The sequence below is a fragment of the Methanosarcina spelaei genome, from assembly GCF_002287235.1.
GTDB classification, from domain to species: domain Archaea; phylum Halobacteriota; class Methanosarcinia; order Methanosarcinales; family Methanosarcinaceae; genus Methanosarcina; species Methanosarcina spelaei.
This window is the reverse complement of record NZ_LMVP01000135.1, coordinates 1-43,282: the sequence shown is the minus strand read 5'-3', so window position 1 is coordinate 43,282 and position 43,282 is coordinate 1. Positions and strand designations below refer to the sequence as shown.

General features: G+C 38.7%; 37 protein-coding genes and 3 pseudogenes. 23 read left to right on the top strand and 17 right to left on the bottom strand.

Annotated elements, in window-relative coordinates:
• Nucleotides 1-517: 517 nt before the first annotated feature.
• Nucleotides 518-757 carry a hypothetical protein gene (locus ASJ81_RS08690; protein WP_095644126.1) on the bottom strand — a complete coding sequence of 80 codons (240 nt, stop codon included), beginning with the start codon at nt 755-757 and terminating at the stop codon, nt 518-520.
• Between the two features lie 537 nt (nt 758-1,294).
• On the opposite strand from ASJ81_RS08690, the gene ASJ81_RS08685 reads away from it, so the two are divergent.
• Entirely contained in the window at nt 1,295-1,540 is a 246-nt protein-coding gene (locus ASJ81_RS08685) for a protease inhibitor I42 family protein (RefSeq protein WP_338037435.1), read from the top strand.
• Nucleotides 1,541-1,563: 23 nt separating this feature from the next.
• Here ASJ81_RS08685 and ASJ81_RS08680 read toward each other — a convergent pair whose 3' ends face one another.
• Complete coding sequence (locus ASJ81_RS08680; RefSeq protein WP_095644125.1) at nt 1,564-1,977, bottom strand: hypothetical protein; 414 nt, start codon at nt 1,975-1,977, stop codon at nt 1,564-1,566.
• Nucleotides 1,978-2,122: 145 nt separating this feature from the next.
• Here ASJ81_RS08680 and ASJ81_RS08675 point away from each other — a divergent pair, with 145 nt between their 5' ends.
• The 8 genes from ASJ81_RS08675 to ASJ81_RS08645 all read left to right on the top strand — a co-directional run bounded on the left by ASJ81_RS08675 (nt 2,123) and on the right by ASJ81_RS08645 (nt 12,943).
• Nucleotides 2,123-4,969 carry a M1 family metallopeptidase gene (locus tag ASJ81_RS08675; protein WP_095644124.1) on the top strand — a complete coding sequence of 949 codons (2,847 nt, stop codon included), beginning with the start codon at nt 2,123-2,125 and terminating at the stop codon, nt 4,967-4,969.
• Nucleotides 4,970-5,301: 332 nt separating this feature from the next.
• Entirely contained in the window at nt 5,302-5,649 is a 348-nt protein-coding gene (locus ASJ81_RS08670; RefSeq protein WP_338037433.1) for a DUF1622 domain-containing protein, read from the top strand.
• A 189-nt stretch (nt 5,650-5,838) separates the two neighbouring features.
• Nucleotides 5,839-6,159, top strand: coding sequence for a DUF1622 domain-containing protein (locus ASJ81_RS08665; protein WP_245859967.1), 321 nt, complete (start codon nt 5,839-5,841; stop codon nt 6,157-6,159).
• Nucleotides 6,160-6,762: 603 nt separating this feature from the next.
• A complete protein-coding gene (gene thrC, locus ASJ81_RS08660) occupies nt 6,763-7,980 on the top strand; it encodes a threonine synthase (RefSeq protein WP_095644122.1) in 1,218 nt (405 codons plus the stop codon).
• A 63-nt stretch (nt 7,981-8,043) separates the two neighbouring features.
• Nucleotides 8,044-10,944 (top strand): leucine--tRNA ligase, encoded by a 2,901-nt coding sequence (gene leuS, locus ASJ81_RS08655; protein WP_095644121.1) that lies wholly within the window; start codon nt 8,044-8,046, stop codon nt 10,942-10,944.
• Between the two features lie 452 nt (nt 10,945-11,396).
• Nucleotides 11,397-11,591: a hypothetical protein gene (locus ASJ81_RS08650; RefSeq protein ID WP_338037431.1), complete on the top strand. Its 195-nt coding sequence runs from the start codon at nt 11,397-11,399 to the stop codon at nt 11,589-11,591.
• Between the two features lie 393 nt (nt 11,592-11,984).
• Nucleotides 11,985-12,137 carry a hypothetical protein gene (locus ASJ81_RS22740; protein WP_170943253.1) on the top strand — a complete coding sequence of 51 codons (153 nt, stop codon included), beginning with the start codon at nt 11,985-11,987 and terminating at the stop codon, nt 12,135-12,137.
• The gene (locus ASJ81_RS08645) at nt 12,137-12,943 is read left to right on the top strand and encodes a GNAT family N-acetyltransferase (RefSeq protein WP_095644120.1); all 807 of its coding nucleotides are present in this window, start codon (nt 12,137-12,139) and stop codon (nt 12,941-12,943) included. Before ASJ81_RS22740 ends, ASJ81_RS08645 begins: the two co-directional genes overlap by 1 nt.
• 187 nt (nt 12,944-13,130) lie before the next feature.
• Here ASJ81_RS08645 and ASJ81_RS08640 read toward each other — a convergent pair whose 3' ends face one another.
• The 8 genes and pseudogenes from ASJ81_RS08640 to ASJ81_RS08605 form a co-directional block, all read right to left on the bottom strand.
• Entirely contained in the window at nt 13,131-13,760 is a 630-nt protein-coding gene (locus ASJ81_RS08640; protein ID WP_095644119.1) for a histidine phosphatase family protein, read from the bottom strand.
• 106 nt (nt 13,761-13,866) lie between these two features.
• Nucleotides 13,867-14,682 (bottom strand): annotated as a pseudogene (locus ASJ81_RS08635) (IS5 family transposase).
• A gap of 195 nt (nt 14,683-14,877) precedes the next feature.
• Complete coding sequence (locus ASJ81_RS08630) at nt 14,878-15,312, bottom strand: GNAT family N-acetyltransferase (RefSeq protein WP_095644118.1); 435 nt, start codon at nt 15,310-15,312, stop codon at nt 14,878-14,880.
• 977 nt (nt 15,313-16,289) lie between these two features.
• A complete protein-coding gene (locus ASJ81_RS08625; protein WP_095644117.1) occupies nt 16,290-17,636 on the bottom strand; it encodes an MFS transporter in 1,347 nt (448 codons plus the stop codon).
• Nucleotides 17,637-18,554, bottom strand: a complete 918-nt coding sequence (gene mmrce1 / locus ASJ81_RS08620) for an MmRce1 family CPBP family CAAX prenyl protease (RefSeq protein ID WP_095644116.1) — start codon at nt 18,552-18,554, stop codon at nt 17,637-17,639.
• 352 nt (nt 18,555-18,906) lie between these two features.
• Nucleotides 18,907-19,758 (bottom strand): nitrilase-related carbon-nitrogen hydrolase, encoded by an 852-nt coding sequence (locus ASJ81_RS08615; protein ID WP_095644115.1) that lies wholly within the window; start codon nt 19,756-19,758, stop codon nt 18,907-18,909.
• A 377-nt stretch (nt 19,759-20,135) separates the two neighbouring features.
• Entirely contained in the window at nt 20,136-20,786 is a 651-nt protein-coding gene (locus ASJ81_RS08610) for a hypothetical protein (RefSeq protein ID WP_095644129.1), read from the bottom strand.
• 398 nt (nt 20,787-21,184) lie between these two features.
• A pseudogene (locus tag ASJ81_RS08605) lies at nt 21,185-21,357 on the bottom strand (IS1 family transposase); the annotation flags it as partial.
• Between ASJ81_RS08605 and ASJ81_RS08600 the strand changes: the two are divergent.
• The 8 genes and pseudogenes from ASJ81_RS08600 to ASJ81_RS08565 form a co-directional block, all read left to right on the top strand.
• A pseudogene (locus tag ASJ81_RS08600) lies at nt 21,339-22,353 on the top strand (IS1634 family transposase); the annotation flags it as partial. The pseudogenes ASJ81_RS08605 and ASJ81_RS08600 sit on opposite strands and share 19 nt — an antisense overlap.
• 611 nt (nt 22,354-22,964) lie before the next feature.
• A complete protein-coding gene (locus tag ASJ81_RS08595) occupies nt 22,965-23,477 on the top strand; it encodes a hypothetical protein (protein WP_212556052.1) in 513 nt (170 codons plus the stop codon).
• A 741-nt stretch (nt 23,478-24,218) separates the two neighbouring features.
• Nucleotides 24,219-24,680 carry a hypothetical protein gene (locus ASJ81_RS08590; RefSeq protein WP_170943252.1) on the top strand — a complete coding sequence of 154 codons (462 nt, stop codon included), beginning with the start codon at nt 24,219-24,221 and terminating at the stop codon, nt 24,678-24,680.
• Nucleotides 24,681-25,086: 406 nt separating this feature from the next.
• Nucleotides 25,087-26,154 carry a transposase gene (locus ASJ81_RS08585; protein WP_095644113.1) on the top strand — a complete coding sequence of 356 codons (1,068 nt, stop codon included), beginning with the start codon at nt 25,087-25,089 and terminating at the stop codon, nt 26,152-26,154.
• 244 nt (nt 26,155-26,398) lie between these two features.
• A complete protein-coding gene (locus ASJ81_RS08580; protein WP_095644112.1) occupies nt 26,399-26,896 on the top strand; it encodes a pyruvoyl-dependent arginine decarboxylase in 498 nt (165 codons plus the stop codon).
• A 315-nt stretch (nt 26,897-27,211) separates the two neighbouring features.
• Nucleotides 27,212-28,249: a deoxyhypusine synthase gene (locus tag ASJ81_RS08575; protein ID WP_095644111.1), complete on the top strand. Its 1,038-nt coding sequence runs from the start codon at nt 27,212-27,214 to the stop codon at nt 28,247-28,249.
• Between the two features lie 63 nt (nt 28,250-28,312).
• Nucleotides 28,313-28,834, top strand: coding sequence for an ArsR family transcriptional regulator (locus ASJ81_RS08570; RefSeq protein ID WP_048108753.1), 522 nt, complete (start codon nt 28,313-28,315; stop codon nt 28,832-28,834).
• Nucleotides 28,834-29,622, top strand: a complete 789-nt coding sequence (locus ASJ81_RS08565) for a DUF7839 domain-containing protein (protein WP_170943255.1) — start codon at nt 28,834-28,836, stop codon at nt 29,620-29,622. Before ASJ81_RS08570 ends, ASJ81_RS08565 begins: the two co-directional genes overlap by 1 nt.
• 244 nt (nt 29,623-29,866) lie before the next feature.
• On the opposite strand, the gene ASJ81_RS08560 is transcribed toward ASJ81_RS08565, so the two are convergent.
• The gene (locus ASJ81_RS08560) at nt 29,867-30,130 is read right to left on the bottom strand and encodes a hypothetical protein (RefSeq protein WP_095644109.1); all 264 of its coding nucleotides are present in this window, start codon (nt 30,128-30,130) and stop codon (nt 29,867-29,869) included.
• Between the two features lie 607 nt (nt 30,131-30,737).
• Between ASJ81_RS08560 and ASJ81_RS08555 the strand changes: the two genes are divergently transcribed.
• Nucleotides 30,738-31,298, top strand: coding sequence for a metallophosphoesterase (locus tag ASJ81_RS08555; protein WP_095644108.1), 561 nt, complete (start codon nt 30,738-30,740; stop codon nt 31,296-31,298).
• A 150-nt stretch (nt 31,299-31,448) separates the two neighbouring features.
• Here the strand turns inward: ASJ81_RS08555 and ASJ81_RS08550 are convergent, their stop codons facing one another.
• The 3 genes from ASJ81_RS08550 to ASJ81_RS08545 all read right to left on the bottom strand — a co-directional run bounded on the left by ASJ81_RS08550 (nt 31,449) and on the right by ASJ81_RS08545 (nt 33,183).
• The gene (locus ASJ81_RS08550) at nt 31,449-31,670 is read right to left on the bottom strand and encodes a hypothetical protein (RefSeq protein WP_095644107.1); all 222 of its coding nucleotides are present in this window, start codon (nt 31,668-31,670) and stop codon (nt 31,449-31,451) included.
• A gap of 259 nt (nt 31,671-31,929) precedes the next feature.
• Nucleotides 31,930-32,097 (bottom strand): hypothetical protein, encoded by a 168-nt coding sequence (locus ASJ81_RS22735; protein WP_170943251.1) that lies wholly within the window; start codon nt 32,095-32,097, stop codon nt 31,930-31,932.
• A gap of 183 nt (nt 32,098-32,280) precedes the next feature.
• A complete protein-coding gene (locus ASJ81_RS08545) occupies nt 32,281-33,183 on the bottom strand; it encodes a class I SAM-dependent methyltransferase (RefSeq protein WP_095644106.1) in 903 nt (300 codons plus the stop codon).
• 748 nt (nt 33,184-33,931) lie between these two features.
• Between ASJ81_RS08545 and ASJ81_RS08540 the strand changes: the two genes are divergently transcribed.
• From ASJ81_RS08540 to ASJ81_RS08520, 5 genes are all read left to right on the top strand, one after another.
• Nucleotides 33,932-35,506: an ABC transporter substrate-binding protein gene (locus ASJ81_RS08540; RefSeq protein ID WP_095644105.1), complete on the top strand. Its 1,575-nt coding sequence runs from the start codon at nt 33,932-33,934 to the stop codon at nt 35,504-35,506.
• A 65-nt stretch (nt 35,507-35,571) separates the two neighbouring features.
• Complete coding sequence (gene nikB / locus ASJ81_RS08535; RefSeq protein ID WP_245859965.1) at nt 35,572-36,585, top strand: nickel ABC transporter permease; 1,014 nt, start codon at nt 35,572-35,574, stop codon at nt 36,583-36,585.
• The gene (gene nikC / locus ASJ81_RS08530; RefSeq protein ID WP_095644104.1) at nt 36,569-37,468 is read left to right on the top strand and encodes a nickel ABC transporter permease subunit NikC; all 900 of its coding nucleotides are present in this window, start codon (nt 36,569-36,571) and stop codon (nt 37,466-37,468) included. Before nikB ends, nikC begins: the two co-directional genes overlap by 17 nt.
• Nucleotides 37,465-38,508 (top strand): ABC transporter ATP-binding protein, encoded by a 1,044-nt coding sequence (locus ASJ81_RS08525; protein ID WP_095644103.1) that lies wholly within the window; start codon nt 37,465-37,467, stop codon nt 38,506-38,508. Before nikC ends, ASJ81_RS08525 begins: the two co-directional genes overlap by 4 nt.
• Before the next feature lie 2 nt (nt 38,509-38,510).
• Entirely contained in the window at nt 38,511-39,206 is a 696-nt protein-coding gene (locus tag ASJ81_RS08520) for an ATP-binding cassette domain-containing protein (RefSeq protein WP_245859969.1), read from the top strand.
• Nucleotides 39,207-39,531: 325 nt separating this feature from the next.
• Here the strand turns inward: ASJ81_RS08520 and ASJ81_RS08515 are convergent, their stop codons facing one another.
• The 3 genes from ASJ81_RS08515 to ASJ81_RS08505 all read right to left on the bottom strand — a co-directional run bounded on the left by ASJ81_RS08515 (nt 39,532) and on the right by ASJ81_RS08505 (nt 42,656).
• Nucleotides 39,532-40,446, bottom strand: a complete 915-nt coding sequence (locus tag ASJ81_RS08515) for a YcdB/YcdC domain-containing protein (protein ID WP_245859962.1) — start codon at nt 40,444-40,446, stop codon at nt 39,532-39,534.
• 368 nt (nt 40,447-40,814) lie between these two features.
• The gene (locus ASJ81_RS08510) at nt 40,815-41,384 is read right to left on the bottom strand and encodes an RPA family protein (RefSeq protein ID WP_095644101.1); all 570 of its coding nucleotides are present in this window, start codon (nt 41,382-41,384) and stop codon (nt 40,815-40,817) included.
• The gene (locus ASJ81_RS08505) at nt 41,385-42,656 is read right to left on the bottom strand and encodes a replication protein A (RefSeq protein ID WP_095644100.1); all 1,272 of its coding nucleotides are present in this window, start codon (nt 42,654-42,656) and stop codon (nt 41,385-41,387) included.
• Between the last annotated feature and the right edge of the window lie 626 nt (nt 42,657-43,282).

The window sequence follows — 43,282 nt, the reverse complement described above, 5'->3', positions numbered from 1 at the left end:
AAAAGGTAGTGTACCGATTTTTCTGTAAATTCTCTGTTTACTTATACACAGATTTTGTGCACTTACCTAATACGAACATTTTCATAGAACGTTGGTATTTTAGCAGGAAATTACCAGTTTTTCCTGTCAAAAACTCAAAAATATCTAAAATATGAACCTTTATAGAGAATGTTCGTAATTCAAATTTTATTTAAACCTGAATATAATATATCCTTAGAGAGTTTTTATCTGAAAAATCCGGCTAGAAATCGAAGTCATGTTTAGATTTTGCCTAAAAACCTATGTATTATATGCAGAACGAATTTACAGAACTTTTAATACATTGTCGAAAAACACAAAAAATAACAAACAATGGCAAGATGTAACAGTTGAAGGGTAAAAGATTAAAAGCTAAAATAAAAAGTGAAAGGTAAAAGATAAACGGTAAAAAGGAAAAGATAAAAAATAGGAAAAAGGAAAAAATTCAAAACAGATAGTTACTATAGAGTGTGGTTTTCAGAGCGAAGCCACACAGTCATCAGTTCTCGACTATACTGGGAATTTTCCCGGAATTCTCCAGATTCCTGTAAACGAATGCTGAAGAGTAAGCAAGCAGCATGAATGTAAAACCACCGGGGAAATCCGTCTCGATAAATTTTAAAATCATGCCTACGAAGAACGCAAGCTGTATAGCGCACAGAACCACTCCGGTTACTGTGAACATCTTTTGACGACTGCTACTATCACTACTGTCTGGATCATCTGATTCTTCTGACATTTTGTTTCAAGCCTCGCAAATAAAGGTACTAAGTGTGCTCTTTATTTAGCTCGTTTTTGTTTTGTCATAATTCTTTTTGTGTTTTAGTCAATAAGGTCTTATTGTCGGCAGCTTTCAACCAGCTCAAAAATTAAATAGTGTTCTCCACAAAAGCATGCATACTAGCTCTTATGGAGTCCTAAAAATGAGACAAAAAGCTGAAAACTTCAACAGATGCATCTGAAGGTTCAGTTTTACATTGATCTTCTGGTGCAACATTATCTGAAAAAACACGCTCCGAATTAGAGACTTTTGTACAGTACCCTTATTTATTGGGGATAGTATATATAACTTGCGAAGCAGGATAGGGAATTACTGATCATGATACTGATTTTAAATTATGAAACTTTGAGATTCAGACATCAATTGAAATAATTTTCAATTTCTTATTCAAGGTGTCAAGCCCCCTTTTTGCTGCATACCAATTGAAAAAGTCATTATAACCTCCAGCTTTTTCGAAATCTGATTTTGCATAAATAGGTCTGAGCCTATAACTCAATACAAAATAAGAAAGGCCAGGTAATAACCGAAACTGACAGCGAAAAAAACATAAGCCTGAAAAAAGGAGAGAATTTTACTGTCAGTCTTAGAGAAGACCCATCAGCAGTCTATTTATGGGAACTTAACCTGAGCAACGGGCTCAGTATCCTCGATGACGAGTATATCGAAGGCTTAAACCCCGAACACCTTACAGGTGTCCCAGGAACTCATTTATGGGTAATTGAAACCACTAACGAAAAATAATATCAAAAATTAGTCATAAATAACTAAATAGTATTAATTGTTTGAAGATTAACTTTTTTTAGTTTGAAAACATAAGTATTAAATCCATTTTTAGGAGTATACTTCCAATTGATCACCTTGAGTAATCCAACATACTTCCACACTCCTTTTTCACGATCTTGTCTAAATCCATATATACTTCTTCCATCCTTTTGCGAGTCTACAAGAGCTTTATTTGCAGCTGTTAATTTTTGATTTTTATTTATTCCTTCCCCATCATAGGAAAATATGTTCTTACTAAATTCATCTGTGTAAGGACCAAACTGCTTTGAGAACAAAATAATATATGGCTTACCATCTGTGAATTTTCTCAAGTTAATTCCTTTTATTCCATAACCAAAGCGAGTATCAAATGCATATTCAATCTCTTCTTTTGTATACTCTTTGTTTAAAATCAAGTTAAAACTCATGCTGCGTTATATGCAGTTAGAATTTTTATACATTTTGATTGTGAGGGAGTTATAAGAACTACACCTTTAAATCTCATACCTTCCTTTTGTATCCTAGAATATAACTCTTATAATTTTATTCGGTGACATTTTTATGAAATGTAGACTTTGCAAATATTACCCTGAAGACTTTGGGGAACTTACTGTTGACGTTTTGCATATGCATCTGGTATTTGATGTTTATGATGACAGAACGAATGTGAAATCCATTCTCAGGGTAAGGACAAAGGATGCCCCAATTGAGAAACTGGAATTAAACTGTAGGGACCTTGAGATACGGGCTGTGAGCTGCATACAGTACGAGGTTTCTTACAGATACCGGAAGGATGATGCGATTCTTGAGATTAATTTCAGGGAAGAAATTCCACCGCATACCGAGGTTGCAGTAGTTACGGATACGGTTTGCAGGCCGACTAAAAATATCCTTGAAGGGCTTTACTATGACGAAACACCGGCAGGAGCTCCTCCGCAGCAGATCACACAGTGCCAGCAGTGGGGGTTCCAGAGGATCGTGCCTTGCATTGACGATATGGCTGCAAAATGCACTTACAAGACTACCATAATTGCGGATTCGAGGTATACGAATCTCATTACGAATGGAGATGTTGTGGTTGAGAGGCATACGGTAAAACCCGGGCGGGACAAAATCGTATATGATAACTCGGTCACGCCGATGGCGACCTATCTCTTTTTCCTGGGGGTTGGGACTTACTCGACCTTTAAAAGGGAATTTGAGTATCCTGACGGAGGCACTTTCATGCTGGAACTGCTCGTGCCGCCAGCATCTGATGCAGCCCCAGCCGAAAAAGCATTGGATCTCCTTCACGATGCGGTTATGTGGGTTTACCTATTCACAGGGCCAGAGCAATTCGATGAGGATAAGCTATCTGTTAGGAGAGAGCTCTGGGACCTTGTCCGCATGCGAGAGAAGATGAAACTTGAAGTAAAGCACGACTCCACGCTGGAAGAAGATATTACAAAGGTGAGGGACAGGCTTGCCAGGCTTAACAAAACCATCAATCCCGGGTACAGATATACAGGTACCGTCTACAGGGAAATCGGCATGCAGAATTCGGATTTCGGAGGCATGGAAAATGTCGGGAACACTACGATTACCACAAACCGCATAATGCCTTTCCCGCAGATGACGGATCCGGCTTATGAATATATGATTCGGGTAAAGGCGCACGAATATCACCATAACCAGAACGGGTCCGAAGTCACAGGAAGAAGCCCGTTTGAAATCTGGCTGAACGAAGCCGTGACCGTTCATGTCGAAGAACAGCATCACGCTTTTTTCTTTGGCGAGGACTATAACAGACTGGGCAGAGTGCTTGAACTGCTTGCTCCGGCTTCGGGAACTTTTGCCCTGGACTCTGGTGCAGCTTCCATGCCGATAATTCCTGAGGGCTTCAACGACCCAAATGATCTGATTACTGCAGTCACCTATGTAAAAGCCCCGGAATACGTGCGCATGGTCGAGGCTCTTATAGGGAAGGACACTTTTGTCAGGGGCCTGGACAGGTATTTCAAAAGGTTCAAACATTCCAATGCAGCCACTCAGGACTGGATGGAAGCCATGGAAGAAGAAAGCGGGCAGCCCGTAAAGGAGATGTCCGAAACCTGGTTGAGGCAGACAAAGTTCCCTGTAGTTGAGGTTTCAGCCGAATATGACCGGGATGCCAGGAAGGTCACATTCTTCCTCAAACAAAAATTCCCAGAGGGCGGAAAACCCTGGGAATTCCCGTTCAGGGCAGCTCTTGTTGACGAAAATGGAAGCGACCTTGTAGAAATAATGGAAAGGGTTAGCGGGGAAACCTCAGAGATTGTAATCGAAAACGTAGATATGCCAGCCTTCCTATCCCTTAATAGAGGTTATTCTTTCTATGGGAAGCTTGTATACAAAGCAAGCCATGACGAGCTCATGATGCAAGTAAGGAAGGACAGAGATATCATAGGCAGGTTTACGGCTTTCTATACCCTTGTTGACAGGGAAAAATTAAAGCTCCTTAAAAACCCCGAATCCAAGCCCTCTGAAAGCTTCATAGAACTTTACTACAGGCTTCTCAATGACCGGCAGCTTCTTGAAAAGGCAGGAGGGCAATTCCTGACCATTTTTGAGTCCGTTGAGGATGAAGAGTTTGCCCACAGGTACCAGGAGCTTTATGAGGTAAGACAGAAACTCCTGAAAGCTGTTGCCAGGAAATATGTAAATTCCGTAATTTCCACCTACCGTTTCTTTGAAGAAGCCTCGATTCCCAGGGACTCAACTCTTGAGGAGACGGCAAGGGTAATCAAGAACCGGCAGGCCAAAAACGTCTGTCTTGGCATCCTTGCAACCCTTGATACTGCCGAGATTCATACAATGATAAAACAACAGTTTGAGACTGCAACCTGTGCAACTGACCGACTGAGCGCATTTGCCGCATACCTCAACAGCTCGGCGCCCGACAAAATTGAAGTTCTGAGGGCCTTTGAAGCGGAGTCAAAGAAAAATCTCGTTTCCTGGGAAGCTTTCCTTTCCGTAATAGGAAGCAACAGTAGCGTTGACGCAGTGGAACTTGTCAGAGAAATGGAAAGGTCAGACGCTTTCAGGATCGAGCAGACAAATGATCAGCGTGCCCTTTATGGAAGCTTTGCCCGCAACAGGAAAAAATCACTTCAGACCGAAGAAGGCAGGGCGCTTTTTGCAGAAATCCTGAGAAAGCTAGCTCCTGTGAATGAGTACAGCACGGTCAATATGCTCAATGCCTTTGCAAACATAGACCAGATGGAATCAAATTATCATATCCCCCTGGTAAAGATCATGGCAGACCTTCTCGGAGAACTTAACGCCCAAAAATACCCGAGTGTTTATAACAGGATTCGAAAACTCCTGCTGGGAGCTCCTAATGCTGTCAAAACCTACGTCCTGGCGCACGGAGAGATTCAGGGACTATAATCGGGAAATGCTGGTAAAAAGTAAACTAATACTTTGACTTTTTCACTCCGGTGTTCTATCGCCGGAATAAATATTTTTTATTGAACTTTTAGTTTGACAGAAATAAGACTTTTTTGAGCGATATATCTTCGGGATAAAAGATATATTAAGTAAAGAATATATATTAAGTAAAGAATATATATTAAGTAAAGAATATATATTAAATAAAGAATATATAAAGAATACATAAAGAATAAAATAAAAGGTTCGGACGAAGCTTTTAAAACTTTTTCTATGTAAATAAAAACCCTAATTTTTGAGATTGATTTTATTCTAAAGCAGGTACTTTTGGAATGGTAAGAATGGTACTTGAATTTACAAGTGTGATCCTGGAGATTTTTGTTAGATTCTTCGAGCTTGTGAGTGCACTTCTTGTAGTATACGCAGGATTAAAGGCTGCAACTAAAATTCTACTTCTGGAAGCCTTCAAAAAACCCTACAAATATGAACAAATAAGGAAAGAGTTTACAAACAAAATACTCTTCACTCTTGAACTGTTAATAGTTGGTGATATAATCGTAACTGTAAGAAACCCTACAGCAGATGATCTGTTACTTGTCGGAGCTATCGTAGTAATCAGGACAGTTCTTGGCTACTTCCTGAGTAAAGAAGTTAAAGATATTAATTTGACTGAAAGTTGACTACAAGTTTAAGCAAACTCCAGTAAGCTAATTCCAGCAAGCTAATTCCAGCAAGCTAATTCCAGTAAGCTAATTCCAGTAAGCTAATTCCAGTAAGCTAATTCCAGTAAATTAATTCCGGTAAGTTAATTCCAGTAAATTAATTCCAGTATTTACTTTCTGGAGAGTGATAAAAGGTTGTTATCTGGATTGTTTAACAATTTCCTGCTCTATTTTGAATGGATTTTCGAAGCAATAGGGACAACTATTATTATCTATGGAGGATTAAGGGCAACAATTCAGATTTTATTCTCTGAAACATTAAAAAAGTCTCAGAACCTCGAAACAATAAGGAAGGAACTTACAAATAGAATACTCTTCGGACTTGAATTTTATATCGTAGTTGCTATTCTTGGAACCCTGAGAAATCCGGCTATACAGGATCTTACAGTGCTGGGTACGGTTGTACTGATCAGGACAGTTCTTGGTTACTTCCTCAGTAAAGAGGTAAAAGAATACCAGTTTGACTGAAGAAAACTAGAATATGCAATTATTGACTTTTCAGAATATTATTTAGAAGATTATATTAATAAGTTAACCTGCGATAAGTATCATCGTCTCCGTTTTATATCTTCTCCATTTTACGGAGAATGCTGATGAAAAAGAAAGAATAAAGATATTTCATATACGAGTATAAGATTGCAGGCGATATTTCATATCTTTCTAGTAGAGTATTGTTTAATTACAGGCAGGCAAGTTTAAAGTGCTTACCTGGAAAAAATAAATTTCTTTCCTAATCAGAATTTTAGGTTATGGATACCGAAATATCGTGTTTAGATATATTAATTTTATAATCTTATTTTAAATTTGAGTTCTCAGAGTTATTGCCAAAAGGTTACTATCTGGAAACGATATCAAACTTACTGGAAATATAATAAATTTACTGGAAAAATAACAAACTCGAAAACAGTAGAATTTAAAAGTAAGTAAAGTGTTAAGGATACAAAATATTATTAAACTCTAATATTGTACTAGTCCAAAATCCAGATTATGCTGCCTAAACTCGGGCTATCTAACACTACTCAGGTATGAGTAAAACCTGGAATCCAAAATATCAGAAATAGGAGAAATTTAATGTATCATCTCAAATGTATCGAATGCGGTGCAGAGTATTCAAAAGATGAAGTAATTTACACATGCAGCAAATGTGATGGACTGCTTGACGTTATTTATGACTATTCCTCAATTAAAATAGACATGGAAAAATTGAAGACTGAATGCCCTTCGGTCTGGAAGTACGCAAAACTTCTTCCTATAGAAAGAGAGCCTGTAACTATCAGGGAAGGCGGAACTCCACTTTATAAATGCGACCGCCTGGCTGAGAAAATCGGAATTAAAAAGCTTTATGTGAAACACGAAGGCATGAACCCTACAGGCTCTTTTAAAGACAGGGGAATGACCGTAGGAGTTACAAAAGCTCTTGAACTGGGCATGAGCACCGTTGCCTGCGCATCTACGGGAAATACCTCAGCAGCCCTTGCAATCTATGGGGCAAAAGCCGGGATTCCTGTCATCGTACTTTTGCCTGCAGGAAAAGTTGCTCTTGGAAAAGTAGCCCAGGCCCTTATGCATGGAGCAAAGGTCCTCAGCATTCGTGGAAATTTTGACGACGCGCTTGCCCTTGTGCGCACCCTCTGTTCCCAGGAGAAGATCTATCTCTTAAACTCAATCAACCCCTACAGGCTGGAAGGTCAGAAAACTATCGGTTTTGAGATTGCAGATCAGCTAGGCTTCAAAGTACCTGACAGAATCGTCCTGCCCGTAGGAAACGCAGGAAACATTACAGCTATTTGGAAGGGCTTCAGGGAATTTAAGAAGCTTGGCATAACGGACTCACTCCCGAAGATGACCGGAATCCAGGCTGCAGGCTCCTGCCCCATTGTAAAAGCCATAAAGAGCGAGGCTCCTGAAATAACTCCTGAGGAAAAACCCGAAACCGTTGCAACAGCAATCAGGATCGGAAATCCTGTTAACGCCAAAAAAGCCCTTGCTGCTATCCGGGAATCAGGAGGGACTGCAGAATCCGTTACTGACGAAGAGATCCTTGCAGCTCAGAAAGACCTTGCAAGGCTTGAAGGAATAGGTGTCGAACCTGCAAGTGCGGCTTCAGTTGCAGGGCTTAAGAAACTTATTGATATGGGTGTTATAAGCAGAGACGAGACCGTTGTATGTATTACTACAGGGCACCTGCTTAAAGACCCGCAGACCGTAATTGACGTCTGCGAAGAGCCTATTGTTGTGGATGCTAGTATAGAAGCCATCCGGGAAGCTATCTTCGGAAAAATGAAATAAAACTTGAAAAATTGATAACAATAGGAATAATAGTAGAAAAATAATCGATGGGTGTGAACACGAATGGAGCAGGATTATAAGCCTCACGAGATCGAAAAGAAATGGCAAAAAAAGTGGAATGAAAGCCACATTTTTCAGGCCGAGCCCGATAAACGAGAAAAATTTTTCATAACCATCCCCTACCCCTACCTGAATGGGAACCTGCACGCGGGACATACCCGGACTTTTACAATAGGGGATGTTGTTGCAAGGCATAAAAGAATGCTCGGGTATAACGTGCTGTACCCTATGGGCTTTCATGTGACAGGTACACCCATTGTGGGGCTTGCTGAACTGATTGCAAATCGGGACCCTCAGACCATGGACGTCTATGAACGCCTCCATGGAATTCCAGGAGATATCCTGCCGACGCTCAATACCCCTGAAAAAATTGTTGATTATTTCAAACGCGAATCCGAGAAAGCAATGCGTAATATCGGATATTCCATTGACTGGAGACGCAAGTTTACAACGACTGACCCAACATATAAGAAATTTATAGAATGGCAGTATATCCGGCTTGAAGAAAAGGGCCTGATTGTAAAAGGCTCCCATCCGGTAAAATGGTGCCCGAACGACAATAACCCCGTGGAAGACCACGATATCCTCCATGGGGAAGAAGCTACCATTGTCGAATATACTCTGATCAAGTTTCGGTATAAAGACCTGGTTCTGCCCTGTGCAACCCTCAGGCCGGAAACGACGTACGGAGTGACTAATCTATGGGTTAATCCTGACGTAACCTATGTAAAAGCAAAGGTCACGCAGGGCGAAAATGAAGAGTTCTGGGTTGTCAGCAAAGAAGCTTTCCGAAAACTGACTTTTACGGACCGGACAGTCGAGTATGTTGAAGACGTACCTGCAAAATCCATAATAGGAATAAAACTCACAAACCCGGTTACGGGTGACAAAATAATTTCCCTCCCTGCATCTTTTGTCAGACCTGAAAACGGGAGCGGAATAGTAATGAGCGTGCCTGCCCATGCACCTTTTGACTACCTGGCTCTTCGCGACCTTTACGATGCCGACCTGAGCGAGTACGGAATAACCGAAGACCTCAGGAACATTAAGCTGATTTCCCTTATCAAGGTGCATGAATTCGGGGAATTCCCTGCAAAGGAAATCGTTGAAAGCATGGGAATTACAAGCCAGAAAGACCCGAAAGCTGAGGAAGCTACAAAGATTGTATACAGAAGGGAGTTCCACGGTGGAGTCCTTAAGGAGCTTACAGGAAAATACGAAGGACAGGCTGTCTCTAAAATCAAGGATATCCTTACCAGAGACTTCGTTAGCTCAAATGCCGGTGAGACCTTTTATGAATTCAGCGAACCTGTTGTTTGCCGCTGCGGTACTCCCTGTGTCGTAAACATGGTCAAAGGCCAGTGGTTCCTTAACTATTCAAATCCCGAATGGAAAGCAAAGGTCTATAAATGCCTGGATCAGATGCGAGTTATTCCCGAAGAGTACAGGGTCGAGTTTGAAAACAAGGTTGACTGGCTTAAGGATAAAGCCTGCGCTCGCAGGAAAGGCCTTGGAACCCGCCTTCCATTTGATAAGGAATGGTTGATTGAATCTCTAGGGGATTCGACAATTTATATGAGTTATTATGTCATTGCCAGGTTTATCGAAAACGGTGAACTGAAGATCGAAAATCTCACTCTATCATTCTTTGACTATATCCTGCTTGGAAAGAGCGATCTGGCAGCAGCCAGTGCGGATACTGGCCTCAGTCCGGAGCTTCTTGAAGAGATCCGCAGGCATTTCAATTACTGGTATCCGGTTGACCTTCGCTCTTCAGGCAAAGACCTTGTCCCAAACCATCTGCTCTTTTTCCTGTTCCACCACGTAGCCCTCTTTGAAGAGGAAAAGTGGCCTAAAGCTCTTGCAGTAAACGGTTTCGTTTCCCTTGAAGGGCAGAAAATGAGCAAGTCCAAAGGCCCGATCCTGACAATGGAAAGCGCAGTCAGCAAATATGGTGCGGATATAACAAGAATGTATATCCTTTCCACAGCCGAACAGACGCAGGATGCAGACTGGCAGAGGACAGGAATCGAATCTGCCAGAAGGCAGGTAGACAGGTTCTATTCTTTTGCAAATAGTGTTATTGAGAGCGGAAAACGTGCGGACCTTAGCACTGAGCTAAAGCAAATCGACCGCTGGATACTTTCGAGGATGCAGAACTATATCCGAGATACGAATGCAGCCCTCTACTCCATCCAGACAAGGGAAGCAATCCAGAACTCGTTCTTCCTGCTGCAAAATGATGTCAAATGGTACCAGAGACGGGGAGGAAAGACCCTGCTCTACTATGTGCTGGACAACTGGGTCAGGCTTATGTCTCCTTTTACCCCGCACCTCTGTGAGGAAATCTGGGAAGCAATGGGGCATAAGGACCCTATCTCCCTTGCCCAGTACCCACTCTATAACGAAGATCTGATAGATGACGGTGCTGAGCTTGCCGAAGAAATGATAAAGGGAACCCTGGAAGACGTTGAGGAAATCATAAGGGTAACAAAGATGACCCCACAGAAGGTTCACCTCTACACAGCACCTGCCTGGAAAGCCGAAGCAATAAGGTGCGCCTGCGAGATGCAGCTTGAATGTTCGCTCGAAGTAGGCACTCTTATTAAAAAGCTAATGGCAAACCCTGACCTCAAGCGTTTCGGCAAGGAAATCCCGAAGTTTGTACAGAAAATCGTTCAGGAGTTCAAAAGCGGGAGCGCAGACAGGTATGAAATCCTTACAGGTCCTAACATTGATGAACAGACTCTCTTGAAAGAGTCAATTTCGTTCCTGGAAAAAGAGATTGTCTGCCTTGTTGAAGTCCACAGTGCCGATTCTCCTGCCTTTGACCCTGGAAAGAAGTCAAGGTTTGCCGAACCTCTCAGGCCCGCTATTTATATTGAAGAAAAGAAAGAAGATTAAAAGAAGAGTAAATGAAGAATTATAGAGATTGAAAGAAGCCACAAAGGCTTCTTGATCTTTTTTATATTTCTTGCCGTTTTTGGTATCATAAACTCATATGTTTTTATTTATGATAATCCTTTAATTTCCTTTTCTAATCTAAAAGAGAAATAATAATTCAATAGGTTTTTTAACAGGTTTTGATGCTTTTTAACCAAGCTAAATAAAACTCCTGACTAGGAAATGGTTTTCAGAGAGTTTTGAAGAACTTCCAGTGACGACGCTGATTCAAACAAGAAAATTAAATGTTTAAGTTTTGACCTAGATCAAATAGAAATTTCCCGTTTAAGGATCACACAAAAATTTAGAGTTTATGTTTTTCTGTTAAGACCTCGATTAGGACCTTGATTTAAGTTGTTGTGGCCTGATAGAGATCATAAAAAACAAAAAGAATGGTCTGAAAATTAGAGTAAGTGCCTAAAAAGAATAAAACAGGCACCATTAAGAAATTTAAGTCTTTTTATCTCCCCCTCTCACCAAGGATTCACAAATTTAGAGGGTATAACGGAATGCTGGTCTTTACAAGGTCAATGGGCCTTTTGCTTGGGGCTATTGCAGTGGACCTGGCGGCTATAGGTATAATAAATATATTTGGTTTAGGAAATTAAAATACAATTTAACAAACTGATACAGTTTAATTAACTGATACAGTTTAATTAACTGATACTTTTAACTAAAAAATTGAATTAAAACTAACCAGTAAGTATATTATTGAAGGATTAGTACCATTTCAAAATGTATATCGGCTCTATTGAGCCACCTTTTGAGAAATAACTATTTTTGATTCTGAATAAGGTTCTAGGCATTGCGGGAGGTGCCTGCACCGGCATTATGCGCTTAAACTTGACGGCAAAACCGTCGGCATAATGACCGTCGTGCCGCTGCGAGATAATGACTTGGATGACAACTTCTATGAACTGCACGGTTTATATTCACACCCGATTATCACCATCAGGATTTTGGTACACAAGCAATAGATTTCGCTCTGTCTTATGCTCTCAATGAGTAAAAAAGCGATTGTATTGCATGTGCTTGAGGAAAATACGTCGGCAAGACCTTTTTATGAAAATTGCGGCTTTGCATTTGACGGAGCAAGAGAAGAAACTAACTACGGAAAACAGCTCGTGGCTATACGATACAGGAGGAAAATATAATGTCAGCCAAAATTGATTACACCCATCCGATCTTTAAGAGTGAAGCATATCAAAAAGATATCGTTCCATTTAGTCTAATTGAAGTCCTAAAATCATCCGCAAAGTTGCTTTTAAGCAATGAGAAAAGCTATATCATTTGCAGTGTACTTTTTCCCACGGTACCGACATGGATATGGACGGCAGAAAATATAGGCAAACCAGAACTCAGAGAACTATGCGAATGTTTTTATGAAAACTTCAATATCGGTAATATGGCATATTATGTCGCAAAGCCCGATGTTGCTTCTGCCATTGCTGAAATATTCATTAAGGAAAAGAATGCCACCCTTCACCGCATACAAATGCAAAGCTTTGAGTGCCCTGAAATTATACCTCCAAAAAATAATTCTGTCATTGTCGAAAGAGCTATGCTCGACGATCTTGAAACTATTGCGGAGTTGTCCCGCTGTTATGCGCGCGAGTGTTTTGGCCGTGAAATGTCTCGGGAAGACAGTATGAAAGAAGCGGAAAATATAATCAAAACTCTGCAATCCTTTGTTATCCGACAAAACGGAAAGCCAGTCGCAATGGCAAAAATCGCAAGGAAAACAGAAAAGCATGTTGCGATTAATGAAGTCTACACATTGCCGGAACACAGATGCTGTGGCTTTGCCGGAGCTATAGTCGCACATATCTGTAAACTGATAATTGCGGAAGGAAAAATCCCGATCTTATATGCCGACCTTTCCAATCCGTCATCAAACAAAGCATACACAAACGTTGGTTTTGTCCCCCGTGGCAGAGTTGATGAAATAAGATTAGAATAGAGTGAACAGCATGGCAACTAATCAAGATAGAGTCCACGAAAAATATGCGAACGGCAAGGAGACATTAGAGTTATACAGTCGAGAGCAAGTGGTTTAGAGTCTCATTACACCAAAAAGCTTCTCGGCGAATACATCAAAAACGACAGCCGTGTTATTGAAATTGGATACTTATCCAAATTTTCTGTACTTATCTGACGGTGTTAGATATGTAGGATAAATCATTTAACTTTCGTATAATTCTTACTCCTTTATCATTTTCATTTAAAACTGAAACTCCTCCTGAGATGCCCTGAAATTCCGTGTGGTCCAAATTATTGATGTCGTGACTATGCCATATGTAAAATAGCATGCTTAATGTGCCGCCGTGTGAAACTATTATAATGTTTTCTTCCTGAGAATTTTGTACTTCATGTAAAAAAGGAAGCAATCGGCGATATAAATCTCGTTTTGATTCCGCATCTGGTAGACATTTATAGTCCAGTGACGATGTATACATATCCTGCTTAATTTGATTCTTATGTAACCATTTAACCGATTTCCCAGTGGCGCTTCCTAAGTTAATTTCTCGAAGTTCCCTCTTATAAATTGGTACAATTTCCAATAAGCAAGCTATAATATCTGCAGTTTGCTTGGCTCGCAACAAGTCAGATGCATACATAACATAACGTTTATTTGTTATTTCTTTTCTCAAGGCTTTACCGATGTTGAATGCCTGTTGCTTTCCCAGCTCAGTTAACTCCCAATCAGTCCAGGCGCCTATCATCCCATTCGTATGATGGACAGATTGCGTGTGCTGAATAGTAATAATATTTTTCATTTTACATCTCCTTGCTCGGCTTTCCAGGAATTGTTAAGTATCCTTTGACAATATTTCCTTAACCAGTTCGGCTTTATCATGATTCCTTAATTATATTGCTTAGAGCCTATCCGAAAAGTCCTGCTGCTTTGAAAGTTATCCATGTACATGCTAAATGCAGCATAGCCATGTAATTTTCAATTTTCTTTTCCCATCTAATAAGTAGCCTTCTGAATCTATTGAGCCAAATGTGTTCTTTCCACTACCCACCTTCTTGCTCTGTAACCTGATATCTCTTTTTTTCTTATGTTTTCTTCTCCACGTTTTCTGATGTGAGCAGTATAACCATAATCCTCAACCAGTTCTCTTATATCAGGGAAATCATATCCCTTATCCATACATATATTTTGAACTACTTTATGCGAAGGTTTTTGAATAATTCTGGAATCAAGAGTTCCTTTTACAAGCTTTTTATAGTGACTATTTGCTCCATCCACTGTTACTGAAAGTGGTATGCCTTTACCATCAGTTAACAGACTCCTTTTTGTACCTTTTTTGCCGCGATCAGTGGGATTGGCTCCTGTTCCAGCCCCACCTAATGGTGCTTTTGTCATCGCTCCATCAATAGCTTGCCATTCCCACTCTAACCCTTTTTCATTATCGTACTCCAGTAGACCAGCTTGCCACATATTCTCAAATAATCCAGCTTTTTGCCACTCCTCAAATCTATCATGTACGGTGCTTGGTGCTCCATAAAATCTTGGCAACGCTTTCCATTGGCAGCCGTACGAAGGAGGTAGAGAATACCGTTCATAATTTTCCTATCATCTTCTCTAGGTCTTCCAGCCTTCTTTTTAGGTTTGGGCAGTGGTAATAAAGGTTGTATTTTATTCCAGAATTCATCAGAGATCTCGTAGTCGTGTCCCGTTTTGCGTGTTCTCAATACCAAACATTACTAGTATCGTGAAAACCCAAATTAAGAACAAATTATTTAGATGAACACCATCAGATGATATTGTTTTGGTTTAAAATGATGATCCACAATTAAGTTTTCATGACACTAGGAATGTAATCCAAATACTTTTCGGATAGGCTCTAAGTGTCAGGCCCGGAAACTCCAGGATATTATACTCCATGATTATATTTCTTTTGAAAAAAGATATGCCCTTTTTGTGAAGCCGATATTTTCATAGAATTTATGTGCATCTTCACGGTGAAAAGCCGAATCGAGTTCTATTAGTTTGCATCCTTTTTTCTTCGCAGCAGCAATAGCAGCGTCTAATAACTCAGTGCCGAGATTCATGCGTCTAAATGATTTGTCGATTATCAATTCATTTATATGTCCTACAAGATCTTCCTGCCAGAGGCTTTCTCTAATTATCAAAGAACAGAACCCGACTACCTTATCATCAACTTTAGTACATAGATAGATACTATCCTTAGATCCAATGCCAATGGAAATGATTTTCATTAATGCATTGCAGTCCAATGTTTTGTCGGGCCAAAGCTGCTTAAGAAGCTTGATAATCTCATCAAAATCATTCAATACAACTTCATAGATCTCAGCAGTCATCTATCTATCCTCTACTTTGCAACCACAAAAACTTTTGTTTTCCGATAAATCTAATTTCAATGCATAAATACATAAAAAGTGGCAGTTTGACTATGAGATACCAATACAACTTCCTTTAAGAGCATCTTCAGCCTCGGCTAGAGTTGCCAGCGGATAAATTTCAAAGTTTGCCGGAACTATTTCCAGCCACTGTGTCATAAACCCATGAAGCTCATCGTTTGAACTCGCATTGAATACTACTACAGACCCTCTCCCCCACTCTGGGATAAAAACAGATAACTTTATTTTTTGAAATCAGATCTTCAATTCAGGACCGAAAATTTATTCTCGAATCTCTCGCTTCTGATGGCCTGGGAGGGTGAGGGTTACTTATTACCAGAAACAGCATTTCTCTGATCTCTCCTGAACATCACTGTATTTTGAAATTTTTATCATAGTTTTGCTTTTCTATAGAAATCTTTGTCAAAATATTTGAACTTATACACTGCTATGAAAAAGACATTTGAATTTATACACTGCTATGAAAAAGATTCTTCTTCGATCTTCTCTTACCAGGGATAAAATTTGCTCAGGATTTGTTCATAATATCCTAGAAGTAAATTACAGGTTTTTCGGGCCAGTATAACATTTATCTGTTATAGGGAGTATAACATTTATCTGTTATAGGGAGTATAACATTTATCTGTTATAGTGTGTCTTTCTTTAAGTCTGCCGCGTAGACAGGCGGAAGAGCTTACTGAAATTTGAGTGAAATTACTCCTATGGACAGGAAAATTTTCACTGAGTCAGGAAGCATTTCTCATAAATTTTTTTATTGATGAGCCTATCCCAAAAGCCATTTAGTTCTTAATCATCAAGAATTTTCAGGATTGTTGTCATGATCAGAAACTTGAGTGATCATTCGAAATACAGGATTCAGAGAAGCAATTTTTAGTTTTGGGATCAGCTCGATAAATAAGTTAATGCCTGTTAATTTATCAGCCCGGTTGATAGGATAAGATTATGTCCGAATCCTGACTTTCAACATATTCTAATCTTTTTATTTTCTCGTTTTGCCAGATTAATAAAGCAATTATAGAGATCATTAGTCCGGAGATTATAAACATAAGGGCAATCCCCCTGTTTTCTCCTATTCCGACAATAAGACCTGCTGTTTTAACCAGTAAACCGTCCACCTCCAAAAGAGGATTGAAAACTTTATCTGCTAAGAAACCTGCAACTGCAAAAGCCATTATGGAGCCAAGATAGGTAATCATGGAAATGAGAGACCATACACGCCCCTGTTTCCTATTGTCAATACTTTTTCTGATTAAGACCTCAATAGAGGTGTTAATAAAAGGCAAAGTGGCAAAAAACATGAATCCTGCTAAAGTAATGAATATTACATTTTTTGAGAGCCCTAGATTTGCAAAGAATATGCCTGATAGGAACAAAGAAATAGATAATATTTTTACATACCCGTTCTTGCTGCCAAATACTCCAATAAACAGGCTTCCGATTAGTATGCCTGAGGCACATATTGATTGAGAGATCCCAACTGTCTTTACTGTTGTTAAGCCCAGAAGCAGTGGAATAAAAAGAGACTGAAGCAGTCCTACAAAAAACAATATGATCATGGTAACAATAACCAGATTAACTACACCTCTATTTTTTGAGAATTCTTTCACTCCCTCTTTAAGGTCCTCTATGACGTTTTGTTTAGATTGGTCTATTTTCGCCCTGCCTGAAATATTTTTTATCCAGATGACAATAGAACTGGAGATTAAGAGAGTGACGGTATCGATTAAAAATATAAACTCAATATCAATTATTGTTAACAAAATTCCGGCTAAAAAAGGAGAAATCAGATATTGGGCAGAACTTGCTAGCTGCACCAGTCCACTTGCTCTGGCATATTGAGTTTCAGGTAAGAGGTCGGTAATTAAAGCTTTATAGGCTGGTTCCTGAAAAGCCGAAAAAACAGAACTTGTTGCAATCCCAAGGTAAATTTGCCAGAGTTGGATGTTTCCTTTTAGCATCATAAAAAATATGAAAAGAAGTCCGAAAGTAGCTCCTAAGTCCCCTAAAATCATCATTAAACGTCTATCATGACGGTCTGCCAGTATTCCTCCATAGGGTTTTAGCATGAAGGGCGGTAAAAAGACGCACATCAGTATAAAAACATAGCTAGAAGTAGTATTTGTTTGCTGATATACATATACACCTAAGGAGAAAATGGTAAGTCCGGTACCTATTACTGAGATAAATTGTCCAAACCAGATAAAAAGGAATCTGGAGTAAAGATTTTTTTGTTCAGTTGTCATTTTTTCAGATTCGCCTGTCATTTAGTGAACCTCGTGAGCAGGATTTTGAGATTCAGAAACAGGATTTTGAGTTTCAGGAGCAGGATTTTGAGTTTCAGAAACAAGATTTTGAGTTTCAGGAGCAGGACTTACTTTTGAAAAGAACATTTCTTTGTCTAATACAATAATAATAGCGACAACTAAAGTAATAACCAGAGTCTCAATGCATTTGGTTGTCTGAGTCACAGTCAGTGCCTCCTGGCAGATATTTACAATAAAGTGAAAGAGAATTGCTGCAGGAATACTTTTTCCATTTTTAATGCAGATCCAGCTGACAAATACCCCCATAGGAATGATACCGACAAAAAAATTTACCGCATACAATATGTTTTCGTGATAAATTTCGTACTGATAGAAGTGGTTGACAAATATCAGAGGAAAGTGCCAGAGCGACCATAGTATACTGAAAATTATTGATGCCATGAAGTAGGTGTGACGGCTCTGCAGACTGTCAAATGCATACCCTCTCCATCCAAGTTCTTCAAAACATGCAGCAAGCATAAGAAAAACCAACGTAGGTACGGACCCTGTCGAAAAAGAGAAACCATCAGCAAGTTGAAACTGCGAAACTGATCCTCCAAACGGAAGCGAAATAAAAATAGATATGAGAACAGTCAGAGGCATTACTAAAAAAAATACTGGAAACATTTTTGGCTTTATTAACCTGAGGTTGATAAGTCGGTTAATAAAATCTCTTTTTAAACCCGAATTTTTTGACGTAAAGATCACAAAAAACGAGAGTAGAAAAGGTACTAGCAATCCAAAAAACATAAATAACATATAAAGTCCATTTTTTTCATCCTGAAAACTTAGATATGCTCCTGCAAACCAGAGAGCATAAGTTGCAATAAAGGTCGCAGCAAAATAGGTCCAGGGTTTGTATCTGTATTTAGGAATCATTGTTCCTCCAAAATTTAAATTTCATGGCATATTTTATTTTTCAATTCAACATGGATTTAAGGGTTAAAAGTAACAGATTGTTCTTAATTTTTAGTATTTTTGGCAAAAAATTATGTTATACTCCAGTCATTTATTAGATTGTTAATAAATATACATTTTTTTATATGGTGATTACATTGTGTTCTGAAACATGAGGATAAAGTGTAAAAAAACAGCCTCTGATTGAACATAATAAAAACATCCTCTGAATCGGAAAATCAGATTCGGTCAATTGAGATAAACCAGTTCCTAATAAGAGGAGTAGTATTAACAGTTACAGAAATTATTATCGAAAGAAGACTAAAATATTCTTTTAATCTTCAGAGTAAAGTTCAGTTCTCCTATTCTCAAAAACAGGAATCATTTTACGGACTTCGTTTTTTCCAGACAGGTCAAGGTCATGCACTATTATGCATTCTTTATTGCCCGCATCGGCTTTTACCTCACCCCAGGCATCTATTATCATGGAGTTTCCGAAATAACTGCAGTCAGGAGCAGAACCTATCCGGTTGCAGGCAATATGTGGGATCTGGTTTTCAATTGCTCTTGCCTTTGCGAGAATTTTCCAGTGTTCAGACCTTGGATTGGGAAATGCGGCTGTGGTCACAAGCAGGTCAGAACCGGCAAGGGAAAGTTTTCTTGCAACCTCGGGAAAGCGGAGTTCATAGCAGATTTCAAAACCTATTTTCAGATTTTGCTTTTTAAGAGAAATGGGCTCTATAGAACTGCCTTTTGAGAAATAACTGTTTTCGGTTTTGAAGGGGTGAGTTTTCCGATAACTACCTGCAAGAGTGCCTGATTCAAAGCAAAAACCGAGATTGTAATAAAACGAAGAATTACTGAAATCCGAAAGAGTAGAATTTTCAGAATCCACGGGTTTCCCACTGTCAGAAGTCTCTTCCGAAACGACTTTTTCAATTACTGAGCCCATGATAACACAGTCATTGGCATCGGAGAAACAGGCCAGGTTTTCAAGGAGAGAAGAAGGCAAGATCTCTGCTGCATGGTCAAAGTACTCGTAGCAAAACCCTGTTGAGAAGACTTCGGGTAAAACAATAAGTTCGGCTCCTTTTCTTACGGCTTTGAGAGCCATATGCAGGGCTTTTTCAAGGTTTTCCTGCTTTCTGCAATGCAGCACATCCATCTGGATACAGGCTACTTTCATGTCCGGATCACCAACCAACAACCAACAAACTGGTTAAATCTGTAAATGTGAGATTTCAAATTAAGGAAACTAATTGGAAGAAATGAATTGAAAGAGATCAATTGGAAGAGATGAATTGAAAGAGATCAATTGGAAGAGATCAATTGGAAGAGATCAATTGGAAGAGATCAATTGAAAGAGATCAATTGGAAGAGATGAATTGAAAGAGATCAATTGAAAGAGATGAATTGAAAGAGATGAATTGAAAGAGATGAATTGAAAGAGATGAATTGAAAGAGATGAATTGAAAGAGATGAATTGAAAGAGATGAATTGAAAGAGATGAATTGAAAGAGATGAATTGAAAGAATTAAATTACGATTTAAACAGTAAAGATCTTCACGGTAGAAGGGTAGTTTGCTTGCTCTTTGCTACCAGACCCTCAAGGTCAAGCCTATGTTTTATCAGTCCTGCAAAGACTTCATTCGCAAGCCTGATTACTTCTTCCTTATTTTCCCGCATTTCATATGCAGGGTCATCAGAAGGTATCTCAATTTTCGTAATGTCGGCTCTGGCTTTTTTCAAATGTGTATCCTGAGCTTCATAGACTATGCCGGGTTTTTCCAGGTACTGCTCAAGATGTTTTTGAGTGATTCCTATAAGCTTCAATTCCCTGCGGAAACAGGGCCTTTCAAACAGTCTGGAGACCACATATACTCCTACAGGAATCCTGAAATCCAGGTTGATTTTAAGAAGCTGGGCCTTGAGAATAGAATAAACTTCTTCCGGGTCAGAAAGTTCCGGAGACCTGGACTCTTTGCCTTTTTCAGATAAAAGCTCCGTGGTTTTTTCAGGCAACGCATAGATCTTTGAGGGAGGAACTTCAGTTTCTTCCAGAATTTCAAGATCCCTGAGTGCCCTGAGATAACCTGTAAGAACCAGGCGGTGCTCATCTATGCCTCTGGCTTTCAGTTCTCTGGAAAGCCCACTGATTGAGAGCTGCTTACCTTCAAGTAGTTCCAGGAGTTTAAGGTTAAGTTTTTCTTCCATCTGTACCGACATCATGTTTTATTGTTGTTAATTAATTCTTCAGGACTCAGGCCGGGAAAACATTTATTGGAACAGCCAAGCAAACGAGCCCGTATCTTTTCGAATCTTCGAAAAGACCTGACTTTTCTGTGAGAGAAGTAAGCAAGAAAATTGCAGGGAGTAATACACGATGTAACTATTCTGCATAATATAAAGCTTATGAGAGAGCTTGTAAAGGAGAAGTGCAGAGAATGTAAGAAGAGACTGGCAAATTTATACAAAAGATCTGTGAAACTTTCAAATGAGTTGCAATGATTTTGAAAAACACACTCTTTAATATTTTTTTCAAAGAATTTGTTTATTAATCCTGAGTTTGACAGTTTGATTTTTATGTTGAAAAATTGTTTGATGGTCAATTTTTATTTGATTGATGTTTTAAAACACCTGAATGTCAGCAGTTCCTCTAAAGTCCATTTTGACTCCACAATTCCTGCCTCTCTTGCAGGTGTATTTTTGCATTCAACTCCTCTTTCATCTTTGTACCTTAATCCTCATGACTTCTACATAGGTTAAAATGCGTGCAATATACCCTTTATTCACGAAACGTATCCTAGAAATGTTCCTGATTTGAAAGAATTTTCAGGCATTGTAGACAACATTATAAATCGACTGACTGAATTAAATATCTGTTCTGACGATTCTGTTCTTGTTTTCGATAAGGGTAACAACTCAAAAGACAACATTGAAAAGGTAACCTCAAAAATGAGTTTTGTAGGAGCCGCAAAAGCAAATCAGGCTGAGGAACTCCTTGATGTTCCACTTTCAAGGTATGAGTACCTGTATAAGAACACAAAAAGTAACGAGATTTTTGGGTACGGACAAAACACCAGTTCTACGGAACAGAATTCACAACTGTAATCACCTACAACGAAGGGACTTACAAATTTCAAAAAAGTACTTATGAAACAAACAAATCAAAAATAATTGATCAACTCAAAGACTTGCAGCGAAGATTAGAAAGCAGTAAAGGAAAAGAGAGAAACAGGAGCAGTGTAGAAAATGAAGTTTCAGAAATTATTCTGAAAAAATTCCGGAGTGTCATAAAATATGAAATAATTGAAGCTCCTGAAGGTAAGAAAACGTCTCAGTTGAGGTTCTGGGTTGATGAGGAGAACAAAAAAAGTGTAAAAAAATATTTGGGAAAAACATCCTGTTTACGGATAAGCACGAGTAGCGTACTAAAAAGATAGTAAAAACATGTAACAGCAAAAACCTTGTTGAAGACGATTTTAAGCTGTTGAACGATCATTTGCTTGTCCCTATATTAGTATGTCATCATAAGGATGAAAATATAAGGGTTCATGTATTATTTGGTTATGATTGGCCTGCTTTTCTACAGATATTTGGCATGGGAGACAAAGATATATGGGTTTTTTATGAAACAACTAGTTAAAAAACTGTCTGAGATTAGGATTGTGTAGTCCAGGAAAAAGAATCCAAAGAAAGCAAAATTATTGTGGAAGAAATGGACACAAAGCAAGCATCATTATTTTCTTTTCTGAACATGGGGAAACATCTACCATCTTAACATAATCGTTATTTGTAGGATTATTCTTTTGTTAGGCATACACAAATAAAGCCGCAAGATAACGGAAAATCAATCATCTTTGAAAGCAAAGTTAAAATTCAGAGAAGCAATATTGAGTTTTGGAATAAGCACGTTGACTATATAAATGATTGTAGAACATACAAAAAGAGCATACAGAAATATACATCAAAAGCTTCTATTAAGCTAACCTGTAAATATATACGAGGGCTGAAATTATGACTACAGACCAAGTAATTCTTGTCAGATTAAAGAGATCGAGAAGAGAATAGAAAAGATGGAAGTTGCACTTGAAAATATAAACAATATCCTGAGAAAAGTAGAGAAAAACACCTATTTCGGGTGCTATATGACGGAGGAGGCTGGAGTGAAGAGATAAAGAGAGCTTATCCTAAAACCAGCCTTATACTCAAACCTGATAGAAGTTTCAGAACAATCCCTTGTGATCTAAATGTGATCAAAAACTCATTGATTATTCTGAATTCCAGATTCGGAGAAACAGTTTTGAGTTATTGATAGGTTCAATTATAAAATTATAAATATGTAATGATGTTACATTTATTTTTATAACTAGATTCTGGAACTGAGTCACTATGAACTTAAAATCAATAGTTATAATTACCTTTATTATTTCGGCCGTTTTATTGGCTGCAAGAATAGCTCCAGCAATGAACTCTGAGCAATATAGGGAAGGAAAGTATATCCATATTGACAATATAGTAATGGAGTTTAGTGGAACAAATGCAACAATTGATGTTGAATATCATCTATCTCCATTTGCCAAGGCATATATATTCCTTTTTGGCAGTAAAAATATAGAGCCAAAAATGAAGGAAATATTTTTCAAATTTCCAGAAATGCAAATAAAGGATATAGGACTTAACAGTGCCACAATCCAGCTGACAAACGTTTCGCAGAAAGAGGGTCATGATTATATGCATGACTCTCGAAAATTAGGGATTCATTCCGACGTGCTCACTATTATTTTTCCGTATAATCAGGGCGTTCGGAGAGTACAAAATGTAGATTCAACATTGAGCGTCTTTTATCCAGATAGCCCGAAATATTCTGAGATTCATAATAACATTACTAAACAATCTCAATAACCCGAAAAAGCTTCTGATACTGCAAAAGAAGAATCTTCGCACTTCGCAGGCTGCCTGACAATTACTTTTAGTAATAAACGAATTCCTTCTCATGCGTCTTCGGTTAAGTGAGGAATCATGACAAATTGCGTAAATCCTCAACACTTATCAAATAGTTCAATAAGTTATAAGCTGGAATAGGGCATCGATTCCACGTAAATAGGCTAAACCTTAAAGCAGGATTTGGATGCAAAATCGATAGCTAGCAGGCAAGAAAATTCCTTAACCGATGATCACTGGGTAATACAATTACCAATTTGCAAAGGTGCTTCTTGCTATTAGTTTTTATTGAAAATTCAGGCAAAAATCGTGTTTCTTTTAAAGTTCAATTTAATTTACAGTCTTTCCTGTAATTGATTTTGTTCCTCAAGTGCATAAGTCCTAAATTTAAAAGCTTTATATGTCTTTTTTGCACAATTTTGACTTGAAATCAAACTTTTAAGAAAAACAACATTATTGTAATTAGTACATAGTTTTAATTTATATTGGAAAGATATAAATGCATTAAATCATTTTTGCATATTAATAATTATAATATCAAATTTGATTTGGGAATTGAGTAAAATAATACTATTTTTTGTTTATATTATATAAATAGGATTACTATAAAAAATGTATTCAAATTAAGAAAATTAGATTAACTATTTATAATTAAACCTCTTTATTTTTATTTGTGATAATATGAAAACATGGAAATTATTTGTGTTATGTATCGTTGTGAGTATGATGGCTGTGTCTGTAGTTTCAGCCAAGGAAGATAGTTCTATGGTTCCAGTAAAGGAAGTTAGTCCAGCTTCTCAGCCTATTAACATTAACTACATCGATAATCTCATTTCCATAAGCGCTTCAGACGGCCACGGCCTAAAACAAGGACAAACCGATACACGAAAAATAAATATCGGAAAAAAAGTTAAATCGATAACGATAGAATGTGACTGGGGTAACCCCAAAAATTCTCTAACACTTACTATAATTGCACCCGATGGAAAAAAATACGGACCTTATTCTGACAGTTATGATGGAAAAATAGATGGTTGTACGGGTGTAAAGTTAACAAAAAAGACAGGAGCGTGGGATGCAACGCCATGGACAATCAAAGTCTACGGTAAGAAGGTAAGTGGAACTGAAACATTTGGTGTCTTCGGAACATGGGTTGTAGCTTAAATTAATGTAAGAGCAAATGAGTGAGGAAGAAATCTATTTTAATCTTGTTATTTTCCAAAATTTCCATTTACTTTTTTCTTTGATTTTTCTTCTTCTAATTCTGTCTCGGTATTATTTTTATCCCACTTTCCGCAGATACACACAAAAATGCCACTTATCATCTCAATAAGGCAATAAGCTAAAACTTAAAATCGGGTTTGATGAGGGGATATGGCAAATCGGCAAATAAATTCTACATCTGTGTACATCTGCAGAATGTAGGTTTTACTTATTCTAACCTTAATTCGACAGAAGTATATATGATAATGTATAAATGGGCTCCAAGTATCTGTTTTCTTCATACAATTCAAATATATCTGTGCACTTATTGATTTTTTTCTGACATTGTTCATTTTATCACACGGCAATGTGTCAATACAATGTGTTTTTTGTAAGAAAAGCTCCGCTTATATCACTAAAAGAAGATTTCAAATGGAAATTGTTGTCCGAGATATTAAACGTTTTTGATTTGAGATCTTGCAGACAAATCCTTACAAAGAGGGGCATTCTGCCCCTCCAAAAGTCAGTGCCTGCTATTAAAATTGTCCTTCTGAGCATGTTTTTTTCCTGTGAAATCTCCTACGCTATCAAAGAATTAGAAGAAAGAGAAAGCTTGAGAACTTTTTTAAAAATCAGTTCAATACCTACACAAAAGGAAATTTATGGTATTCTTAGTAATTATGAACCACAACAGTTTACTGCTTTTGTTTTTGAACTTTTAAAGGATTTATGCCCTAAGAGACAAAATGGATCAAAAGGCATTATTATTGACAGTACTGACATAAACCTTAACCTTAACTGGCACGCTAAAAAGATTACCAAAGAAAGTCTAGAAAACAAAGAATACAAATGGGGTTACTCAACCCACAGAGGTTTCTTCATTGGTATGAAACTGACTCTTGCACTTGAATCTCAAACATTGAAACCTTTAGCGTTTCTAATTAATGAAGCAAATGTATCAGAACCTAAAATTTATCCCGAAATACTTAAAGAACTTAAGAGAAGGAGAATAATAAAAGCAGGAGACGTTATCTATGCTGATAGAGGATACTACTCTTATGATAACTATGTTATATCTGTAAGAGAGTTTAAAGTGGTTCCTTTAATATTCCCAAGGAAAAACTGTAATTTTAAGAAACTTTTCAATATGCTGAGATATCCTCTGAAAATCTTTGATTCAAAAAGAAATATTGAAAAGGAAATAAAATTTTACAAAGAAATAATTGCAAAATTTAAAGAGCTAATAAGCAAATGGAAAGAGTTCAGATCTATAAGGTCAATCATAGAGGATGTATTCAAATTGGCGAAGAAAGCATACTCTATGGAGGATTTGCACAGATATACAAGGAGTTCTGTCCAAAAGTACTGTTCATTAGCTGTACTTTTAGTGGGGATAACTGTAAATTACGGCATTAAAGGCAGAAAGGAATTATAAGCCTTATCTGAATGAAGAAATAGGGAGGGGGCTATAATAATATCTATTTGCAAAATTCCAGCATAGACTGGACCTGAACCAAAAAAACATTGAGAAAAATAGAATAATTAATATAATGTTTATATTCACAATTAACTAAATAAATAAGAATTGAGCTCTTTCCAGCAGAATTGAGGGCAACGCTTAAAAATAATAATTGCCATTTGAATTAAGCTTAAATTGATTATTTCGCAAGGCTGCAAAGATGATTACGAAATTAATTCCCAAAAAAGTATTTTTTACAAGTGGAGTTGGTAGACACCCCGAAAATCTTGAATCATTTGAAGTTGCACTCCGGGATGCAGGTATTGAGAAATTTAACCTTGTAACTGTAAGTTCTATCCTACCCCCCAAGTGTGAGGTTGTATCCAGAGAGAAAGGGCTTGAAGAGTTAAGTCCCGGAGAGATTGTGTTTTGCGTAATGTCCAGGATTTCTTCCAATGAGCCAAGAAGAACGCTCAGTGCATCAGTTGGTTGTGCATTCCCACAAACCATAAACAGGCACGGTTACATATCAGAATACCATGCATATGGAGAGACCGCGCAGGACGTTGGGAAACATTCCGAAAAACTTGCACGAAGCATGTACAGTACATGGACAAACGAAGCCCCCCTCAGGACTCTCAGTTTTCCCAGGTCATCTTCTGTAGATGAGCATGGAGACTGGATGACCGTGATATCCGTAGCAGTCTTTACTATATGAACATTAACAATCTGAGCATTAACAGTATACCTACAACAATTTCTGCGATTGTTTAGAACTTCACTCTGGAAATAAAGTATGCTCATCATGCTGTCAATTTCACACTCTTTGATCCTGGTTCAAGCCTGACAAATTAGTTTCCTGAGGAAGGTTCATCTCTGTTGATATTGTCGAGGAAGAGTCTGCATATATTGATATTTAATAAATTATATAATTATTAGTGCTATTTGCATTTCTTACCGCCTGTTGCCAAGTGTCTTCAGGTCTTAGAAATCACATGCAAAACTATCATTATCTGCTTATTAGGAGAATGGTATGCATCTTAATGTGTTCACAGATAACCCAACCGTTCCGATAGATGTAAAGGACAGGTCTGTAAGCGAACTGATGGACGGAATGCTTAAGACAGGCTTCCAGGGAAGAAAGCTGGCCGAATCTGTCCAGGCCTGGCATAACATGCTAAAACAAGAAAATATGACTGTGCTTATGGGCCTGTCAGGAGCTATGGTTCCTGCTGGCATGCGTAGGGTTATCTCGTATATGATCCAGGAGAAGATGATAGACTGCCTTGTAAGCACAGGAGCGAACATGTTCCATGACTCACATGAAGCTCTCGGCAAGAAACACTATGTGGGTTCACATCTGGTTGATGATGAAAATCTCTTTGAGCATGGAGTGGACAGAATTTATGATGTTTTTGCAGTTGAGGAAGAGTTCAGAACTGCAGATAACCTGATTGCGGATTTTGCAGAAGAAATCGGGGAAATATCCTGTTCCTCAAGGGAGTTCATGTATCTGCTAGGAAAAGAACTTGTAAGGCGTGGAGCGGCCGAGGATTCTATAGTCGTAAGTGCATACAGGCACAATATCCCTATCTTCGTTCCTGCACTTTCTGACAGCTCAATAGGAATCGGGCTTACTATTGCAAGAAGAAGAGGACTGAAACTTGATATTGACCAGATAAAAGATGTTGATGAGGTCACGCAGATTGTCGAAAAATCAGGAAAAACCGGAGTTGTTTATATTGGAGGTGGAGTCCCCAAGAATTTTATCCAGCAGACCGAAGTAATAGCTTCTATTCTTGGAATGCATATCGGAGGGCATGATTATGCAATTCAATACACTACTGATGCTCCTCACTGGGGAGGTCTTTCAGGCTGTACTTTCGATGAAGCCGTTTCCTGGGGAAAAATTGCAGCTCAGGCAAAAAAAGTGCAGGTCTTCGTGGATGCTACTATCGCTCTCCCTATTGTGGCCCATGCACTTCATGAAAAATGCCGTGAATTGAAACGAAAAGCTCCGATTTTTAACTGGAAAGAGCCTGAAGGGCTTGATGTTGATTATAGAGAGTAATCAAATTACAAATCTTTATTATATTTGAAAGCTTATAACGTAAGACGAGAAGGAGAGGAGTAAATGGGTAAAAGAACTCGAATAATTAACGATCCTTCCTATTTAGTACCATTACTCAGGACTTTTGGGTCAAGAACTCACAAAAAAATATTTGACACACTTTCAAACAAGTGGATGACCAGAGCAGAGATAGATGAATTCATGGGTACAGACTCATCAAAAAGCCTTCATATCCTGAAAAAAGCCGGGCTCCTGGAGAGCCAGTGGAGAGTTCCGGAGGCAGGGCAAAAACCCTCCAAAGAATACCACAGTTCCTATTCCAAGGTTCAGGTTAATTTTCAGTGTTCTTTTGAGGATTTGAGCGATATCATTATGCTGACCTTCAAGCCATATGAAGAGGTCAAAGATGCGATGGAAGAACTGGAAAGGCTAGTAGAAGAAGGCAATACCTCCATGAGCAACCTCACAAGGACGCTTAATAGAAACCCATTTTATATTTGTGCTGTTGCCCGTAGATCCGAAAGGCTTTCTGTAATGGGGCAAAGATTAAAATTAATTGAAGATGTAGAGGAGAACTACGATTGATGATTAAAATCCTCCAGACTAAAAGCGGAGTAACCAAATTTCAGGTCCTTATCGAAGTTGCAGCCCACCAGCCTAATGTAAGACAAAAAGAAATTGCTGCAAAGATAGGAATAACTCCCCAGGCAGTTTCTGAATATATTAAAGAACTTGTAAATGACGGGCTGATAGTTACTGAGGGCCGGGTCAGGTACAGGATTACAAAAGAAGGTGTGGAATGGGTCCTTGAAAATGCCACGGAAATGAAGCAATACGCCCGCTTTGTCATGGAGGATATAATCAGCCATGTCTCAACCTGGACAGCGATTGCAAAAGAGGATGTAAAAGAAGGCGAGCAAGTATACCTGAAAATGGAAAGAGGACTCCTGTACGTAAGTAGTACGGAAAAAACAGGTGCATCAGGCAGTGTAATTTCCGATGCATCTGCCGGAGAAGACGTGGGAGTAACGAGCTTGCGAGGCCTGATTGACCTGGAAAATGCTACGGTTACAATATGCAAGGTTCCGAGAATTGAGCGTGGAGGATCAAGAAAAATAGATATTGAACGCCTGAGATCCCTGACAAGCTCAAAACCTTATATAGCAGCTATCGGTGTCGAAGCACTTATCGCTCTGCGTAAGATCGGCATAACCCCAAATGTTATGTTCGGAAGTAACGAATCAGTTATTGAGGCTGCATACCATGGCTTATCATCCCTTGTAGTCTCAGTAGATGAACAGGTTCCTTCCCTTCTTAACAGGTTGGAAACCGAAAACCTTGAGTATGAACTCGTAGACCTGACTCTCGAGTAATTCTCTTTAATTTTTAAATGAATTCCAGACCTGCGGGTCTGAATCAAAAAATCCTAATTTTTCCGAGTACTGTCACTACTGGACAGTTTTATCAGAACCTCTCAAAATAGCTGGATTCTCCGGAATAATTATCTGCCTCCATGTTTAAGTTTGCTTTGTTTAACTGCATAAACTTATCTCGAACGGATATATACTCCTCCATTTTGGAAGGGTTTTATAAATTCAAATAAACGCATTGATTTCCTTACCTATCATTTTTTTTCTTTAACTCATCCCATAGTTCAGAGCCTGGTGCCTCACCAGTTAGAAGAATAATTGCAATAAGGATAACCGCCATTGCTATAAGAATAACATATCTGGTTATACTCTCTTCACTATAATGCATACCTACAAGCGGAGCAATAATTATAAACCCAACAGTTACCAACCAGCCTTCTAAGCTAGCTGGACTAACGCCCCAACCAATACGCCTTTTGTGAAACCATGCTTTCTTAGTAAGTCTTTTCATGTTTGACCTCAATTTATTTTTGTTTCAATCCTTGTTTTCATGATCTTACCGGTCAATAACTTCCAATATATTTAGGAATGATTCAGATATAGCTTCCAATATAGTTAGGAATGATTCAGATATAGCTTCCAATATAGTTAGGAATGATTCAGATATAATATCAAGGGTTTTGTTACCAGAAATGATTATGGTAAATGGAACTATAGATTAATTCCTAAACTGAAATATGAAGATAATTTCGAAAAACACCAATTTTGGCGGGTCATTTATATTTGATACATTACAATTATTAGAAGTTAAGTTTATCAAAATATTCTGAAGTTATATTTTTATCATTCCCAAACACGAATGAAATGCCTGAATAGGAAGAAATGACTTTTATCCCTACTTTTTCGAACGATTTTCGCTCAAGCCTTTTTTGAAAAGGCTTGCAGTGCACCAATTGTCACGCCGTTGACCGGGATTTTCGCTCAAGCCTTTTTTGAAAAGGCTTGCAGTGCGCCAATTGTCACGCCGTTGCTCGGTGTTTTCGCTCAAGCCTTTTTTGAAAAGGCTTGCAGTACAGATTTAACTTTAAAGGGTATATTTTATAATAAGGAGATTACCCATGAAGATGATTGTACTTTCCGATACTCATATGAAAACCGGAGAAATTCCCCAGCAACTTCAAACGCTGCTTGAAGAATGTGACCTTATAGTCCATGCAGGAGATTTCAGTACCGTAAAAGCCTATAACGCCTTCAACGCCAGCGGCAAGTTAAAAGCCGTTTTTGGAAACGATGACACTTCCGAACTCAAAAAGCTCCTTCCAGAAAGACTGAAATTCGAAGTTGAAGGTGTAAAAATCGGAGTTGTACATGAAGGAGGACTTTCGGTTACCGATACAACTGCACAGGGTTATCTCGCAAAAGAGATGGGGGTAGATATTCTGATTTTCGGTCATTTGCACCGGCCATTGATAGAGAAAAAAGATGTTGTGCTTGTTTGTCCTGGCTCTCCTACCAGATCCAGGATGTCAAACCCAAGTGTTGTAGAACTTATAATAGAAAAAGGAAGTATTAATGGTAGAATAATTACTCTTGAGGGAGCTACCTGTGATTATATAAAGTTTCGGGATTCCCTGAAGAAGGGTGAGCAGGAAAAAAATCGAAACGAAAAAAATGCTTAAGCGTCTGAAACTGGCATAGATTACATGCAAGGATTCACAATCTGGACTACCTGTAGAATTAACCCTGACCAGTAGTTTATTTGCTGCTTAAATTCGGCACATTACTTGCTAAGCACAGGGTCAGGGAAATTCAATTTTTGCAAGCCCTATTTACAGTGTTTCCAATTTGAACATAACGCCTGTGCCCTGAAGGCTCAGGTATACTTTATCCCCAAATTCGAGAATTGTCTCAACATTGACATTGCTATTCCAGTTGTACACAAAATCATAGCTGCCCTTCATAGGCTCGAAACCCAGAGACATCAACCGCTGGTTTACTTCCGACGGACGGGTCCCTTCACTGCTGAACCAGACCAGAAGATAGGTTTTCACAGAATCATCTCACATATTGTTAAATTATATTACTACTTAAATAATATTACTCCGAAATTTCACTCAAACACAAATTATTCATTTTATACCATGTCTCTTTTATTTATGTATATTTTGCCTTTTCTGGCTCTGAGACCGTTGACAATACAAACATTTACAGAATATAGCAAAATTTATAAATTAAATAGAAGAGTTTCAAAATGACTCTTAGCCATTCTTTATGGATAAAATGATTTTCAGTTCAAAACCTCATTGGTTTTTATAAGGAAATTATGGGAATATTCACACAAAAAGTAGAGCTGGTCACTCCGCTTTCGATGTATGCAGCTACTGCAAATATCTTGTCCTCAGGAGTCCCGTCCGCTTTCACAGTTCCGGACTCGGTTTCTCTTCCGTTTTTACACAGAGAGAACCAGACTTTTGTCATTTACATCAACCTGATTCACGACTAAAGAGTAGTTCTTACCCAGTATCCGTGAAATTCTGTCAAGTCTACGAGGAATAGACAAGTTATAAATTTGACTTGTGTTGGAAATGATTTTTATTCCCTGTAGACCTGACAGTGCTGCTCTGAAATACGTAAAAAGCCTCAAAAAAATTGTGTTCAAGCTTAACAGAAACGTGTGTTTTCTAGAGGAAATAGCGGTTCATTAAGATCCCCGATCTCCTCAGTTTGTTTTTTCCACCACATTTTTACTCTGGTGGACCACCCTCTTTGAATAAGATTCCCATTGTTTACCTCAAGAATACCTTTCAGATAGGACCTGAGAATGGTCTCCTGGGTACTTGAGGTTACATTATAATACGACTTGAAATCCTCAACTGCTTCTTCAAAAGTTGCATACCTGTGGACGTGCTCGAAAGGGAAAACTTTGACATTTGGGTAGATTCCCATACTGTAGAGCACATTGTAGAGAACATCGCATTTCGGGGCTGGCTGATACTCATATCCGTGAAGGAAAGGCCAGAGTATTCGAGAATGCATATCCCATGAAGTTTCTCCCGCAAACCAGTACAGATAAACATACCTTGAAGAAGCATCTATCATCTTTTGAACTGAAGTCCGTATGTCTTTCATGCCCAAGGAATAAGAAGCAAAAACCACATCATAAGGAGCAGAAAGATCGGATTCGACATCAATGGCTTCCCAATCTTTGTGTACACAGTTGATATTCTTGATTCCGTACTCTTCAATATTTTCCTTCATGACGCTCATCATGCCGTCAGAAGGTTCAACAGCAGTTACATGAGCTACCTGCTGTGCAATCGGAATTGCAAGGGTACCGGGCCCTGACCCTATATCAAGAACTCTGGAGTCAGAAGAGAGTTTCATGCCCTTAATCCTCTTTTCGGTTATTGTCTTTGCGTTATTATCCTGAAACATCTCCCAGAAGCGTCTGGCCCTTTCCTTATTGTGCCATATAGCTGAACAATCTACATTTTTGTTCGATTCTAATTCTCTTTCCAACGTCCCTTTCCAGACTTCATTCCAGTCAATGTTACATGGGTCCATATTATCAGCTCAAACTACATACATATAAAATTGTTTAAAATTGACAAAATATGTTACAAAAACAAATACAAATATGAATATATATATCTTGTTAAATGGTAAAACAAATTCGTCAGAGCTGACAACCAAAGAAGTTACACCTGTTGAATTCCAATTGACAATATAGAAAAATGGAGATTTTCTTGAATTGCAATGCATTTGTATTCGGTTAAGACACGATCTATAAGAAATATGTTATTTTTATTGTTTTTGAAAACCTACAAATGTAAATCGATACGTATAGATAATTGAAGTAGCCATTTTAACGTTAACAGATTCCTTAACCGAATACAAACGAATTGAACTATAAGTGCAGTAACACGCCACCAATTTCGCCAGTTGAGCACGATATTCTACCCCTATTTTCGAGATAATTGAGAATTGGTTTATTTGTTCAGGCTTTCAACCAGACAATATTTATGTTAACAATGTTTACATTTAGTATTATAAGAAAACTTTTTTATATAACTAGGTATTACAATAATTTATTAAATTCATATTTATTATAATAATATGTTTACAGTAAAACGATATTAAAAATGTATTATCTTTCAAATGTATTATCTTTCAAATGTATTATATTTCTAGCCTATACAGTGTTTAAACTGGTTTTTAGTTTCGAGATAAATCGTGTTCTTCGATTTTTCCTCGAGGGAGCCTCTTTAAAAGTCCTTTTAGAAGTCCTTTTAGCTGAATTGAGGATTATTTTATGGATCGAAATTTCAAGCTTATTTTACTAACCTGCATGCTGCTTGCAGTAATTGGTGCAAGCGCCTGCATAAGCGGAGAAAACGATGAAACTGCCAAAGGAGACAGTTTCGTGGAAAACTCTCAGGACCTTGTTGTGGGCATAAGTTCAGACGTTAACAACTGGTATCTTGACAAGTTTGCGGATGGTGATGCCAGGTTTGTGTGGTCTCAGGTCTATGAAACCCTTGTAAGGCTTGACTCTAACCTGAATATTATCCCGGGACTTGCCGAGTCATGGGAAACGCCTGACAACGGGACGACATGGATCTTCCACCTACGCAAGAATGTGACCTTCCATGACGGTACATCTTTTAACGCAGATTCGGTTGTGTTTTCTTACTCTGACAAATCCTATGTGAGACAGGCAGTACTGAAACCGATTAAAAGTATAGAGGCTCTTGATAACTATACCGTGAAATTTGTTCTCCAAAAACCCATGCCTCTACCTTTTTACCTGACTCATGTAGCCTGGCCCATAATGGGGCCTGGTTGTCTTGATAAAGCAGGAAATTTCATCAAACCGGTAGGGACAGGACCATTTAAGTTTGAATCGCAGAAAAAAGATCAGGAAATAGTGCTTATAAGAAATGATGCTTACTGGGGAAATAAGTCTCTGCTTAATAAAGTTAGTTTTAAAATCATCCCTGATCCTTCTACGCAAGTTATGGCGTTTGAGAACGGAGAACTGGATATGATTATCAAGGTTCCAGAGTATGATGTCAAGAGGCTCGAAGCCAAAAAAGGTATCCAGGTTCAAAAGAAGCTAAGTACTTTTACGGATTTCCTGCAGTTCAATTGCGATAAAACTCCTTTTAACGATACAAAAGTACGCCAGAGTGTTGCCTACGCAATAGATACCAAAGCCTTAGTGAACGATGTCCTTAACGGCGTTGGAAAACCGGCAGAAGGAAGACCGTATTCTCCCAACATGATGTACTCTGACCCTAACCTGAAAACATATTCGCAAGACCTTGATAAATCAAAGGCTCTACTTAAAGAAGCAGGATGGGAAGATTCCAATAGGGATGGAATTCTTGAAAAAGATGGAAGTCCCTTGAATTGTACCTTGCTTGTAAGTAAGGGTGCATGGGCAGCCAGGCATACTCTTATGGCTCAGGTTGCGCAGGAAGATCTCAGAAAAATAGGAATGAATGTGGAAATTCAAGTACTTGATGAGGGAGCGATCAGTAAACTAGAAGGTGTGGGAAACTTTGGCATGATACTCAGAACTGGCTATTTTGTCTGGGGTCCCTATCCAAAACACTTCTTTATTCACCATTCTAAAAGTCCTTACTCTCACTACCACAATGAAACCTATGACCAGCTTGTAGATGCAGCAGATTCGACCATAGATCCGCAGAAGCAGAAAGAACTCTATTACGCTCTACAAGATTTTGTAATAAAAGAAGTCCCTGCTTTCTATCTTGTACATGAAGAAAAGGTAGTAGCAACCGGGCCTTCTGTAAAAGGTTTTGTGATAACAGCAGAAGATCCCTGGCTGGACCTCTCTGGAGTTTATCTTGAAAGAAAGTAAATTAAAACAAGGTTCCGAAAGGACAGAACATTAGAAACTTCACAGACGGGAAGATAAACCTTAAAATGGAATATCCGAAAGCATCAGAAGTTAAGAGACCGATATCAGAAAACGACAGAAACATAAGAAGAATATCTATGTGGAAGTACATTGCAAATCGCTTGGCCATGGTATTAATAGTAATAGCAGGGGTTACTCTTGTTTCTTTTTTTGCCATGTACCTTGCGCCAGGAGATCCTGCTGAGCTCATAGCTCTTGAGAGATATGGACAAGATCTTGATAAAAGCCAGATTGAATCCGTCAGGGAAGCAGAAGGACTTGATGCTCCTGTTTATTTCCAGTACTTTATATGGCTGGATCATCTCTTGCATCTTGATCTTGGAAGATCTATTATAACCTCTGATGATGTCCTTGAAGAAATACTCTTGAAGTTGCCGGCAACTATAGAACTTACAGTTGCCGGCTTATTAATCTCTCTCCTAATCGCCTTACCTATAGGAGTTCTGAGCGCTTTTCAGAAAAATATTCTGCTTGACAATTGTTGCGCGTTTTTTTCCTTGATAGGCATTTCTATCCCTAACTTCTGGCTTGGAATTCTTCTGATCTGGCTTTTTTCCCTGACTCTTCATATTTTCCCTAGTTATGGGTATGGAAGCCTGAGTCACCTTACTCTTCCTGCTCTAACCCTTGGAATTTCAATGTCTTCAATTACGGCCAGACTTACCCGAGCTAGTCTTATGGAGGTGATGGAGAAAGAATATATTTTGGCTGCACGTGCCAGAGGGTTTGATGAGTATACTGTCGTTTTACGGCATGCACTGAAAAATGCCTTACTCCCAGTTGTTACATTTGCAGGAATGCAATTGGGTTATCTTCTTGGAGGAGCTGTTATTGTGGAAACAATTTTCTCCTGGCCAGGTATCGGAAAACTTCTTGTTGATTCGATCTTTGCAAGAGACTTTTCTATGGTTCAGGGCTGTGTTCTTTTTATCGCAGTGCTCTTTTCTCTTTCCAGCCTTGCAGTGGATATATTGTATGCAGTGCTTGACCCGAGAATCAGGTATGACATGTATGACTGAAAATATAAAAATGACTGAAAAATCTTCTATGAATGAAAAAAGGCTAAGTCTATGGGAGTTTGGAAAAAACAGACTTGCACTCTTCGGAATTTTGTTTATTGCTATCCTATGTTTTCTGGCCCTATTTGCTCCCTATATCTCTCCAAATGATCCTTTTGCCCAGAAACTTGACAAACGACTTCTTGGCCCATGCCATGAATACCCTTTAGGAACTGATGAATTTGGGCGCTGCATCTTTTCAAGAGTGATTTATGGCACACGCATCTCTCTCGGCATTGGAATTCTTGTTGTTGCAGCTACATCCATTGCAGGTACCTCTCTTGGGTTGCTTTCAGGGTATAAAGGAGGCCTGTTTGATGAAATCCTTATGAGAGGCGTAGACGTGATGCTGGCTTTCCCCAATATCATTCTTGCCCTTATGATAGCAGGACTGCTGGGGCCGGGGTTTTTAAGTGTCGTCCTTTCCTTATCCCTTACTCAATGGCCTGTTTATGCAAGGCTTGTACGCGGACAGGTCCTCTCTTTAAAAAAAAGAGATTTTGTGGAAGCGGCAAGGGCTCTTAGACCCTCAAATTTCTACATCATGCGAAAACATATACTTCCAAACTGCATGGAACCTGTAATCGTTCTTGGGACTCTTGAGATTGCCCATGTGATAATCTTTGCCTCTGCTCTAAGTTTTCTAGGACTTGGAATCCAGCCTCCTACGCCCGAATGGGGCTCTATGCTCAAATCCGGAATTCCATACCTGCGCACATATCCTCACCTTTGTTTTGTTCCAGGTCTCATGATTATGCTTACAGTTTTTGCTTTAAATTTTGCAGCAGACGGATTAAGAGCCAGCTTGGGACAGTATGCTAAACAGGAGGTGCTGGATAGATGAGTATTTCTTTCCTCTCCACTCAACTTCTTTCAGTAGAAAACCTAAATGTCTCTTTCAAAACCTCAAAGGGCCTTGTAAAAGCAAACGAGAACATTTCCTTTGAGATCAAAGAAGGAGAGATTTTTGGGCTTATTGGAGAAACAGGCTGTGGAAAAACTACCCTTGGAAAAGCCCTTTTAAGGCTGCTCTCAAATAATGCAAGGATAGAAGGGAGAATCGTTTACAGGGGTAAGAATATTTTAAGTCTTTCTGAAAAAGAAATGAGGAGTCTGAGAGGAAAGGAAATAGGGATCATGCTACAGGACTCTTCAATCTGTTTTAACCCGGTACTCTCTGTAGGTAGTCAAATTGCTGAAATTTATCGATACCATGAAGGCATGAAAAAAAAAGATGCAGAAAAGAAGGCTTCAGAGATGCTTGAGCTTGTTGGAATAGATTCTTCAAGAAAGTCTGAGTATCCTCATCAGTTCAGTGGTGGGATGCTGCAGAGGGTTATGATGGTAGTAGCGCTTGCTCTCAAGCCAAGACTTCTTATTGCAGACGAACCTACAAAGGGGCTTGATCCTGATATAAAATTGCAAATTCTTGAAATAATTGCCAAGCTTGTCAAGAAGGAAAATTCTTCCATGCTCTTAATTACTCATGATCTGGACGTCTCTACTAAACTTACAGATAGGACTGCAGTGATGTATGCTGGAGAAATCGTTGAAATCGGGAAAACGGCAACGGTCATCTCCGATCCAAAACACCCTTATACTTTTGCACTACTGCATTCGCTTCCAGAAAAAGGGCTAATGAATGTTTCAGGTCAGTCTCCAAGTCTGATCTTCCCTCCTTCCGGTTGTAGGTACCATCCCCGATGTAGTAACCAGCTGGTAGACTGCTCAAAAATCCACCCAACCCTATTGGAACATGTAGATGATCATTTTGCTCGCTGCTTATTTTCTGAAAAAAATAGTAAGAATGTAAAAAGAGAACCACATTTGATCCCAGATACTCCTTCTCCTGGGTGTGCGGAGGTGGGCATACGGCATTGTTAGAAGTGAAAGATCTGAAAAAGCATTATTATTCCGGGCTTTTCCAGATTAAGGTTAACAAGGCCGTAGATGGAGTAAATTTCAGGATAGAAAAAGGGAAGACTCTAGGTCTTGTTGGAAAAAGTGGTTGTGGGAAATCCACACTTGGAAGAACAGTGTTAAGATTGCTTGAACCGACAGAAGGTAGCATTATCTTTGATGGTAAGGATATTTCAATACTTAAAGGCCACTCTTTAAAATACCTGGGAACCAGGATGCAGATCATTTTTCAAAACCCTGAATCGTGCTTGAACCCAAAGATGAAAGTTTATGATATAATTGCAGAACCTTTAAGGCTTCACAGGCTTTGCGCTAAAGACAAAGAATTGGAGAGGATAAAGGAACTTATTGAAATTGTTTCCCTTAATGAAGAGCTTCTTTTTCGCTATCCCAAAGAGCTAAGTGGAGGTCAGCTTCAGAGAGTTGCAATTGCAAGAATCCTTAGCATGAAACCGGAATTAATAGTAGCGGATGAGCCTACTTCGATGCTAGACCCACTTGTCCAAGCTCAAATTCTTTCGCTTCTTAAGGGACTGCAAATCAAGTTCAAGATAAGTTTTCTGTTTATCTCCCACGATATTAAGGTTGTTGAATGGATGAGTGACGAGATTGCCTTTATGGAGAAAGGAAAAATTGTTAATTTTAAAATAGTGTCACGTTAACCCTCAAAGACAAAAGAATTCTGAACCATTTTAAGTAATTATATAGGACATTTTAATGATGACGAGATAGTATTACTGAAGGATTTTTCCCTGCGAGCTATTGAATTCCCTTTGCAGATTATTTCTTTGAAAGTTGAGTTAAGAGAAAAAAACATAGAATACCTGAAAAGAGACAGGTGAAAGGAAAAGAGACAGGTGAAAGGAAAAGGGACAGGTGAAAGGAAAAGGGACAGGTGAAAGGAAAAAAAGGAACAAAAGTTCCTTGAGAATAAATAATTACGTACTTTTATGCAAAGAGGAATGGAAAGTTAGAACTCTTTTGAACTTAGTCTCTGTAATAATCAAACAGCAACATTTCTCCTGAATGTGCGTCAATCCATACTGAAGCAGGATAGGTAGCGTCCTTTGCAAAACTTGAATCCATGAATCGGATCCACCATGCCAGATGAATTTTATCTTCATCGTCCTCTTTCCAGACAAGGTTCGACGAAATAACTTTTACAGTATTTGCTTTTTCTTCTCCTATAGAAGGTTCGTTACTCATGTATTCTTTGAGAATCTCAACTGCTTTTTCATCCGTAACGCCTGGTTCCGTATCAATGAGTGCTAGTTCTTCCTCATCCATAGACCATCTTTTACGATAGCTTGAAACTTCGCCTGTTTCCGCGTTGATCTCTACCTGTATTCCATCAGAAAGAGAAGGTATTCCCCGGATAATTCTTGCGTAGCTAATTTTGTAAGTTCCAGGGAGATCGTCAGCCGGAGGTTCTTTGTAGTTTATATGTTCAAGCTCAATATCATTAATTTTATCCGCTGAAACCCTGGATTTGATATATTCTTCTGCTATTTCCAGAGCATCATCTTTGCTTACACTGTCTTTGCCCTGTACATTCTTTGATCCATCGTATACAAAAAGTTGCTCTCCATTAGAGGCATCTATTCCTGTTAAGATGCTTTTTCCATTAGTTGTTTTTGAGCTTATTTGCCAGATTATCCCAAAATTTTCATCATCAATCAGTTCTCCATGGATAGATTCATTGATTACTTCCGGATTTTCTGATATTATCTTGTTTTTTGCATCCTCAAAACTAATATTTACGTTTGCAGTTGACGGATCAAGGTATTTTGTTTGCTTTGCATCTTCTTTCGTAAAGATTATTCCTCCCTCTTCAGAAGCAAAAGCCACAAATATTGCACTTGCCAGTACCAAAGTCAAGATACAAATTTGACTAAGTTTCATGATCTTCTCTTCCATAAAGTTTTAAATACAAGTTTGAATTTCCTATAAATCTATTATTGGCAACATCTACTGCATCTCCAAACTCTTTTTCGACTTGGTTTCTTGCATAGTTGGCTGCTTCAGAAAAACAGTGACATCGGTGAAAGTAGCCATATAATTCCTTTAAAGGAAAATAATAACCCTAAACAATTTAGTTTGAGCAGAAGTTAATAACCGAAAATGGAATTGATAATTATACTATCATCAATCAATGGTTACCGGGGAAGTTTTCATCCACGCAATAAGCTAGCGTAGTATTCGAATAAAATAAAAAGTTTAGGGGCATTCATCCCCCGATTTTGATAGTATGGTTTTCACTTGTTTTGATTTTATTCTCTTTCTTTGAGGGACTCAAGAGCCTTTTTGACTATTTCGCGGTAGTAACCGGTATCAGTCGAGTAGTGTTCTTTTGCAAGTTTTGAGTTTTGATCTTCCTCTGCTTCAATTGCTCTTATCCTTTCAAGCGTCTGCTTTGCAGTATCAAGCACCCAGAGATTCCGGGTAAGTTCATCTACCTGCTGAATAGACTCGGGGCGGATAGAAGTCAGGACATTCCCGTCATCTGTGGTATATGTACTGGTTTTGCCCACAACTGCTACAAAAGCTGGTAGTTCACACTCAGCAAGGAACTGAGCTGCTTCGGGCTGGTACTGTCCGGCATAGACCAGGAAAGAACCTGTAGGGTCCGAAACCCTTCCCCTCCAGTACTCGGAATCGGTACCGATATCTTCCTTTTCGATAAGTGTGCCAACAAGGAAGATGCGGTTTACTTTAGCTCCTGTGGGTGTCAGGACATACTGTGGAGCATACTGATCACTTTCGTCCCTTGAAGTCAGGTTCGAATCCTTCAGTTCCTGGGCAAAAACTCTGCGGGCAGCTTCTCTGAAAAAGCCTGGCATTTACTGCACCTCCAGCTTTGTAAATGTTTCATTAAGCGAAAGCATCTCATCAAGCATCTCTTTATCCAGAGAAGTCTTGGGAGTAATGGAATCCACAAGGATGTAGCGATCAAGCTTGTGCCCGGTTACGGTATAGTACCTGCCTACAAGCTCATGTTTTATAGTATCCAACACTACCCCGGGATCGAGAGCGTCAGCAGCCATTGCAATTGCAGTATCGAGAGAAAGTCCTGCAAGCTCCTCAGTAAGTTCTCTATTAATCAGGATATCCTGAGTGGAAGTTCCTGAGTCCAGAACCGCTTTTATCCTCAGGTCATATTCCCCTTTTACTTTTCCGTGCTCCGGACAGGCACCCTTAACCAGAGCCCTTTTACACTCAGGACAGCGCTTTATAAGGCCTGAACCGGTCTGGATGTCCACCATTGCTCCGAAATATGTGGAAGTTGAGGACCCGACTTTGATATCTTCATCAAGTTCTTCTATGGAACTTGATCTGTTAAGCTGAATCTGGATCTTACCGCCCCATTCGTTGACAACTACATTTTTCAACATGTAGTTCTTGCCCTCTTCCATGTCAGGAAGCTCGGAACTGGCCCAGTTAGTGAATTTGATAACCCCTGTGGGGTCCCCTATAAGCCCTGCCTGCTCAATCGATTCATGAGAATTTTCCCAGAGCTGAACTACTTTTCCTTTGACTGTAGCCCACTGGCCTCCAGAAAGGTCGGAAATATTCCTGAGTTCGGATTCTCTTGCAGCCGGTGTGAAGTCACCGCCTCCAACTTCAATGACTTCATCCAATTTTTCTATAGAAGTATTCTTATTAAGCTGAACCTGGAATCTGCCATTGTACTCTCCTATAACAACGCTCCTGAAAAGATAACTCTCTCCCTGTTCAAGCTCAGGCAGTTCGGCATTTTTCCATTCGGTAAACTTTATAATTCCGGTTTCATCTCCCAGTAATCCTACCTGAGAGATGGACTCATGAGTATTTTCCCAGAGCTGGACAACCTTTGCCTTAAGATTTGCCCACTGTCCATTTTCCGAAATATTCATAATCTTAGTAAGCTGCGGCTCAGCCTGCCTGGTGTAAAATTCATTCTTAGGAATAGAATATTTCTTCAAAAAGTAATTGGTCACGCTGCGCTGAGCTTCGTTTGAAGGAACTTTAAACTTCGTAATCAGTTCATCAAGTCTGCTTTCGATATCCTCTACAGGTACATCGATGCCAAGTTTCAAAAATCGATCTCGAATAGATTGGGCTATTTGTTTCATTCTTCCTACCTCAAGCCTCTTGTTTATCTTGTATTGTGTAGAGAGGCGTTTTAAACTACAACGCCACAACATATAAAGTTAAGGAAAGCAGATTGAAAGTATTCCCATCAAGGCCAGCGTTCGGTATCTGGTAAAACTCTTCTTAAAGACTGAGAGACCATAAGAAATTGGCCCTAGAAACTCAATCTGATGCAGAGGAAAAACTATTATTTTGAGACTGTTTTTAAATTCCCTGTGCATACTTCCTGCTTCCTGCTTGAGCTCAATTTTGAAGTTACTTCAGTTCATCATTAAATTTTTTTTAAGAGACTATGTGCGCATACTATACTTAAACTTATTTGCCCAAAAATTTTGTAGCATTATTACAAAGAGCTAACCCGTTTTTGTAAAAAATTAAAAATATGGACACAATTCCATAATCTAGTGATTTCTCTTATTGTTCTTTCCTCAAACCTACAATTTTCTCTGCTAACTACCTCAAAAAGCTGCAATAATCTTGAAAAACAAATTCTTTGGCATTTTTGCCAAAGAATTTGTTTATTCATTAGATATTTTTTTTGAATATTTTATCTAAAATCAATACGCTCCGCTACTTTCTAAAGTGAAACTTTTATCAAAATAGCTTA

What these genes read in the sequence shown, in the direction of transcription:
- ASJ81_RS08690 (WP_095644126.1), bottom strand. Translation starts at nt 757, where the DNA reads ATGTCAGAAGAATCAGATGATCCAGACAGTAGTGATAGTAGCAGTCGT.
- ASJ81_RS08675 (WP_095644124.1), top strand. Translation starts at nt 2,123, where the DNA reads ATGAAATGTAGACTTTGCAAATATTACCCTGAAGACTTTGGGGAACTT.
- ASJ81_RS08670 (WP_338037433.1), top strand. Translation starts at nt 5,302, where the DNA reads ATGGTAAGAATGGTACTTGAATTTACAAGTGTGATCCTGGAGATTTTT.
- thrC (WP_095644122.1), top strand. Translation starts at nt 6,763, where the DNA reads ATGTATCATCTCAAATGTATCGAATGCGGTGCAGAGTATTCAAAAGAT.
- leuS (WP_095644121.1), top strand. Translation starts at nt 8,044, where the DNA reads ATGGAGCAGGATTATAAGCCTCACGAGATCGAAAAGAAATGGCAAAAA.
- ASJ81_RS22740 (WP_170943253.1), top strand. Translation starts at nt 11,985, where the DNA reads ATGAGTAAAAAAGCGATTGTATTGCATGTGCTTGAGGAAAATACGTCG.
- ASJ81_RS08645 (WP_095644120.1), top strand. Translation starts at nt 12,137, where the DNA reads ATGTCAGCCAAAATTGATTACACCCATCCGATCTTTAAGAGTGAAGCA.
- ASJ81_RS08640 (WP_095644119.1), bottom strand. Translation starts at nt 13,760, where the DNA reads ATGAAAAATATTATTACTATTCAGCACACGCAATCTGTCCATCATACG.
- ASJ81_RS08630 (WP_095644118.1), bottom strand. Translation starts at nt 15,312, where the DNA reads ATGACTGCTGAGATCTATGAAGTTGTATTGAATGATTTTGATGAGATT.
- ASJ81_RS08625 (WP_095644117.1), bottom strand. Translation starts at nt 17,636, where the DNA reads ATGACAGGCGAATCTGAAAAAATGACAACTGAACAAAAAAATCTTTAC.
- mmrce1 (WP_095644116.1), bottom strand. Translation starts at nt 18,554, where the DNA reads ATGATTCCTAAATACAGATACAAACCCTGGACCTATTTTGCTGCGACC.
- ASJ81_RS08615 (WP_095644115.1), bottom strand. Translation starts at nt 19,758, where the DNA reads ATGAAAGTAGCCTGTATCCAGATGGATGTGCTGCATTGCAGAAAGCAG.
- ASJ81_RS08610 (WP_095644129.1), bottom strand. Translation starts at nt 20,786, where the DNA reads ATGGAAGAAAAACTTAACCTTAAACTCCTGGAACTACTTGAAGGTAAG.
- ASJ81_RS08595 (WP_212556052.1), top strand. Translation starts at nt 22,965, where the DNA reads ATGAACTTAAAATCAATAGTTATAATTACCTTTATTATTTCGGCCGTT.
- ASJ81_RS08585 (WP_095644113.1), top strand. Translation starts at nt 25,087, where the DNA reads ATGTGTCAATACAATGTGTTTTTTGTAAGAAAAGCTCCGCTTATATCA.
- ASJ81_RS08580 (WP_095644112.1), top strand. Translation starts at nt 26,399, where the DNA reads ATGATTACGAAATTAATTCCCAAAAAAGTATTTTTTACAAGTGGAGTT.
- ASJ81_RS08575 (WP_095644111.1), top strand. Translation starts at nt 27,212, where the DNA reads ATGCATCTTAATGTGTTCACAGATAACCCAACCGTTCCGATAGATGTA.
- ASJ81_RS08570 (WP_048108753.1), top strand. Translation starts at nt 28,313, where the DNA reads ATGGGTAAAAGAACTCGAATAATTAACGATCCTTCCTATTTAGTACCA.
- ASJ81_RS08565 (WP_170943255.1), top strand. Translation starts at nt 28,834, where the DNA reads ATGATTAAAATCCTCCAGACTAAAAGCGGAGTAACCAAATTTCAGGTC.
- ASJ81_RS08560 (WP_095644109.1), bottom strand. Translation starts at nt 30,130, where the DNA reads ATGAAAAGACTTACTAAGAAAGCATGGTTTCACAAAAGGCGTATTGGT.
- ASJ81_RS08555 (WP_095644108.1), top strand. Translation starts at nt 30,738, where the DNA reads ATGAAGATGATTGTACTTTCCGATACTCATATGAAAACCGGAGAAATT.
- ASJ81_RS22735 (WP_170943251.1), bottom strand. Translation starts at nt 32,097, where the DNA reads ATGACAAAAGTCTGGTTCTCTCTGTGTAAAAACGGAAGAGAAACCGAG.
- ASJ81_RS08545 (WP_095644106.1), bottom strand. Translation starts at nt 33,183, where the DNA reads ATGGACCCATGTAACATTGACTGGAATGAAGTCTGGAAAGGGACGTTG.
- ASJ81_RS08540 (WP_095644105.1), top strand. Translation starts at nt 33,932, where the DNA reads ATGGATCGAAATTTCAAGCTTATTTTACTAACCTGCATGCTGCTTGCA.
- nikB (WP_245859965.1), top strand. Translation starts at nt 35,572, where the DNA reads ATGGAATATCCGAAAGCATCAGAAGTTAAGAGACCGATATCAGAAAAC.
- nikC (WP_095644104.1), top strand. Translation starts at nt 36,569, where the DNA reads ATGACATGTATGACTGAAAATATAAAAATGACTGAAAAATCTTCTATG.
- ASJ81_RS08525 (WP_095644103.1), top strand. Translation starts at nt 37,465, where the DNA reads ATGAGTATTTCTTTCCTCTCCACTCAACTTCTTTCAGTAGAAAACCTA.
- ASJ81_RS08515 (WP_245859962.1), bottom strand. Translation starts at nt 40,446, where the DNA reads ATGAAACTTAGTCAAATTTGTATCTTGACTTTGGTACTGGCAAGTGCA.
- ASJ81_RS08510 (WP_095644101.1), bottom strand. Translation starts at nt 41,384, where the DNA reads ATGCCAGGCTTTTTCAGAGAAGCTGCCCGCAGAGTTTTTGCCCAGGAA.
- ASJ81_RS08505 (WP_095644100.1), bottom strand. Translation starts at nt 42,656, where the DNA reads ATGAAACAAATAGCCCAATCTATTCGAGATCGATTTTTGAAACTTGGC.